The 57,671-nt window shown below is 46.1% G+C and carries 49 protein-coding genes (1 of these 49 running past the window's edge); 23 read left to right on the forward strand and 26 right to left on the reverse strand.

Features of this window, described 5'->3' with window-relative positions; all coding sequences use genetic code 11:
- Positions 1-701: 701 nt before the first annotated feature.
- On the reverse strand, positions 702-1,652 hold the full coding sequence (locus B9N89_RS24130; protein WP_200820783.1) for a UDP-glucuronic acid decarboxylase family protein: 951 nt from the start codon (positions 1,650-1,652) through the stop codon (positions 702-704).
- Positions 1,653-1,753: 101 nt separating this feature from the next.
- On the opposite strand from B9N89_RS24130, the gene sucC reads away from it, so the two are divergent.
- The 7 genes from sucC (at position 1,754) to B9N89_RS24165 (ending at position 8,907) form a co-directional block, all read left to right on the forward strand.
- Positions 1,754-2,914 carry an ADP-forming succinate--CoA ligase subunit beta gene (sucC, locus tag B9N89_RS24135; RefSeq protein WP_132323535.1) on the forward strand — a complete coding sequence of 387 codons (1,161 nt, stop codon included), beginning with the start codon at positions 1,754-1,756 and terminating at the stop codon, positions 2,912-2,914.
- A gap of 30 nt (positions 2,915-2,944) precedes the next feature.
- Complete coding sequence (sucD, locus tag B9N89_RS24140; protein ID WP_132323537.1) at positions 2,945-3,820, forward strand: succinate--CoA ligase subunit alpha; 876 nt, start codon at positions 2,945-2,947, stop codon at positions 3,818-3,820.
- The gene (locus tag B9N89_RS24145) at positions 3,820-4,380 is read left to right on the forward strand and encodes a macro domain-containing protein (RefSeq protein ID WP_132323539.1); all 561 of its coding nucleotides are present in this window, start codon (positions 3,820-3,822) and stop codon (positions 4,378-4,380) included. The genes sucD and B9N89_RS24145 overlap by 1 nt, the downstream gene beginning before the upstream one ends.
- Positions 4,381-4,383: 3 nt before the next feature.
- Complete coding sequence (locus B9N89_RS24150; RefSeq protein WP_132323541.1) at positions 4,384-5,334, forward strand: UDP-N-acetylmuramate dehydrogenase; 951 nt, start codon at positions 4,384-4,386, stop codon at positions 5,332-5,334.
- A 163-nt stretch (positions 5,335-5,497) separates the two neighbouring features.
- Positions 5,498-7,333 (forward strand): Hint domain-containing protein, encoded by a 1,836-nt coding sequence (locus B9N89_RS24155; RefSeq protein ID WP_132323543.1) that lies wholly within the window; start codon positions 5,498-5,500, stop codon positions 7,331-7,333.
- Positions 7,334-7,345: 12 nt separating this feature from the next.
- A complete protein-coding gene (locus B9N89_RS24160) occupies positions 7,346-8,221 on the forward strand; it encodes a hypothetical protein (protein ID WP_132323545.1) in 876 nt (291 codons plus the stop codon).
- Positions 8,222-8,253: 32 nt separating this feature from the next.
- Positions 8,254-8,907: a hypothetical protein gene (locus B9N89_RS24165; RefSeq protein ID WP_132323547.1), complete on the forward strand. Its 654-nt coding sequence runs from the start codon at positions 8,254-8,256 to the stop codon at positions 8,905-8,907.
- Between the two features lie 28 nt (positions 8,908-8,935).
- On the opposite strand, the gene B9N89_RS24170 is transcribed toward B9N89_RS24165, so the two are convergent.
- From B9N89_RS24170 to B9N89_RS24185, 4 genes are all read right to left on the reverse strand, one after another.
- Complete coding sequence (locus B9N89_RS24170; RefSeq protein WP_132323549.1) at positions 8,936-9,241, reverse strand: DUF971 domain-containing protein; 306 nt, start codon at positions 9,239-9,241, stop codon at positions 8,936-8,938.
- 3 nt (positions 9,242-9,244) lie between these two features.
- A complete protein-coding gene (locus B9N89_RS24175) occupies positions 9,245-10,363 on the reverse strand; it encodes an Mrp/NBP35 family ATP-binding protein (protein ID WP_132323551.1) in 1,119 nt (372 codons plus the stop codon).
- Between the two features lie 9 nt (positions 10,364-10,372).
- The gene (gene trxB / locus B9N89_RS24180; protein WP_132323553.1) at positions 10,373-11,305 is read right to left on the reverse strand and encodes a thioredoxin-disulfide reductase; all 933 of its coding nucleotides are present in this window, start codon (positions 11,303-11,305) and stop codon (positions 10,373-10,375) included.
- Between the two features lie 206 nt (positions 11,306-11,511).
- On the reverse strand, positions 11,512-12,555 hold the full coding sequence (locus B9N89_RS24185; protein WP_132323555.1) for an alpha/beta hydrolase: 1,044 nt from the start codon (positions 12,553-12,555) through the stop codon (positions 11,512-11,514).
- Between the two features lie 98 nt (positions 12,556-12,653).
- Here B9N89_RS24185 and B9N89_RS24190 point away from each other — a divergent pair, with 98 nt between their 5' ends.
- Positions 12,654-13,307 (forward strand): site-2 protease family protein, encoded by a 654-nt coding sequence (locus B9N89_RS24190; RefSeq protein WP_132323557.1) that lies wholly within the window; start codon positions 12,654-12,656, stop codon positions 13,305-13,307.
- A 12-nt stretch (positions 13,308-13,319) separates the two neighbouring features.
- On the opposite strand, the gene B9N89_RS24195 is transcribed toward B9N89_RS24190, so the two are convergent.
- Complete coding sequence (locus B9N89_RS24195) at positions 13,320-13,826, reverse strand: phosphatidylglycerophosphatase A family protein (RefSeq protein ID WP_132323559.1); 507 nt, start codon at positions 13,824-13,826, stop codon at positions 13,320-13,322.
- Positions 13,823-14,254, reverse strand: coding sequence for a VOC family protein (locus B9N89_RS24200; RefSeq protein WP_132323561.1), 432 nt, complete (start codon positions 14,252-14,254; stop codon positions 13,823-13,825). Before B9N89_RS24200 ends, B9N89_RS24195 begins: the two co-directional genes overlap by 4 nt.
- 76 nt (positions 14,255-14,330) lie before the next feature.
- Here B9N89_RS24200 and B9N89_RS24205 point away from each other — a divergent pair, with 76 nt between their 5' ends.
- The 6 genes from B9N89_RS24205 to B9N89_RS24230 are packed head-to-tail and all read left to right on the forward strand — an operon-like array spanning position 14,331 to position 30,405.
- On the forward strand, positions 14,331-16,037 hold the full coding sequence (locus tag B9N89_RS24205) for an ABC-ATPase domain-containing protein (protein WP_132323563.1): 1,707 nt from the start codon (positions 14,331-14,333) through the stop codon (positions 16,035-16,037).
- Between the two features lie 29 nt (positions 16,038-16,066).
- Positions 16,067-17,494: a D-alanyl-D-alanine carboxypeptidase/D-alanyl-D-alanine endopeptidase gene (gene dacB / locus B9N89_RS24210; protein ID WP_132323565.1), complete on the forward strand. Its 1,428-nt coding sequence runs from the start codon at positions 16,067-16,069 to the stop codon at positions 17,492-17,494.
- A 13-nt stretch (positions 17,495-17,507) separates the two neighbouring features.
- Positions 17,508-19,778 carry an NADP-dependent malic enzyme gene (locus tag B9N89_RS32330; RefSeq protein WP_132323567.1) on the forward strand — a complete coding sequence of 757 codons (2,271 nt, stop codon included), beginning with the start codon at positions 17,508-17,510 and terminating at the stop codon, positions 19,776-19,778.
- 53 nt (positions 19,779-19,831) lie between these two features.
- A complete protein-coding gene (locus tag B9N89_RS24220) occupies positions 19,832-22,726 on the forward strand; it encodes an AsmA family protein (RefSeq protein ID WP_132323569.1) in 2,895 nt (964 codons plus the stop codon).
- Entirely contained in the window at positions 22,716-23,273 is a 558-nt protein-coding gene (locus B9N89_RS24225; RefSeq protein ID WP_132323571.1) for a DUF1318 domain-containing protein, read from the forward strand. Before B9N89_RS24220 ends, B9N89_RS24225 begins: the two co-directional genes overlap by 11 nt.
- Entirely contained in the window at positions 23,212-30,405 is a 7,194-nt protein-coding gene (locus B9N89_RS24230) for a CHAT domain-containing protein (RefSeq protein WP_132323573.1), read from the forward strand. The genes B9N89_RS24225 and B9N89_RS24230 overlap by 62 nt, the downstream gene beginning before the upstream one ends.
- Positions 30,406-30,409: 4 nt before the next feature.
- Here the strand turns inward: B9N89_RS24230 and B9N89_RS24235 are convergent, their stop codons facing one another.
- Positions 30,410-32,584, reverse strand: coding sequence for a response regulator (locus tag B9N89_RS24235; RefSeq protein ID WP_132323575.1), 2,175 nt, complete (start codon positions 32,582-32,584; stop codon positions 30,410-30,412).
- A gap of 177 nt (positions 32,585-32,761) precedes the next feature.
- Between B9N89_RS24235 and B9N89_RS24240 the strand changes: the two genes are divergently transcribed.
- From B9N89_RS24240 to B9N89_RS24250, 3 genes are all read left to right on the forward strand, one after another.
- A complete protein-coding gene (locus tag B9N89_RS24240) occupies positions 32,762-33,754 on the forward strand; it encodes a lysylphosphatidylglycerol synthase transmembrane domain-containing protein (RefSeq protein WP_132323577.1) in 993 nt (330 codons plus the stop codon).
- A 91-nt stretch (positions 33,755-33,845) separates the two neighbouring features.
- Entirely contained in the window at positions 33,846-35,078 is a 1,233-nt protein-coding gene (locus B9N89_RS24245; RefSeq protein WP_132323579.1) for a tetratricopeptide repeat protein, read from the forward strand.
- Positions 35,079-35,089: 11 nt separating this feature from the next.
- Positions 35,090-35,872, forward strand: coding sequence for an alpha/beta fold hydrolase (locus tag B9N89_RS24250; protein ID WP_132323581.1), 783 nt, complete (start codon positions 35,090-35,092; stop codon positions 35,870-35,872).
- Here B9N89_RS24250 and B9N89_RS24255 read toward each other — a convergent pair.
- From B9N89_RS24255 to B9N89_RS24325, 15 genes are read right to left on the reverse strand one after another with little or no spacing between them, the layout of a single operon-like run.
- Positions 35,853-36,443, reverse strand: coding sequence for a DUF2802 domain-containing protein (locus tag B9N89_RS24255; protein WP_132323583.1), 591 nt, complete (start codon positions 36,441-36,443; stop codon positions 35,853-35,855). The genes B9N89_RS24250 and B9N89_RS24255 overlap by 20 nt on opposite strands.
- Positions 36,443-36,856, reverse strand: a complete 414-nt coding sequence (locus tag B9N89_RS24260; protein ID WP_132323585.1) for a PilZ domain-containing protein — start codon at positions 36,854-36,856, stop codon at positions 36,443-36,445. Before B9N89_RS24260 ends, B9N89_RS24255 begins: the two co-directional genes overlap by 1 nt.
- A gap of 9 nt (positions 36,857-36,865) precedes the next feature.
- Positions 36,866-37,273 (reverse strand): chemotaxis response regulator CheY, encoded by a 408-nt coding sequence (locus B9N89_RS24265; RefSeq protein WP_132323587.1) that lies wholly within the window; start codon positions 37,271-37,273, stop codon positions 36,866-36,868.
- A 19-nt stretch (positions 37,274-37,292) separates the two neighbouring features.
- On the reverse strand, positions 37,293-38,051 hold the full coding sequence (locus B9N89_RS24270) for a FliA/WhiG family RNA polymerase sigma factor (protein ID WP_132323589.1): 759 nt from the start codon (positions 38,049-38,051) through the stop codon (positions 37,293-37,295).
- Positions 38,052-38,079: 28 nt separating this feature from the next.
- The gene (locus B9N89_RS24275) at positions 38,080-38,889 is read right to left on the reverse strand and encodes a MinD/ParA family protein (protein ID WP_132323591.1); all 810 of its coding nucleotides are present in this window, start codon (positions 38,887-38,889) and stop codon (positions 38,080-38,082) included.
- An 8-nt stretch (positions 38,890-38,897) separates the two neighbouring features.
- Positions 38,898-40,085, reverse strand: a complete 1,188-nt coding sequence (locus tag B9N89_RS24280) for a flagellar biosynthesis protein FlhF (protein WP_132323593.1) — start codon at positions 40,083-40,085, stop codon at positions 38,898-38,900.
- A gap of 10 nt (positions 40,086-40,095) precedes the next feature.
- Positions 40,096-42,153, reverse strand: coding sequence for a flagellar biosynthesis protein FlhA (flhA, locus tag B9N89_RS24285; protein ID WP_200820784.1), 2,058 nt, complete (start codon positions 42,151-42,153; stop codon positions 40,096-40,098).
- A gap of 44 nt (positions 42,154-42,197) precedes the next feature.
- Positions 42,198-43,277 carry a flagellar biosynthesis protein FlhB gene (gene flhB, locus B9N89_RS24290; RefSeq protein WP_132323597.1) on the reverse strand — a complete coding sequence of 360 codons (1,080 nt, stop codon included), beginning with the start codon at positions 43,275-43,277 and terminating at the stop codon, positions 42,198-42,200.
- A gap of 9 nt (positions 43,278-43,286) precedes the next feature.
- Entirely contained in the window at positions 43,287-44,066 is a 780-nt protein-coding gene (gene fliR / locus B9N89_RS24295; protein ID WP_132323599.1) for a flagellar biosynthetic protein FliR, read from the reverse strand.
- Positions 44,066-44,338: a flagellar biosynthesis protein FliQ gene (gene fliQ, locus B9N89_RS24300; protein WP_132323601.1), complete on the reverse strand. Its 273-nt coding sequence runs from the start codon at positions 44,336-44,338 to the stop codon at positions 44,066-44,068. The genes fliR and fliQ overlap by 1 nt, the downstream gene beginning before the upstream one ends.
- 9 nt (positions 44,339-44,347) lie before the next feature.
- Positions 44,348-45,118, reverse strand: a complete 771-nt coding sequence (gene fliP, locus B9N89_RS24305; protein WP_132323603.1) for a flagellar type III secretion system pore protein FliP — start codon at positions 45,116-45,118, stop codon at positions 44,348-44,350.
- A 7-nt stretch (positions 45,119-45,125) separates the two neighbouring features.
- Complete coding sequence (locus tag B9N89_RS24310; protein WP_132323605.1) at positions 45,126-46,271, reverse strand: flagellar biosynthetic protein FliO; 1,146 nt, start codon at positions 46,269-46,271, stop codon at positions 45,126-45,128.
- Between the two features lie 2 nt (positions 46,272-46,273).
- On the reverse strand, positions 46,274-46,720 hold the full coding sequence (fliN, locus tag B9N89_RS24315; protein ID WP_132323607.1) for a flagellar motor switch protein FliN: 447 nt from the start codon (positions 46,718-46,720) through the stop codon (positions 46,274-46,276).
- Between the two features lie 13 nt (positions 46,721-46,733).
- Positions 46,734-47,717 (reverse strand): flagellar motor switch protein FliM, encoded by a 984-nt coding sequence (gene fliM / locus B9N89_RS24320; RefSeq protein WP_132323609.1) that lies wholly within the window; start codon positions 47,715-47,717, stop codon positions 46,734-46,736.
- Between the two features lie 12 nt (positions 47,718-47,729).
- Positions 47,730-48,416 carry a flagellar basal body-associated FliL family protein gene (locus tag B9N89_RS24325; RefSeq protein ID WP_132323611.1) on the reverse strand — a complete coding sequence of 229 codons (687 nt, stop codon included), beginning with the start codon at positions 48,414-48,416 and terminating at the stop codon, positions 47,730-47,732.
- Positions 48,417-48,686: 270 nt separating this feature from the next.
- On the opposite strand from B9N89_RS24325, the gene B9N89_RS24330 reads away from it, so the two are divergent.
- From B9N89_RS24330 to B9N89_RS24340, 3 genes are all read left to right on the forward strand, one after another.
- Positions 48,687-49,910 carry a hypothetical protein gene (locus B9N89_RS24330; protein WP_132323613.1) on the forward strand — a complete coding sequence of 408 codons (1,224 nt, stop codon included), beginning with the start codon at positions 48,687-48,689 and terminating at the stop codon, positions 49,908-49,910.
- Positions 49,911-49,916: 6 nt separating this feature from the next.
- The gene (locus B9N89_RS24335) at positions 49,917-51,116 is read left to right on the forward strand and encodes a hypothetical protein (protein ID WP_132323615.1); all 1,200 of its coding nucleotides are present in this window, start codon (positions 49,917-49,919) and stop codon (positions 51,114-51,116) included.
- Positions 51,117-51,197: 81 nt separating this feature from the next.
- Positions 51,198-51,704: a c-type cytochrome gene (locus B9N89_RS24340; RefSeq protein ID WP_132323617.1), complete on the forward strand. Its 507-nt coding sequence runs from the start codon at positions 51,198-51,200 to the stop codon at positions 51,702-51,704.
- A gap of 34 nt (positions 51,705-51,738) precedes the next feature.
- On the opposite strand, the gene B9N89_RS24345 is transcribed toward B9N89_RS24340, so the two are convergent.
- On the reverse strand, positions 51,739-52,989 hold the full coding sequence (locus B9N89_RS24345; protein ID WP_132323619.1) for an aspartate kinase: 1,251 nt from the start codon (positions 52,987-52,989) through the stop codon (positions 51,739-51,741).
- Positions 52,990-53,201: 212 nt separating this feature from the next.
- On the opposite strand from B9N89_RS24345, the gene rfaD reads away from it, so the two are divergent.
- Positions 53,202-54,179, forward strand: coding sequence for an ADP-glyceromanno-heptose 6-epimerase (gene rfaD, locus B9N89_RS24350; RefSeq protein WP_132323621.1), 978 nt, complete (start codon positions 53,202-53,204; stop codon positions 54,177-54,179).
- A 189-nt stretch (positions 54,180-54,368) separates the two neighbouring features.
- Positions 54,369-54,719: a hypothetical protein gene (locus B9N89_RS24355; RefSeq protein ID WP_132323623.1), complete on the forward strand. Its 351-nt coding sequence runs from the start codon at positions 54,369-54,371 to the stop codon at positions 54,717-54,719.
- Here the strand turns inward: B9N89_RS24355 and B9N89_RS24360 are convergent.
- Positions 54,716-55,453, reverse strand: coding sequence for a hypothetical protein (locus B9N89_RS24360; RefSeq protein WP_132323625.1), 738 nt, complete (start codon positions 55,451-55,453; stop codon positions 54,716-54,718). The genes B9N89_RS24355 and B9N89_RS24360 overlap by 4 nt on opposite strands.
- 103 nt (positions 55,454-55,556) lie before the next feature.
- Between B9N89_RS24360 and B9N89_RS24365 the strand changes: the two genes are divergently transcribed.
- The gene (locus B9N89_RS24365) at positions 55,557-55,817 is read left to right on the forward strand and encodes a DUF493 family protein (protein WP_132323627.1); all 261 of its coding nucleotides are present in this window, start codon (positions 55,557-55,559) and stop codon (positions 55,815-55,817) included.
- A gap of 10 nt (positions 55,818-55,827) precedes the next feature.
- Here the strand turns inward: B9N89_RS24365 and smc are convergent, their stop codons facing one another.
- On the reverse strand, positions 55,828-57,671 hold the 3' portion of the coding sequence (smc, locus tag B9N89_RS24370) for a chromosome segregation protein SMC (protein ID WP_132323629.1). The gene runs 1,765 nt beyond the window's last position; the window shows 1,844 of its 3,609 coding nt (coding positions 1,766-3,609); the start codon falls outside the window, past its right edge; its stop codon occupies positions 55,828-55,830.

A 57,671-nucleotide genomic window follows, 5' to 3' on the forward strand; every position in this document is an offset into this window, starting at 1 on the left:
AGCTCCCGATTCGGGCGGGAATCGCTGTGGCTGAAGTGCTACAGGAATCCCCCACTAGAAACGCGCAAGCGATTTAGTGGCGGGAGGCCGTCAATGTCGAGCCAAACCCTCGCATGGAAACTACTCAAGAGCCTACCAATTTATTGGTCACCATCACTCGATCAAAATGCAGCTCATGCAGTCACAAGCGAATTCAAGAGCCGGTTGCCAAGTGTCATAAACTTTTGTTTTTACTGATCTTTTATTTCTCAGCATCACATCTTAAAAACTTTGATGATTTCACCAAATCATAAGCTCTTGATATAATTACAATAAATGAGAAAGCATGATAATATTGGCAGTTTGCCACTTATGCCACTACAGTGTACTGACTGATCGGGACAGCAAAACTCCTTGATCGCCGGTCGTGCCTTTTGCGGTCGCGGGAAAGCTCAATCCTCATTTCCACGCACCAGCCATCCTAAAAGGCACACGTGCCCTTTTTCCTTTCGGGATAAAAATCCCCCGCCGGCCAAATCGCTCGTTTGGCTCGTCCACCCTTCCAAGGGTGGGCGCCCCGCAACTTTTTCTTGTGTTTGTTATGATTGAGAGATTAATCCCAAGTCCGCTACATTTCAAGGCAATTAAGTTCAAGATTTGGTTAAGAAATTAAGACTTGTTAAGCAGCGGTGTAGAAATCTATATGCCTTGATAAGTGGCCCCTACAGGGCCAATTCGGACTTGAAGTAATCGACAGTCTTTATCAAACCTTCTTCTAGACGAACTTTTGGCTCGTAACCAAGAAATTTTCTAGCTTGTTCCAAGTTAGGACGACGTACTTTCGGATCGTCTTCTGGTAAAGGCTTATAAACTATTTTCGAGGAGCTCCTAGTGATGCTCACAACCTTCTCTGCAAGTTCCTTAACTGTGAACTCACCATCATTGCCGATATTGATTGGCCCTTGGGTGTCGCTTTGGTGGGTTAGCGCGATAATGCCGTCAATCAGATCACTAGCAAAGCAAAAAGACCTAGTCTGACTGCCATCGCCATAAATAGTGATATCATCACCTCGGAGCGCTTGAACGATAAAGTTGCTCACCACCCGCCCATCATTCACCGCCATCCGTGGGCCGTAGGTGTTAAATATTCGAACCACTCGGCTTTCCACATCGTGGACGCGATGATAATCGAAGCAAAGGGTTTCCGCGGCGCGCTTGCCTTCGTCGTAACAGCTGCGGGGCCCGATAGGATTTACGTTACCCCAGTAGCTTTCTGGCTGAGGGTGAACTTGGGGATCACCATAAACTTCAGAGGTGCTGGCATGAGTGATACGCGCTCCCACCCTCTTGGCGAGACCCAACATGTTCATGGTGCCTAATAGAGACGTTTTCAAAGTCTTGATCGGATTGGATTGATAATGCACAGGGCTCGCAGGGCAAGCAAAGTTCAAAATCAAGTCCACTTCAGCCATGAAGGGCTCGGTGATATCATGACGCACTAATTCGAAACGAGGATGATCACGCAGATGCTGGATGTTATTTTTAGAGCCGGTGTGAAAGTTATCCATGCAGATGACATCCCAGCCATCTTCGATGTAACGATCGCAGAGATGGCTTCCAAGAAAACCCGCTCCACCGGTTATTAAGACACGTTTTTGACCAATTGCTTGCATGCATATCCTCTTAGATAAGTGATGTCACCGTAGCCCATAGTATGATAGCCTAGGCGCGCGTGCAAAGAAATTAAGACAACCCTTCGGAGGATGAATACGGAATGAATATCCACGAATATCAAGCAAAGCATCTATTCCGCGAAAATGGTGTTCCGGTGCCTGATGGATATCTAGCTCAAAATGGCATTGAAGCTGAGTTTGCAATGCGGCGACTAGGCACAGAGGTCGCTGTTGTTAAAGCCCAGGTCCATGCCGGGGGAAGGGGAAAAGCAGGGGGCGTTAAACTAGCGAAAACCCCAGAGGAGTGCAAAGCACTCACTGAAGAAATGATCGGCATGACACTTGTCACTCACCAAACTGGTCCCGAAGGCAAGCTTGTCCGCAAGGTTTATATCGAAGCTGGTAGCAAGATCGAAAAAGAATACTACCTCGCTCTTCTTCTCGATCGCGAGACTGCTGGTATCAGCATCATGTTCTCCACTGAAGGTGGCATGGACATCGAAGAGGTTGCTGAAAAAACTCCTGAAAAGATCGTCGTTGTCAATGTCGATCCCACAGTTGGCCTTCAAGGTCACCACATCCGAACCCTATGCTTTGGCCTTGGCTTACCCAAGAATGAGCAAAAGCTTTTGGGCGGCATTGTTAAAAACTTATATAAGATGTTTCTCAAGTACGATTACTCGATGCTTGAAATCAACCCACTTGTGGTTACTCAAGATGGAGAGATGTTCGCTCTTGACGGCAAGATGAACTTCGACGACAACGCTCTTTATCGCCAAAAAGAAGTTGATGAAATGCGCGACTTCCTCGAAGAGGACGAGCGGGAAATCGAAGCCTCTAAATACGGCTTAAGCTATATCGGACTCGATGGCAACATCGGCTGTCTAGTAAACGGTGCTGGCCTTGCCATGGCAACCATGGACATCATCAAGCACTACGGCGGCACCCCCGCTAACTTCCTCGACGTTGGTGGTGGCGCAAGCCAAGAAACTGTTACCAACGCCTTTAAGATTCTTCTCTCCGACTCGAATGTGAAGGGAATCTTCGTCAATATCTTCGGCGGCATCATGAGATGTGATGTGATTGCCAATGGTGTTGTCGCTGCTGCAAAGGAACTTGGCCTTAAAGTACCATTGGTGGTTCGCCTTGCGGGAACCAATGTGGAAGAAGGTAAAAAGATTCTCAACGAATCTGGCCTAAACCTAGAAGCTGCGGACGACATGGCAGATGGCGCCAAGAAAATTGTGGAACTGTCCAAGTAACCGAAGAAATTCTATCGAGGAGATAAATTAGTGGCTATTCTTATCAACCGAGACACAAAAGTCATCACCCAAGGGATCACGGGAAAGTCTGGTGAGTTTCACACGCGCCTTTCTCATGAGTATGCACCTTGCTTTGTGGGTGGTGTGACTCCTGGCAAGGCTGGTCAAAAAGCAACTTGTGATCTGCCGATCTTCAATACCGTTGCCGACGCTAAAGAAGCAACAAATGCCAACGCAAGTATGATCTTCGTTCCTCCTCCCTTTGCAGCCGATGCGATCTTAGAAGCAATCGATGCAGAGATTGAGCTTATCATTTGTATCACTGAGGGAATCCCTGTTTTGGATATGGTCCCCGTGCAGAAGGCTCTAGCCCGATCGTCATCACGATTAGTTGGCCCTAACTGCCCCGGTGTAATCACTCCTGGTCAGTGTAAAATTGGTATCATGCCTGGCCATATCCATCAGCCAGGAAAGGCCGGAATCGTATCAAAATCTGGTACACTCACTTACGAAGCTGTTGGTCAAACCACAAAAGCTGGCGTGGGTCAATCAACCTGTGTTGGTATCGGTGGTGACCCCATCATCGGCACGAACTTCATCGACGTCCTTGCTCAGTTTGAAGAAGATCCTGAAACTGAGGGCATCGTTCTTATCGGTGAAATTGGTGGCGATGCAGAGATTAAGGCCGCTCAGTTCATCAAAGAAAATGTCAGCAAACCTGTTGCTGCCTTTATCGCAGGACAAACAGCTCCCAAAGGCAAGCGTATGGGTCACGCAGGTGCAATCGTTTCCGGTGGTCATGGAACTGCTGAAGAGAAGATCGCAGCGCTTAAAGAAGCTGGCTGCGTTGTTGCTGATACGACTGCAGAAATCGGTGACTGCTTACTAAAAGCGATGAAGAAGTAATGCTAGGTGTTCGCCATTATAAAGGCATAGCTATTGACCTCTTCCACGGCGACATCACTGAGTTTGTCTGCGATGGAATGGTCAATGCTGCCAATGAAGCCTTGGCTGGCGGTGGAGGCGTCGATGGCGCCATCCACCAAGCCGGCGGGCCCATCATCTTGGAGGAGTGTCGACAAATTGGTTCCTGCGCAACAGGTTCAGCAGTCAAGACAAGTGCTGGAAACCTGCCTGCCAAGGCCGTAATCCACACTGTGGGCCCTGTTTGGCGAGGGGGACAAGAGAACGAGCCGAAGCTACTTGAGTCTTGTTATTACAACAGCCTCAAGCTTGGCCATGAACTTGGGTTTCGTCACCTAGCCTTTCCATCGATCAGCACAGGCATTTATAGCTTTCCAGTGCAGCAGGCTGCTGAATTAACCTTTCAAGCCATGCGCTCGTTCATTGATGAGTTCTCAGACAAGACCACCATCAAGCGAATCACCATGGTGCTCTTTTCCCGCGACGATCATAACTGCTACCAAGATCAGATGTTTCAAGAGTTCTCAGAAGAAGAAGCCTAAGTCATGCTAAAAGACATCGCCTACTACAAGACCGGCGGAACTTGCAACACTCTCCACCAGCCAGAATCCATCGATCAGCTTGCAGAAATTGTTAGCCAGTTGCATCAAAGCAAGACTCCCTATTTTGTTATTGGCGGCGGTACGAACTCCCTGGTCTTAGATGATCACTTTCCTGGGGATGTGATTGCTTTCACAAAACTGAAGTCTATCAAAGTCACTAGGAACAGCATATATGCTGAAGCGGGCGTCGAAAACACTATGATTGCCCAAACAGCTCTTAGCCACTCTCTTGCCGGGGCTGCCTGGATGAATCGCCTTCCCGGGCAAATCGGCGGGACGGTAAGGATGAACGCTCGTTGCTATGGTGGTGAAATTAGTGAAATTGCTAGCACTGTGATCGCTGTCTCTCAAGATGGTGTTGTCAAAACGTACGACAACCAAGGAAACTTGTTCCGGGGCTATAAAGATACCATTTTTATGGATAACGGCGATATCATTGCAGCGGTTCACCTGGCACTTGAGCCTGGACAAGCAACTGACATCAAGGCCATCATGGATCACTGTGAAACAGACCGCATTCAGAAGGGCCAATTCACGTTCCCATCCTGCGGCTGCGTCTTTAAGAACGATTATGCTGTTGGCGTCCCCAGTGGAATGCTTCTCGATCGAGCAGGTGCCCACGACCTCAACCAAGATAAGGTTGCCTTGAACCCAAAGCATGCGAATTTTGTTTTTAACAAGGGTGCAACAAGCAGTGATATCCTAGATATGACCCTCGCCATGAGAGAGCTTGTCTATAAAACTTACGGCGTTTGGCTTTCCTATGAAATGGAGATCCTCGGGCGGTTACCAGATCGCTACGCGGCAAAGGTTCGAGAAACCCGTCCTCAGCAATTCAATGAAGCAGCACTAGAGCCCCTCAGACTGGAGTTTTCAGGGCGCAAAAAACCCTAGACACCCCCCACTTTGCCAAGACTTACCAAAAGTCACGAAAGCAACAAATTTTCGTGAGCCAAAACATCCAGGTAATCATCTGATATCACTACATATATCAAGATTTTTTTAGGCCCAAGTCACTAAGTCCGATCTAGTATTCAGGATATATAAGGGACGTGACATGAAAAAGTATTTCGGATCACCTCAATCGGGGAAGATATCCCTATTGCTGGTTCTTATGGGCGGCCTCGCGGCTACAGCTCATCAGTTTCAGAAAAAGGGTCAAGTTGATCAGCTCATGAAAAAGGCGCAACTTGAAACTGCGAATCATGAGACCGAAGTCCAGGCTCTATCAGCCCTGACTGTGATCTCTGCTGCTCTAAGCCGCGAGCTGTCGAGCCAAGACCCCCAGGCACTCCTACCGGAGCCATACATACCCGGTGACTTCAATTGTAACGCTCCTCGCAAATTGGTGCCTCAAACTAACTCTATCAAGTCGGTTTCAGACGGTTCTGGGCAAACTCTAAAAGTGAAGCTCCCTAGTATCGCCAGCTTAGATAGCAATGATTTCTCTAAGATCCACGGTGGCGACACCAGCGTCCTTGACAAAGCCAAGGAGGTGGAAGCCAAGGTAGAGATACTAGGGTTCAACTGCGGCACTGATGCTAGCAACCCACTATTAATCACAGGAGCCTATGTAAAAGTCGAGGTCCCTATTACCGAGCGAGACACGAATAAGAAGCGCCTGTGGACAACCAACGCACTCGTTCCAATCGACCCTCCGCCAATGAGCGACTGCGAATTACAAGTTGTCGATGGTGAAGGCAAAATCCTGAAACATGGAGACGAGGGTTCTGCTGGAGACGTTAAGATCGAAATGTCTTGCAACAACATAGTCACGAAGGCCTTCCTATTTGCGGAGCAACCCGATGCAATCGGTGCTGTTCAGGAAGCACCTACGCTTATAGGAGAGCAAGAACAACGGGACAGCGAGGGTAAGAGCACAAAAAAAGAAAAGCGATCGAGAGACGATGACGATGACAAAAAAAGAAAGAAATTTAAGGGAAAAGGTAAGAGGAAAGATAAAGCAAAAGGCAAAAGTAAAGTGACCACAGCACCGATTGCGACTAAGTCTACGTTCACCAACAATAAGGTAGCGAGGACCAAACAGCCTGTAATTCAAAAATCTGAATCACTAAGCTCTGGTATCCATAGAGTCATTGGCCTTGTTCAGCAGGTTGACGGATCCATGATTGAAGTCTCTCAAGATTTCACTCTCACAGCTAAATCAAGCTCGGGTGGTTCTGGGCCGCTAACTTATCTTGAAATTCTCAAGAAGTGTTCCCACAAGTGTAACGTTCTAGGAGACGGAATCTACCCACCCGCCTATGGCGGCAGCTACTATCACAAAGACTACTATCAAGGTAAAGCCCCAGATATATTTGTTTGCTATCGCAGTGGCTACTACTGGGGTTTTGACCCCAACGACAACTGTAAAATGTTGACGGAATCAGTTGATAAAAGAGGAGCGGAAGGATGCTTTGTGGAGAATACAATGATCCGCATGGCTGACGGATCCGATCGAGCCATACAAACCATTCGTCCAGGAGACCTCGCCTGGAATCCGCGGCTGAACCAAGCGCAGAAGATCAGCCGAGTTACAAAGGGTCCTGAACATGATAAAATTTATGTGATTCAAACGGCACAGGGAACAGTTAGCGTGACTCGCACTCATCCCTTTGTCAGTACTCGTGGAATTGTCAAAGCTGAATTCCTGAAGGCTGGGGATATGCTACTGGGAGACGATTCCCTAGCGCTGATAGAAATCAAAGATATCGCTGTAATTGACTCACCGAGTCGTGGTCAGACCGTTTGGAACCTTGAACTGGAAGGAGCTTTCGAAGCAAGCCATCACGTGATCCTTGCTGACGGTGTTCCTAGTGGTGACTTATTCCTCCAGAACCAAAACTGGGATCAAGCACCCTATGAATCGCTGTCTCAATGGTTGGCCGAGTAGGAGATAGGTATCATGAAAAGCAAACATCTGATCATTGTAATTGGCTTAGCTGGGGTCGTCTTTTGGTTTGCAACAAGAACACCTGACTTCGATGAAGCACCAACCTTACGCTCCAAGCCAAAATCCGAAACGGTGGTGATGCCAAAGAATCAGCAGGTGCAAGAGGAACTTAAGAAATCTTCGCTCGCTGGTAAAAAGCTTCGGCTTCAGCATGCCATCGGCTTAAGCCCAGTGGCAAAAACAAAATCTGGCAAGTGGCACTTCGATGTGCGTTTGCAGTCGATGAATAATCAGTGCCGGACTGGTGACTTCGATATCATAAGCAATGACCTCAAGCTGGTTCGTGGCCAAAAGCTTTTTCTAACTGTTGAAAGTTTAGCCGACAACAGTATCCTTTATCAGGAACCATTGGATCTTAGCAAAACTCTAGGCACAGGATTCAACCGATCGATCACGATCCCAGCGATCAAGAATGAGGCTCAATACATGGGTGTTTTTATATGCAGCAAGCGAGATGATAAACAGCCGTGCTTGAAACAGAAAATCGTTAATGTTAACAAAATCGATGCCTTGCAAAAGAAAGCAATCCTTGCGAAGAAAGCCTATCCTCGTTCTGGCAAGGTCTTCTTTTTTCAATTTCTCACTGCCTTCGACGGTCAACTTTCTATATTTGACATGGGCAATAGGCTTGAAAGCCACTTTCGCAGAATGGAAAAGGCCTTTCGCAAGCTCGATCCCAGCGGAGACTATAGGCGCCCGTTCCATAAGGCCAAGTTTTTAACTCAAAGCATCGGTTCGATGAAACCTATGGTCCTTCAAAAGCAAATCACCTTTTTCATACCGAAGCAGTCCAATTCTTGTGTGGCTGAGCAAAGGTTCTCTCGATGATCCCGAGTCTTTCAAGGTCTGATGGTTTCTCTATGACTGCCTTGATGGTAGCCATGGCGCTACTTGGCGTCATCATCGTAATGTTGACCCGATCTCAGGTGCAGCAGAACAAAGCCAAAGACAGTATTAGCCAGAGCCAAAGCTACAAAAATCTAGATAGTGCTTTGAACACTGAAATTCGCACCCTACTGCAATCCCTAGACGGCAGTCGCTGCATCGCGAATTCCGATCTATCCCTTGCAATAGAGGTTCAAAACTCTCAGATAAACTTGCGCCATCAAACAAGCGTTTTGAAGACGGGCAAGGATGCAGAAGGCAACAAACGACTAGAAAAGACCCTAGCCTCCCACAGTGGGCTCAAAGCTATTCAAACCCGTTGCTCAAGACCAAAATTCATAGGCAATTCTCAAGTTGGAAATGCATCTCAGAATCATAGCTATTTCTGCCTTGAGCTAGACCCAAGTCAACTTACGGGGCAAAGCGTCCTGGGGCGCGCGGAATATGGTTTGGTAGAGATAAGTCTGGTGTTTAAAGATCTGCTCACACTCCAAGCAGCATCCTGCCAAGCCTTTGGCGAGAGCAATACTGCGGGAGCCCAAGTCGCCTATTCCATTCACTGGCTACGGCCAGAAAAGGATAAGTTTCTTGTTAGCTCCCACCATGAAACGTTTTTCACGAAAAAATAAAGTCTGAATCCCAAACGACAATAGCGCTCTAGGCTCCATCCGCCAATTCGCGAAGGTAAGTAAAGGTGTAGATTCCTGTTGTGTGGCCATCGTCGAATTGGATATTCAACGCGTAGCGACCCACAGATTGGATCATGAGAGGCCTCAGAGTCTCTGGAACATCTTCCGGTTTCAACTTGGGCTCATGAGTCCATTCATCGATACATAGTGCACACGGGCACTTACGCCTTAAAACCACGACATCAAAGATGTCCTTCCGATCATCTGTCCAAATGATGCCGAGCTGCCGATCGTTTTCCTGCCAGATTTTTTTCACTTGTATATAGTTTTGCATCGGCTACTCCCACTCCAGCTTGAAGTGACTTAACGCACCTTCAGATTGGGAAGACACGATCGACTGCTGAGCTGCGACCTGACCCGCCGCATCTAAATAGGCTTTGGCAGCGATAGAGTCTGGTGACGAAATCACAAGGGGCTTACCATCATCAGAATCCGCAGCAACCTTAGGTTCAATAGGGATTTCACCTATCATGGGCAGGCCATGTTCCTTAGCTACGCGTCGACCACCACCTTCTCTAAAGATGTAGTGCTTTTTTTCACAGCCATCACAGATAAAGTAACTCATGGTTTCCACAACTCCCAAAACAGGCACCTTGAGAGTGTCGAACATGGAAATCGCTTTTCGGACGTCGATTAAAGCAACTTCTTGAGGAGTTGTTACTACCACCGCTCCCGTAATCGGAGCTATTTGGGAAAGGGTCAGCTGGATATCGCCAGTTCCAGGGGGATAATCTATCAACAAGTAGTCCAGCTCTCCCCAATCAATCTGCGTGAGAAACTGACGAATGATTTGAGCTACCATGGGACCGCGTAACATTTGAGCCTGCTTCGCTTCGGTAAACATCCCTACCGAAATGATCTTCACGCCTCCGAACTGAGGCGGTACAATCAACTGGCCTCGCGTTTCTTCGGGCTTGCCCACCTTCGTCATTTGCATCATGGATGGTCCATAGATATCAGCATCGAGAATGCCAACTTTGGAGCCAGCCTGGGCCAAACCATAAGCTAAGTTCACGGTACTGGTGGACTTGCCGACACCACCTTTACCACTAGCAACAGCGATAATGCTTTTAACACCACCGAGAGCCTCTTTCACTAAATCGGGAATGGTGTCACGGCGCTTTGGTGTTTGTGCAGTCATCTCAATATGAGCTTCGTCGACTCCCTCAAGAGCTTCCACAACTTCGCGACACTGGGCCTGAAGCTGCTCTTTGACCGGACAGGCGGGAGTGGTCAACTCCACAACCACATGAACCTTTTTGCCTTTGATATCGACCTTTTTGACAAAGCCGAGACTGACGATATCGCGATGTAAGTCAGGATCTTGCACGGCCTTCAAGGCCTCGCGCACCGCATCTTCCGAAATACCGCCTTTAAAACGATCGAATATACCCATCAAATCTCCTTACGCATCAAGCGCTTCCACATAGTGCTGGGCTTGGATTGCAGCCTGGCAGCCCATTCCAGCGGCGGTGATCGCCTGCTTGAAGTTCGGATCAGCGATGTCACCAGCTGCAAAAACTCCGGGAGTCTTAGTTTTCGTAAAATCCTTCACCACAATGTAGCCGTGATCATCAACATCCACGTAATCACTGAAAAGCTCCGAGTTTGGATTGTGGCCGATCGCATAGAAAAGCCCATCAAGCTCGATGTCTTCGGTTTCGCCAGTTTCCGCATGCTTGATACGAACGCCGGTAAGGCCACTATCATCGGATAGAGTTTCCAGGGTTTCATAAGGCACTTTGAAAGTGATCTTAGGATCGTTTTGAGCCTTCTTTAACATGATCGGCGATGCTCGGAACACATCACGTCGATGAATCAAAATCACTTCAGAGCAAAGCTTCGCCAGGTAGGTCGCTTCTTCCATTGCGGAGTCACCACCACCAACAACAGCTACTTTCTTATTCCGATAGAAAAAGCCATCACAGGTAGCACAGGTAGAAAGACCGCGACCCATGAGTTGCGCTTCACCTTCGAGACCAAGAGTTCGCGCTGTGGCTCCCGTACAGATAATAACCGACTTTGCATGAATCTCATCATCACCAGCCCAGAGCTTCTTCACTGGTCCGTCAAGCTCCACTCTAGTGATGGAGTCGTAGATGATTTTAGTGCCAAAACGCTCTGCTTGAGCTGTCATATCTTGCATGAGCTTGGGGCCCATGATTCCATTTTCGAAACCTGGGAAATTCTCCACATCAGTGGTGATGGTCAACTGGCCGCCGTGTTGAATTCCGGCATAGATAACAGGCTTTAGATTAGCCCGTGCTGCATAAATCGCCGCTGTCAATCCAGCAGGCCCTGTCCCAACGATGACAACATCATGTATCTCTTGACTCATTTCTAACTCCTTATGGCTCTCTGACCCACCCTTTTGAACAGGGCTGAGCATGGGGTATTTTATAGGGTAAACTATAAGAATTTTTGTAATTTATTGGGAGGCGTTCCAAGTTTGATGATTGTTCTTGCCTCCGACCAGCCACCTTACCAGCAAAGCTTCGAGATGTCATGATCGGAGCTGCGGACGCAGGCAGCAGAAGGCCCATATCACAAGGGTTTGCCTTGCTCCATCGCGCTCAGCATCAACGGCAGACTTACATCGTAGCGGTAGGACGTTCCGGAATGGTTGTCATCAAACTCAAAGTAATGATGGCTGATGCCGTTTTGTGAAAGTTTGTCTGTAAACTGCCGAGCCCCGTAGTGCAAATTGTACTGGTCTCTATTGCCACATTCAATATAAAGGCAGGCTAGTTGCCGTAAAGCATCCTGATGATCGCTCTTTTCGATCAGATGAACAGGATCATGCCCGAGCCATTGCTGCCAGACCTGCTCATCCACAACCCCAGTTCGAAGATCGATTGGAATTTGGAAGCCGTCGGGATTGTGAAGATCTGGGCTGTAGGTGGCAGACATTCCGAGCAGCATCAGAAGATGCACATCTCGACCAGACACCTTCACCGCCTGGCGGCATTCGTCAATGTAAGCCTGAATATCACCGTTGTAGCGCTTGAGGCCATTGCATAGATCAATCAGATCACGGCGATATACAGCGTCAAAGCCCATATCTCCACTATGGCAAGCCACCGATGCAAAGGTTCCAGGATAGGCCATGGCTAAACGCAAAGCTCCAAACCCTCCTGACGATCTGCCGAACACACCACGATAAGCAGCACCAGGCTGCACGGGGAAGTTTTCTTCCACGAAGGGAATCAGCTCGTGAACAAGGTGGTCACCATGTGGTCCTAAAAAGTCCGAATTGATGTATTGACTCCCTCCAAAGCTCGTATAAAGATCGGGACTCACAACGATGCACGGGGGAATTTGCCCTTGGTCAATCAATCGGGTGAGTCGATCAAAAAGTGACTCTTTGAAGGGTTGCCAATCAAACTGGCTTCGCCCCGCGTTGGTCCAGGGAGCTAAGCAATAGAGAACTGGAAAGCGCCGGCTTTTGTCATGAGCCGCCTGAGGCATATAGATGGTCAGGGGCCTGATGTGGTCTTCACCGGCGCGATTGTGCTTCAAAAGAGAGCTTTCTATATGAAGCTTCTCGATCCACGGCTGGTTCTCCGGGGCTGGTATGATCGTTTTCATCAGATGACTCCTATCGCTCCTGCAAGCAGCGTTGTGACAATGCTTTGAAGCAGCTATATTAGACTGGTTATCGATTTTAGAACAAGAAGGACTTTTTCATGGATTTTTCATTCGCCACCCGGGTTCTCAACCAGATGCTTGCCCTGATCATAGCACTGATCGTGAGTGAAGTGGCTCAGGCGTACATGGCAAAAAAACAGGGTGACGATACTGCGGAACGAGAAGGGCGCCTCACCCTGAACCCAATCCCTCATCTAGACCCAGTTGGGACCATTCTATTCCCTCTTATTGGCTCAATGCTTGGTGGCTTCATTTTTGGCTGGGCTAAACCAATCCCTGTGAACACCCGCAACCTAGTAGACCCTAAATGGAGTCCAGTAAAAATCGCTGCATCAGGACCGATCGCCATGCTGCTCTTGTCAACCCTCGCCCTTGGCGGACAGTTAGCAATTGGCAATGTTGCCGAAGGAAGCCCATTGATCGCCTTTAGCCGGCTCTTTGAAAATATGGTCTTTCTTTCGGCGTTTTTGGCACTATTTCATCTCCTACCAATCTACCCACTGGCCGGAGGAGTCTTGCTTTCGACACTCTTGCCGTATGATATGAGGCAGAAATACGAATCCATTGTGATTCCCTACGGCTTTTTTATCATTATCGGCCTGATGTTAGTAGGCGCATTCCGCATTCTCGCAGTTGGCGCTCAGTTCTGGATTGGCATTTCATACATGCTCTTAAATCCATTATTCGCCTAATACCAGGGGGCTCTAAGCCCCTACAATCCAATTCACCGTAAGAAAATCGAGAATCAAAATACCTAGCACAACAATCCCTGCTAGCAAGTCATCTAGTAAGGTACCGAAAGGACCATAAACTCCACGATCAACCCAGCCGATAAACAAGGGCTTCGTGATATCGAAGAGTCGAAACAGAGCAAATCCCACCAGCCATAGTTCCCACGATGGTGCGAAGAATGCGATCGGAATCGCCTGACCTGCCACCTCATCAATAACTATGCTCTTGTCGTCATGAGCATCCCAGAGGGTTTCTGTTTTTTTAATGACCCAGTAGGAAAAAATCGAAAAAACAAACAGCAGGCTGGTAACCACAAACCAAAATGGAATATTTCCTATGCTATGGCGAGCCAGATAGTAAATGCCACTGCCCAAAGCCAAACCCGGCAGAGATCCCCACGTTCCTGGTGCTTTTGGCATCTGACCTAAGGGGTAACACGTTGCCAAAAACGTAAAGGTATTCATGGGCTTTTTGCTCATCCATGAGTCTCCTGTACCAGCTCCAGCAAGATGCCCCCCGTTGCCCTTGGATGAACGAAGGCAATGCGGGTTTTATGGGCACCGCCTCGTGGAACTTCATCGATCATCTGGATCTGGTGCTCCTTCATTTTTGCAATCGCAAGCTCAATATCGTCGACTTGCAAGGCTAGGTGATGGATACCTCCCCCTCGGATTTCGAGGTATTTCTTGATCGGCCCGTCTTGGCCCTCCTCGTTCTCCAAAATCTCAAGGCGACTGTCGCTAGTAGCGGCTCCATTAGCCGAACCGAACATCATCGTATTGGTTTTCTGTTCCTTGACCAATTCATCTCCATGCCAAGGCAGATCCAAAACCTCTTTAAAGAACCAAGCTGCTCGCCCTGGATCTTTCGCTGCAATACCAATATGGCTTATGCCAAGTATCTTCATGTGCCAATCCAATGTCATTATTTCCCCGACTCGCGCTATTATAGGGACGTGAAAAATTTTTTGCGAAGGGGTTTTCATGGATCACAAGAAACTAGAGCAGATGCTGATCGGGCTTCATCACAAAAACTATCGACTCTATAAGGAGATCAAGGGGGAGACCCTGTTCCCAAACTTTCGCTTGATAGTTGATCATGTGCAAGGGGACCCCTTTGCTGCTCCTAGTAAGATGCGAATTTTTCTTGATCCTAGCACCCACCAGATTCCCCAAAGCTATGCCAATAACCAGACACGCACCATCGCCCTCCGCGACTACATCACTAGAAAATTTAGCCAGGCCGCCAGAAAATCATCGAAGCCTATAGGCACCGGCAAAGGGGGATTTATTGGTATTGATACTCCTGGGCAGCAGATCCTAGATCGCTCCTCCTGTTTCGTTCACCAGGATCATGGCCTGGAGATCCGCTTCACTCTGGGTCTGCCTGCCGACGGACGAAAGATACTAGGACGAGAAGCTGCATACTTGCTCATCAATATCCTGCCCCAGCTTGTGGAAAAGATCTGCTTTCCCCAGCTAGAGGAAGGCGAACTCAAGCTTCACGTCGATACATACGAAGATAACGCTGCTTTAAGAAAGCAACTTTCGGAGCATCACCTTGTAGCTTTCGTGGCGAACAACTCACGCCTGCCCCGAGCAAGTGGTATCGACGATCGGCCCCTGGCATCAGAAGACCTTGTGCCCTTTGCAACCCCTTCATCATTCGAGATCACCTTAAGTTGCCCTCATCGTGGCTCCGTCAAAGGTATGGGAATACCCCAAGGGGTCACCTTGATCGTCGGCGGTGGATACCACGGCAAGTCCACGCTACTCCATGGCATAGAGAAAGGTATCTACGCTCATATTCCAGGGGATGGCCGGGAGTTTGTCGTTACTGAGCCTTCAGCATTTAAAGTAAGGTCAGAAGACGGTCGCAGCATACAATCGGTTGCGATATCGCCATTCATTAACAATTTGCCCCAGAAAAAGTCTACCCGCCAATTTTCATCCCTCAATGCTAGTGGGAGCACCTCACAAGCAGCTAATATTATGGAGGCCTTGGAACTCGACTGCCAAACTTTATTAATTGATGAAGACACCTCGGCAACTAACTTCATGATCCGGGATCACCGCATGCAGGCTCTCATTGTCGACAAAGACGAGCCCATCACACCATTCATCGATCGCATCCAAGAGCTAAAGGCAAAGGGCATTTCAACGATTATGGTAGTCGGCGGCAGTGGAGATTACTTTGAAGTCGCCGATCATATTATTGGCTTAAAGTCTTACGAGGCCATGGACATGACTCAAGAGGCGAAGACGATCGCCGAAAAATTCCCTAGCCAACGGCATCAGGACGCCAAACAAGCATTTCAGATCCAAGGCACTCGTTGCCTTCGGGCGCAGGGACTATCACCAAGATTTAGAAATCGAGAGCAGCATGTAAAAATCAGGGAGATCGATGAGATTTTTTATGGATCAGAAGCGATCGACCTGAGCCACGTCGAGCAACTTGTAGATGGCAGTCAGTTAAGAACCATAGCCTATCTTATGGCCTACCTATATCGTTCGTCGCCAGGGAGCATCAGTTTTAAAGACTCTATTATTCAGGCCATTTCTAAACTTGGTCAGGAAGGGTATGAAGGGATTCACGATCTTCCTGATGGTGATATGGCCCAAGTTCGCCCCCTTGATTTAGCATGCGCCCTTAATCGGCTTCGCAGTTTATCTGTAGATCTTGTACCTTGAGAACGTTCTTCGACTAAATAGGATTAACTATGCTTCGTATTATAACTCTACTACTGGTTTTGATCTCCAGTTCAGCGCAAAGCGCATCACCATTCTACAAGCTAGGAACCGCACATCAGCAGTCGGTTCTCTTCAAGCGTCTTAAGGACGGAAAGCTGATCTATCAGAAAAACCCTGACCGTCTGCTGTCTCCTGCTTCAGTAACGAAGCTATTCACTTCAGCGGCAGCTTTGGCAAAATTTTCTCCTGCCCATCAATTTGAAACCAAGTTTTTTTACACAGGCACCAAGAAACAAGGGGTGATCAGTGGTGATCTCTATATTGTGGGCGATGGCGATCCACTTCTCATTAGTGAAAAGCTTTGGCAGATGGCTGCCGACTTCCGCATGATGGGCATCAAGGAAATCTCGGGGCGTATTGTCATCGACAACAGCTTATTTGACGGGGATACCCGAGACGACTCTCGGGAAGACAGCCGTTACATGTCCAATAACGCTTATGACGCGCCAGTTTCCGCATTCGGTATCAACTTCAATACGTTTCCCGTCGCCATAGCTCCCGGCTATCAAGAAGGACGCCCTGCCTTTATGTCAATCGACCCCTACCCCATCGATGGGATCGAGGTCAGCAATCGAGTGGTTACCACCAGCCGCGGCAAACCCTATGTACGAGTGACTCGCTCCTCGAAGAAAGACATGGTTCTTGTTGCTTCTAAAGGGCGTATTTCACTGGAATCTCCCATGCGGAAAGTCTATCGCTCCGTTTCAGATCCGCTCCGTACAGGGGGAGAGCAAATCCGCTCCTTTTTGGCAAAAGAAAACATCGTGGTGAAGGGTCAAGTAGCAGCTGGCAAGCTGCCGCAAGCTGCAACAGAACTTTACACGATCAAGAGCTACGAACTGAGCCGTATGATATCGGGCTTGAACAAATACTCAAACAACTATATTGCTGATGTGTTGGTCAAGCGCATGGGCGCCGAGTTTTCAGGCGCTGGCCCAGGAAGCTTTACCAATGGAATGGCCGTACTCAAAGATTTCCTCGCCCAGGAAGTCAAGTTACCGAAGGGGTTTCAGCTGTACAATGGCTCAGGGCTCGATACGCGCAACCGGGTCAACGCCTCGCAAGTTGTTGCCTTACTTGAGTACATGTACCAGCGCATGGATCTTTTTCCCGAATTTCTTGCTAGTCTGCCGGCTGCTGGCTGGGATGGAACTCTGGAAGATCGATTCGACCAAGACCGCTTAAAACCCCTTCATGGCCAAGTGAGAGCTAAAACAGGGACCCTGACATCACCGATAACGGTATCGTCCCTGGCTGGCTATCTCGGCCATCCAGAGCACGGAATGATTGCTTTTGCGATCATTGAAAACGGTGTCACCCGAAAACAGCAGCCGAGCGTATTAGATTTTAGAGCCCGCCAGGAGCTAGCTCTAAAAGCCATCATCGATCGTTTCTAACGAGGGGAATCCATTGAATTACGAAGAAAAAGCGCTGGAATATCACCAGCGAGAACCAGCGGGAAAAATCCAAACCCGTATCAGTAAGCCACTTGATAGCCAAGAAGATCTGAGCATTGCCTATTCTCCGGGTGTCGCAGGACCTTGTCGGGAGATTGAAAAAGACCCTGAAAACTCATTCAAGTACACAGGCCGTGCGAACCTTGTGGGAGTGATTTCCAACGGAACTGCAGTCTTAGGCCTTGGAAATATTGGCCCTCATGCCTCGAAACCTGTGATGGAAGGCAAGGCGATGCTTTTCAAAAAGTTCGCCGATATCGATGTCTTTGACATTGAAGTCGCTGCTGAGGACCCCGATCAGTTTATCTCTACTGTTAAAGCGTTAGAGCCTACATTTGGTGGTATCAATCTCGAAGATATCAAAGCCCCTGAGTGCTTCTATATTGAAGAAACGCTCAAAGAGCAGATGAACATCCCAGTGTTCCACGATGATCAGCATGGCACAGCTATCATTGCAAGTGCTGCCTTCATCAACGCCTTAGAAATCACCAATCGCGATATTGCTGATGTAAAAGTTGTGTTTTCGGGTGGTGGCGCTGCTGCCATTGCCTGCGCTGACCTCTTTATCAAGCTCGGCGTGAAACCAGAAAATCTTCTCATGTGCGATAGCCGCGGGGTTATCCATGATGGACGCGACCCTGGCAATCCGTACAAGGGCCGATTCTCACAAAAAACAGATCTTAGAACTTTGGAAGAAGCCCTTGTTGGGGCCGACGCCTTTGTCGGTGTTTCTGTCGCAGGTGTCCTCACACAGGACATGATCAAACCTATGGCCGAGCATCCGATTATTTTTGCCCTCGCCAATCCAGACCCTGAAATTCACCCGGATCTAGCCCGAGAGGTGAGACCTGATGCTATTATTGCCACAGGACGAAGCGATTTCCCTAACCAAGTGAACAACGTCCTGGGTTTCCCGTTTATTTTCCGCGGCGCTCTCGACACCCAAGCCACAGGCATCTCAGATGAAATGAAGCTCGCCGCTGTGAAAGCCATCTCCAGCTTGGCTAAGAAAACTGTTCCCGAAGAGGTTCTTAAGGTTTACTCCAATCCGGACGGCTACCAATTTGGTAAGGACTACCTCATTCCGAAGCCGGTTGACCCGAGGGTCTTGATGTATGTAGCTCCCGCCGTGGCACAAGCTGCTATGGACTCCGGGGTTGCGCGGAAAAAGGTGAATATCGACGAGTATAAGTACCACATCGAAAGAATTCTTGGCCCCACAAGGCGGATCGTTCGAAAGCTTCGCCAGGGCATCGTGGCTGGCACTCAGAGACAAAAGAAGAAACCCAATATACTCCTTCCCCATGGCCATGACAGCCGTGTGATCAAAGCAGCAGCACAGATCGTCTATGATGGCGATGTAGACGTCACGCTTTTAGGGTCTCCCAAGAGTATTATTGAAAAGTCGGAATCACTAGGATTCCACGCTTTCGGTGAGAAGGTTAATATTATCAACCCACTTCAAGACGATCGTACAGAGAAATTCGCTGATCAACTGTTTGAGCTTCGGCAACGGAAAGGAATTTCGAAATCCATCGCTATGGAAGCCATTCGCAATACCAATTACTTCGGTGCCATGTTGCTCAAAAACGGTTTCGTGGATGGTATGCTAAATGGTTTGGTAGAGCCATATGCAGCAAGCGTGCGGCCCATTCTCGAAGTATTGGGAACCACCACTTCCACTACTTTGGCGGGAACTCAGATGATCAGCTATCGGAAAAAGCTATACTTTTTCTCGGATTGCACCATCAATGTCGACCCAACCCCAGAGCAGATGGCCTCTATAGCTTATAACACCGCTGAATTTGCCAAAGAATACACGGACGATCCCATCAAGCTTGCATTTCTATCGTTCTCAAGCTTTGGATCTAATCGTCACCCGATCACTCGAAAGATATCTGAGGCTGCTCGTCTCTTAGAGAACATGAATCCAGACTTCGATTTCGATGGTGAGATTCAAGCAGACGTCGCCATCAATGTCGACCTCCAGAAAAAAGAATTCCCATTTTCTAATTTGAAGGGCCAGGCCAATGTCTTGATCTTCCCCGATCTGATGTCGGCAAATATTTCCTACAAGTTACTTGCTAATCTCACAGAGGCTAGCAGCTTCGGGCCTATTCTAAGAGGACCTCCTATGCCGGCTCATGTCTTAGAACGTGGCGCTCGCGTTGAAGACATCATCAACATGGTCTATCTAACCGCCAATCAATGGGCGAGAAACTAATCCTATCCCCTATTGGGCAAGCCTTGCAGGCTTGTCAAAACCCTCCATAAGATATGATTAAAGAGGTGGCTTGTGCCACCTTTCACCTTGTCAGCAGCAATCGATTAAGAGCCATGCGTCTATCGATGAATATCGCATTTCTTAAAAAACTATTGAAGATTCTAGGCTTGGCTTACCTTGCCTATGCCTTCACTATTCTCACCATTGCATTAGCATTGCCTAGAACTCCATGGCTGGAGTGGCTCAAGCAGGCTTTGGCAAAGCAAAGCCTCAGCCTTGAGTTGCATCACGTTGAGGTCCAAAACCTACGAGGCATCAAGATCCCCCAGGGAGCGATTCGCCACTTGGATCGAGACCGCCCCTTCCTAGCATGGAGCAATATCTCGATCATGCATAATTTGTGGACATTGACTTTGTTCTATATTCAATTTGAGCTTAACGTTCAGGAGCCAGTCATAAGCTTAGCTGACATTCCCCCATCAAGCCCAAAAACAGAGGCCCCAGAACCTCCTCTGAAGCCATTAGACACTATCAATATACCTCCGATCTTCGTTCCTATACCGACTTCCATCAAGTGGGAAATATCATCGGCAAAGGTCTTACTCGATCGTCAAAGCGAGCTTAATTACATCTCGATCCGTCAGCAAGTCGATGGCTTTCTTTCTAGTCTTACAACTCGAACTCAGGTCTCCGCAGCTCCACTAACTGTTGACACTCCCTCTCTAAAACTCGGCGCAAACCTTACATTTGACGTTATATCTGAGAATCTTTCCCAAGTTCGCAGCAAAACCGAAATTCTCGATCTGAGGATTGATTCCGATCAAGCAGAGATCAAGGGACTAGACTTAGAACAAGAGACCGTTATCTCACTTAACGAAAATAAAGAGCTAAACGTAGAGTCATTCGATTTGAAGCTATCGAATATTTTCCAATTGAATGGGTCTCTTAAGACGAACCTTTCTCGCCTAAAAAATATTCCCATCTCACTCACTGGAGGTTTCCATAAATCCTTTGACAATATAGGAACATATATTAAAAAACCTCACATACCCCCAATCACAGGTTCCATGAGCATCAATGAACTCGACATATCTGCGGTCATATCTGAAAGTCATATCGATACCCTAAAATCTCTCCAATTCAAGTCTTTTCGAGCCAATACCAACTTGAACATTGGAGCAATTGAAGGACTACCTCTTCATGTAGTGGGTCACGTGGGTAAACTGCAATCTTCAGATTTAGGTCTGGCAGGTTCTCTAACTGTGGAGAATATATTTGAAAGTGCTTTCAAATTTTCTGTAGGCTCCCAACTAAAAAGTGCTGTTGCCAGCATCAAAACAAAAATTCCTGACTTGTCATCCACCCGTAGTCTAATGGCCCCCATCCTAAGGCGGATGCTGCCTCTCAATTTGATTCCCGATCGATTGGAGGGCAGCATCGACCACGATATCGTCGCAACTGTGGAATCTGCAAAAGAGCTAAGTGAAGTTACATCTCCGAATGACCTATCAAAATCTTCTATCAAAAGCTGCGTCACGATATCAAAATTCCACCTAGACCTACCTTTAAATCAAACCCGGATCGAGGCACTTGAGACAAAGCTGACCCTTGCAAGTGATCTAGAGGAGTTAACATGGAACATCGACAGCAATATTGGCTCAGTTGCAAGCACCGTGCAGAACAAGACGTTCCAAGTCGCGAAGATAGCCCATTCCTCAAATGGATTTCATCGCTTCGATCTGAGCTTTAACCCAAAGAATTCCGTATCAAAACTAAATTCTGAGCTTCTTATTGGAAGAATAGAAGGTATTCAAGGAGCGTCACTCTCAGACTTTAAGCAAGGAATCCAGATCAGACAAAAGAATCTTCAAACCGTATCCATAGATAAAGCCTATGCAAGTCTCGGTAGCCTTGGCGGTTATGTGGAGTCAAAAGGCACCTTAGAGATTGTCAACAGCACCTTAAAGGATCTGGATGCTAGCTATTCACTTTCGATCGACTCGGCCCGCTCTTCCGCGATGGTCGAACAGATCCGCAGCCAAGGAAAGATTGAGACCCAAGGGACGATCAAGCTCTCCAATTTAAAGTCGGCAGTCCTTGATGGTTTCATTGATTTTAGATCGTTTCATCTTGAAGCTGGCCCAGCCTCAGCCCCACTAGTATCGGTACATGGTTTAGATGGTCATATTCCATATTCACAGACGATTAACTTCGACCTCAGCAAAGAAGACTACGCTTTAACTATTCCAAATGTGATTCAACCCTCAGCAAAACAATTGCTTTCATATAACGCCATGAGCGACAGTTTTCCAAAACGCGGTCGGCTAGGTATCGAAGCTATCCAAGGCAAAGGCATTAAATTGAAAGACATATCTCTAACCCCTGTATTGGAGCAAGGGAACTTAGCTATCTATGGCCTCAATGGAGGGCTCCTAGATGGCAGCTTTTCTGGTGCCCTCAATCTAAGCTTCAATCCAAAGCCTCAAACTCTTGATATGAGATTTACAATCAATAATCTTAATTCACATCGACTCCTTGAAGCTTTCCCCAATATCTTACGTCGATTGCAAGGCTGGTCTTATACAGATAAGCCCGAAATTTCTGGCAATATGAATCTAGCGTTAGATCTGGAAAACCGTGACATCAATGGCAGCATGGAGATTACCGAAATCGGTAAGGAACAACTTAAGTCGATCCTTTTCTTCCTCGATCCAGAAGGTCAAGACCCAGGTTTGAATTCAGCACGACAAGCTCTCGTAGCTAGTGATATCAATTATGTTTCGATTCCCATTAAACATGGCTTTTTAGAGGTTGATATTGGTCTCAGTGTTCTTGCAATTCCAGTTCCCTTGCCTAAGATGAGTGGTTTTCCTGTTAGCCAAATTATTGCTAATTTTACAAGTTCTGACGAAGCACCTATTGCTCAAGGAGCTATTGATGAAATCTAGAATTTGGCTCACATTTCTATTCGTGCACTCTGGATCATGCACTATAAAATTTGATGTTACGTCCCAGCGAACAGCCTTAGAGAATCAAATTTTAGGCACTCAGAAGGAACTCGACCAGGATGTTGTACTCATCAGCTCTGTTCGCGCTGTCGATCAAGATGGCGAGATAAAAAAAATTGAGGCATCCGACCTTCATCAGAAGGCGGTTCTGGCAAAGCAAAATCAGGCATTTAATCAGGATGATATTCAAGAGTTCAAGGACAAGCAGTTTATAGGTGAAGGTCCAGCGGGTAAAATTATGATTCTCCCTCCTTCCATAGGACTTGTCAGCCAGGCTTCGAATCGAGAAACGAATATCATCTCTATTATTCTTGCCGAAGAAAATCGTGATCGTAAGATCATCTGGCGAAGAGTTATTACTATGAACCCTGAGCTTAATTCAGAACATTTTGATAGTGTTGTTGAGACCTTTCAGAAACAAATCTATGAGAAGGCCAAACCGGGCCACTGGTTTTATAGAAATGGGCGTTGGATGCAAAAACCTTAACTTGGTATTGCTATTGATAGCAATGACTCTAGCTTCTTGTGTTGCCAACAAGAAGATCGATATTTCTATGCCCAGCACATCAAAGGAACCTTATCAAAAATTTTTTTTCCTCACGGCCGATCCCATGCAATCCCAGGACCCAGAACCAAGCTCTCGGGGCATTTTCTATTCGGAAAATAGTGCCACTAATTTCGATATATTTCTTCTTTCTGGAAAGTCTAAAAGACGCATCACCAAGCACAAGTCTGACGACTTTATGCCAAGCTTCTCTGAATCATACAAGATCCTAGCATTCCTCTCACGAAGAGAGGATGCCAAGGGAGATATCCACTTTAAAGCCATTGGTAGTATTTCTGTAACTGATGAATTCCATCTCAAGCTGCCAGACACAGAGGAGATGCATCCTAGCTGGTCCGCAGATGGAACAAAATTTGTTTTCGCCAGTAAAGGTTTCGGCCAGAGCGATCCTAAGATCATGCTGTTTGATTGGCAAAGTAAAAAAGTTCAAGATACAGGTCTGCTGGGATTTCATCCTCGGATAAACAACGACGGGGATCGCATCGTATTTCAGCAAAATGCTCAAATACACGAGTACAACCTAAGAACCAAACAACACAATATTCTAACTCAATCAAGGGGTCTCAATAGCCAACCAGATCTTTCTCCTGATTTCAAAAAGCTGGTGTTTCGTCGCATAGACCATGACACCAACCGAGATGGACTTATTAATGGCAATGACCACGGAGCGCTCTGGCTCCTAGATCGCGACCTAAATCTGGAGTTTGCGCTTACCAGTGATGACGACAATCCAAGCCAGGGTAGATTCTTTAATGATCGAATTCTCTTGAGTTTCACTCGCGGAACCGCTGCCAATCTGGGACTGATTCCTGAGAGAGGGCAATGGCAAGCAATATATGATCACCATATCTATATTCCTGAAAAAGTACGTCATATTGCAATTAACCAGGGAGACGATAGTCTTAAAAATCTCTACCTACGATTTCTATGGGCCATGCAAACGCCTCAACAAGAAGTAGCAAGATTCACTCTAGAAAAGCTCGTTGCAGAAAATCCCAACTACGAAATTTGGCGACCCTATCTCGACAGCTTCTATAAATTTCCAGAAATCAAGAATCATCAAGGACTCTCTAAGAGATTTCAGTCTGCATGCAAAAACTCTACGCAAGACTCCTTTTTCGCGGCATCCTGTCTTATTCTTAGTTCTCTAAACAACTACTTAAATAATCAAGGACTCAACAAAGCTAGGCAGAGTCTAACAGAAGTAATTCAATCTACGGATCAGGAACCTTATTGGAAGAGATTCCAACTCCTTGCTTTGAAGCTCTCATTTGCCATAGATGCCAAGCTTAGCACGGCTGATGCAGCTATGCTATCGTTGGACCAATATCTTGTAGCAATAGAACAAAGTAATCCCGAACTATCACGAGAACTATCAGAATATGCAATCAAAAACCATATCAACTCGATAACACGAAGCATTGATCAAAAGATCAACAGTAAGTGGTTATCTGGCACTTTAAAAATCAGCCGATATCAGAACTCAGATCAAAAAGAAATATTTCTCCGCCATAATCAATTGCTAGCCCTGATGGATCAGTATAAAGATCTATCATATATCTATATCAAGGCTCTTGAGAAGGCACTAGAGCTTCCCGACCTTCATACGTTCTCTGACTCCTATCTTAAAGTGTTCCAGCAAGCAGCTCCATTTCTTGCTAAAGAGCCATCGCAATTTATCCGCGAGGAGGGCCGAGTTCTACACGAGTTAGTGTTTCGTCGGGTAGGCGACTACTATGTTAAGAGTCTAGAAATTGCCTCCGCGATCAAGTTCTACCGCAAGGGCATATCGATATTCCCTCGCTCAGTTGCCCTTCATAAAAGCCTTATCGATGCCTACGGCATGATGAAGAAGATAGATGATATCAAAGAAAGGTACATGGCAAAATCACCCGATTGGTTAAGTCAGTATCTCGCTCTTTATGTCGATACCTATAGCATTGACCAAACACAAGATTTAGAAGAAAGACTCGAAATCATCGAAAGCCTTATTCCTACCCTAGAGAACATCGTCGAAATCAAGCCTCAGCAAGCAGATCTACATCAAACCTTGGGCTGGCTCTACTATCAACACGATCTCTGGACCAAGAGGAAGTCGGGGCCAAGTGCCTGGTATCGCTTGAAGTCTATGCTTTTTGGCTTCTTCTCACAATTCTCAGAAAGGTTTACTTTAGGAACTGTTCAGGCCATTAGAAACTACCAATTAGCCTTAGCTAGCCTCCCACCCGATCACCCCAATCGGGCTGCTTTGCTTCAGAATATCGGTGAGGCTCAGTTTCAATGGAAAAACTATTCCCAAGCGTATTCATACTATAGCCGGCGAGTCGCTTGGTTAGATCGAGTTCCTTTTCGCAGCTTAAGAGAAGAGGGACAAATTTATCTGAATTATGGGCGCTCCGCTGCCCAGACCAAGCAATATCCCATCGCCGAATCGGCATTCCTAAAAGCATCGCAGGCATTTCAAAAGATTGGCAGACAGGATCAAAGACTTCAAATTCAGCAGTATCGGGCTCTCAATTTCACTGACCAGAAGAAGTATATGCAAGCTATTGAGGTATATCGAAATATTCTAGATCTTCCTCTACCACGTGAAACTAGAGTCATTGTGCTTACAAATCTAGGGATGAATCTCTACTACTCCAAGAACTACACTAAGACCATTGAAACTCTAAACCAGGCAATCGGGCTAGTGGATGATGCTCCTCGGGAAGAACACAGCGATGATATCGCGGTAAACTTAGGTGGAAGTTCTACCGAAGCTCAGGGCTTTTCTGGTCTTCTAAGGAAAGCTCAGATTCAAACTTACTTGGCCAAGGCCTATCTTAAAAAGGGAGACTATTCTTCCACAAGCACTTGGCTGCGGCGCAAGATTCAGTCCCTAAAATCTCAGGAGAAACAAACCAATAAGTCATATATTGATTATCGTACAGTTGCCAATAACCATTTAGCCTATGTCCTGTTTCTAAGTGGAGACTATGCAGAAGCGGCAAAGACGTTCTGGATAGCCTATGATCTCGCTCAGAAAATCGAAAACCGTGAGCTTGCTTATAGTAACGGACTTAATCTACTAGTCTCACTTGCCCGTTGGCAAGCACTTGGCAAGCCTCTGTCCACGGAGGCAACAGCATGGGCACAAAGTGTCATCAATAACTTTAGCAGCCAACGATTGATTCGTGCCTATGATCAGCTCCTTAGCAGTCGTGGCCCTATTCCTCATCAGGATCTAGTAAGCTTCCTAAGTGAATCCATAGATTCCGCGACACAAGAACCAAATGGCCGACTTATTCAACAAGAGCTAAGAGACACTTTTGTTGGCAAGGGAGAGGCATGGACTTACTTGCTATTAGAAGATTTACATCACGAAGCCTACTTGGATCTAGCAGAAACAAAGTCCCTAAATAGCTTAAGTTTCATACGCTTGATCGTTGCCTACCTTGACCAAGTATTCTTACAAAGTTTTCAAAATATCGAACCTAGCCAAGGATTTGAGGCCTATCAAAAGCACCTTTTATTGCGTCGGCAGATTTTAGGACGATTCTTACGTATCAACAATGAACGACTAAATATCCAATCTAAAGACATAAATAGATTGTCACCTCAAGAAGGTGAACTCGTTGTTGGCTTCCTTGGTTCTAGCCCCATGTACATGGTGTACAAATCGGACCGAAAGACTGGCACACAGAGACTTGAGAGATTTGCAAACCTCTCTCAAGAATTTGATTTTAGTAGCTACAAGCGGGTCCACCTACTCAGCGATAAGCAAAGCCATCTGCTCTATCCTCATCTAAAGAAAATGCTGCCATCGACTCCTATAATTTGGTCTGGTGGAGTTCAAGTTCCTCGCACTGTCGATGTACGGCTATTTAACCGTATCTCTTGGTTGGGTGATCCGAGTCCTGACATTATCAAAGCCAATGAACATCGAGAGTCGATACCAGTAAATGCTGATCAACCCAAAATTCTCTATATTGCGGAACCATTAAACTTGAGCCCTTCTCTGAGTGCAGTCAGCTCAACGCTAGATCTTCAGGAAACTAAAAATATTGACCTGCTTACATATACCAGTCGCATCGATGATCACTTGGATATCCTCGCACACGACTTGATACGGGAACATCTAGGAGCAAATACGGTTGTCGTGGCAGAATCCTCAGATACCCTAGGGCAATTCTTCCAGTCATTTGCTAATCAAGGCCTTCAAGATGCGATCAACACGCCAGGCATCACGATTCTGGGCCTACCTGGGACACCCAAAAAGCTCATTGCAGAACTGGCTCCTAAGCTTGCTTACGATCAGAAACAAGCTCTTGAAAATCGCCTGGTTTTTGCAAATGTGCTGGACGATGTTAGTCTTCAGTCTGAAATTCTCCTCCAACTACGGGCAAAGAGGTCACAATCCAGGCAGTATACGGGGGCATACTATTACCAAAAAAAGATTCTCAATCTTATCGAAGACAGTGCTGATGAGCTTGACTTAGCTGATGAATATCTCAATAGTGGAATTCTTGCCCTAAGGGCTAAGAGCTTCAAGAACTCCCAAGAATACTTTGATAAATCTCTTGCTATATATCAAGACAATGAAGACACCTATCAATCAGCCGTTGTGATTAAGAATATGGCTCTTTTAGTGTTTGAACAAAAAGCTTCAGAGAAAGGTGTCGAACTTTTGAAAAAATCTCGTCAGCTGTTTCTTGAGGATGATGATCAAGAGGCTGCAACAGAACGGCTTCTCGACATGGCTAATTATACAAGGGAATCCCTCAATGACTTTTCTCAAGCTCTCATATGGTATCGACAGGCGCTAGATGAGTTTAAGAAACAGGATTTTGAACAAGGGATCATCAGAGCAAATATTGATTATGCAAATACCCTAATGGCCGTAGGATCTATCAAACGAGCCATTACAGTACTCGAATCCCAAGAGGATTATATTGATGCGGATGACGAACCAACTCTTTGGTTAAGAAATGCACAAATCCTTCTTAATGCATATTATCGAGCCTCTCTTTTCCAAGAGGCGATCAACTTACATAGTAAAGCCAAGAACATTTTGGAAAGTATTGAATCTGAAAATTTGCGAAAACTGTTAAGCTTGGATCTTGCCAATGTTCATGCTCTAGTTCTGGCGAAAATAGGCCAAGAAGCCACTGCGGTGAAAACCCTGAATCAGAGTATCGAAAAGGCACGTTTGCTGGAAAAACCCAGAAAGGTTGCTCAGCTCCTTTCAAACTTGGCTTATATTAAGCGAAAGATGGGTGAGCTAAGGCAATCGGTTGCTCTTTTCAAAGAAGCTCTTACTATTGATACACAAGAGCGTGATGAATCAGCCATAGCCTTTGACTACCGCAACCTTGGCATTAGCTTCCTCTACTTAGAGGACTATGAACAAGCGTCGCAGTTCCTAAATCGTGCAAGAAAAGACAGCGAACGCTTAAGTCTTGCCTATAACCAGGTTTACTCCCTCGTTGGCCTCGCCGAACTAGCTTTGGCTAGGCAGGAACCTGAGAAGGCGATATCACATTATCAAAAGGCCCTAGAGGTTTCCCAAAAGTCCTACTTAAGGCAATTCATCTGGCGTTCCTATGCTGGCCTTGCCAGCACCTACGATCGACTCAAACAGTGGCAAATCGCTGAGTCTTACTACGAAAAAGCGCTTGAAATAGTCGAAAAACTGAGAGGCAGCCTTTCGAACTTAGAAAACTCTTCTGGTTTTCAAGAAGAGCGCTCCGTTCAGCGAGTATACGAAGATTTTATTGTCAATTTGTCTCAACAAGGGAAGTTTAAGAAAGCTTGGCAAATCAGCGAACGATCACGATCACGGTCATTGATCGATAGTTTATCTAATACATCGATACGTGAAAACTCTGAAGAAGCCAGTCGCTATGCGGACTTTACTGAGCTACTCGATCAATTACAAAGTGTGATGGAGCGCAGTCCCAATCCTGAGCTAAAGTCCCAGATCGATAGCATCACCAAGAAAAGGCAAAGCCTTCTTGAAAAAATCAAAAAGGAAGATCCTAGACTCTATAACATAGTCACAATCAGTAGTATCGGCTTGGATGAGGTCACGGCCTATCTTGACCCACAAACTGCTTTGATCGAGTACATGATTACAAGTGGTCATCTAATCGTCTGGATAATTAGTGAGAAGGGTATCTTTGGAGCCATACGAACTCTCCCCAGGGATCGTATCGAGTTAAGGATCAAACAGTATCGAAAAATTCTCCAAAGCCTAGGTGACCTCAGTTTTATCGGTCAGGAACTATATGCTTGGCTCCTTGAAGACTGGCAGTCAGAGTTCCAAGACTACCAGAACCTAGTTATCGTTCCTCACGGTTCACTACACTACTTACCCTTTGCTGCACTCCCTGAAAGTAGAGAGCAATATTTGATAGATCGTTTTCGTATCACCTACTTAGAGAGCGCAACTCTTGCTCGCTTTGCAAAACACTCAGATTTAACTAGCTCGCCCACAATCAAGGCTTTTGGCAACCCCGATCGAGGAAAGGACTTGGATTTGCCCTTTGCTGCCAAAGAAGCGCAGACCATCAAAAGGTACTTTCCATCAGCACAGGTGTTAGTAGGTGGTAAAGCCACAGCCAATTCATTTCTATCGAGTCACGAGGCAGATTGGATTCATATAGCATCCCACGGGGAGTTTCATCCATTCGATCCAGGGCGAAGCCGCTTGTTGCTAGCTCCCAGCGGAGGTAGTAGCGGCGACATTCTCGTAGATCAAATCCTAAGTACCAGAATCAACGCGGAGCTTGTAACCCTGTCTGCCTGTGAGACAGGACTCGGTGATATCAAAGGCGGGGATGAAGTTGTCAGTTTTAACCGAGCGTTCTTCCAAGCAGGTGCCAGATCGATTATTAGCACTCTATGGCGCATTGATGATGTTGCAAGCGCATTAACTATGAAGCGTTTCTATCGTTATCTTTCAGAGGGTAATAATAAGAGGGCTGGCTTGCGGAAAGCTCAGCTGCTAACCAAAAGCTATTTCCCACATCCGGCTTATTGGTCATCATACCGCTTGATCGGGTCCTATCGCTGAACAATCACGCAATTTTTACAATAGCACGATCAGCACCACCGCTTTCACCGCGCAGTATAGCTTCACGAGGTGTGAACTTCAGATTACCGCTCAGCAATTTCTGAGCCTTATCATTGGAGCTTTGAACTTGGAAAATAAGGTGGCAAGCCATGTCTCCTGGATCAGCGTTGACCAAAGTCAAAACTTTGGCTTTGGCACCATCAAGAGTTACGACCTTGTCACTATCCGTAGCTTGATCACCGGAAGCATCTTCGGGTTTAAGTGGGATTGGGGCTTGAGCCTTTTGGACTTGCAAAGGTTTTCCAGACTTGATGGCTCCTTTGACTTTCTTTAGCAGCTTTTCAGCTCTGTCCTTAACAACCGAATCATGCTGCACCGCTTCCTCAAGGGGAGGTTGCGCACCATCCATATCGCCAGCTCTAAGATGAGCCAAACCTAGATTGTAGGAGACAATAGCATAGATATCCTTGCGGGTGTCCGGGATCGCAGCAAGGGTTGTCCGATACTGCTGAATTCCTTCGTTCACCATATCACACCGAGCCATGGCCACGGCTTGATTGTTCATGTAGGAAACCACATTTTCCATAGCTTTAAGCTGAGCCATGATTGTCTTCGCAGTAGCTGAATCACCAGCATTCAGAGCAACCTTTGCTGACGTTTCCTTAACACGCTCAGAATCAGGATCTAGGTCTTGGGCTTGTTCAATAGTTTCCTGTGCTTTTTCATCATTACCCATCTCAGAATGAACTTCAGCTATCTGACAAAGTCGCTCCAGATTCATAGGCGCTAAAGCTTGCGCCTTTTCAAAGCACTTCAGTGCAACATCGAACTCGCGAAGGTTCATCATAGTCTTGCCAAGGAGATTTAATATAAAAATTGAATCGCCCGCATGCTTGATCGCTTCAATACCAAAATCTCGTGCTTTCTCGAACTCTTTTTGTACATAGGCGAACTCAGCTTCCATGACTTCTTTCGGCCCGATTTTGATCGTGCTATCCGCGATATATCGCTCCTTAATCTCCTGCGCCTCCTGAACCTTCTTTTCATTGAGAAATTGCCTCATTTTCCGTTCCATAGACGATTGCTCTGTGGGCAAGCGATCTTGCTGAATCGTCCATATGATTGCTTTGGTAAACTCATCTTTCTTAAGGGGCTTTTTTATCATGGTGGCAACCCCCATCTCTTTGACAAAGGGGATATCCTGATCTTCAATCAGAGAACTAAGAAGCACTATGGGGACTGATTTTTTCGACTCTTCTTGAACTTTTTGCAGGAACAGTGGGCCCGTTAGTTTAGGGATTCGCCACTCTTGGATCACAAGATCGATATCCTCGTTCTCTTGCACAGCCTGAGTTCCAGCCTCTCCGTCATTGCAGACGACAACGTCTTCAACACCCATTTCCTTAAAAGCATTGACCACCTCATTGGCGACACTATCATCATTATCTACCAAAAGAATTTTTTTCAGACCCAGAAAATTATAGCCATCACTTTCTACCTGGTCGAGAGACTGGCCTTCAAAATAGTCTGCGAGATAAGACTGAATCTTATCTTCCTGATTGCTGTCTATCACCTTTATTTGCTTGAGTACCGACAGCGCTTCTTCCGTTTGCCCCATTTTAGCTAGGGGAGGAACAGTATGAAACATCTGATCGAGATGACCGGGATACAAGTCGAGAAGCTTCTTTTCAAAAACCAAGAGCTCTTGATATCGTTCTGCTTCCATCATGTGTGTTCTAAGGTAGTGGGCTGCTAATAAACTGCCATTCCAATCGACAGCTTCAAAAGTTTTGAAAAGGCCGCTCAACTCGCTTGTCAATGAGTCCTTAGTGAAGGGCTTGGAATGATAAGAGAGAAGCCCTCGTTCGAAAGCATCAGGTAATACCTCCTGCTCTGATTCTTCTAGCAAGAACGAGACTCTCAAGTTTTTCAAAGCAGGATGATTACAGAATAGATCGAGCAACTTCATACCATTTTCTTGCTGATCTGCCATCAAAGGAGTGACGATCCAGCGAATGGGCTCGACTTCCATCATCTCGACAGCTTCCTTAATGCCAGCAACACCGTTCACGTCGCCAAAGCCAAGGCTTCTGACCACTTCAGCAAGCAGTGTACGCGCAGCACCGGATGGATCGACAACGATCACCTTGCCATCTTTTTCTTTGAAGAAACTTTCCATGCTTACTCGCAAATTTCAATCGTTTCGTCTATCGGCACCGCGATTGTAAAGTTGAAGGGCGCGGTAGGGATCAGGTAGCTAAAGTACTGAAATAAATAACCTTATATTCCCTTGTCAGGCTTATGATGCTAGTTTACCCTGATTCTAACGAAGCAATTTAACTCTAGGTAGAACCCTTTGAAAAGCCTTGTCATAAACACTCTCAAAATCGCAATAGCTTTCGGCCTTATCACATATCTCATCAGAACTGATCAGCTCGACTTCTCCCAAATGGGTAAAGTTTTTTCTATGCCAAGCTTGGGTATTACCATGTTTTTGTTCTGGATCGTTGGCCCCTTGCTCCTTGGCTCATTTCGCTGGCGACTACTCTTGCATGGAGCAGGCTATCAGATCACCTGGCCGCGAGCCATCCGCCTACACCTGATCGGCTTTTTCTTTAACACAGCCATGCCGGGAGCTGTCGGGGGAGACCTGATCAAGGTACTGTATGTGATTCGAGATAATAAGCACATGGGTAAAACACCTGCTATCATGAGCGTATTTTTAGACAGACTAATCGGTCTTAGTGGCTTGTTCATTGTTGGCTTGCTCGTTGCTATCGCCAGCTATCCGATCATTCAAGGGCAAGCCGCACTGATATCCATCGTCATTACCCTAGCGGTTGTAAGTCTCGGCATACTAGCCTTCTTTGCCGCTGCACTCTACGAGTACCGAGACCGCGACCCTTTCGACTCCCTACTATCGAAGCCAATCCCCGGATTCAGCCCACTACGAAAAATCTATGGTAGCCTGCGGCTCTACCGAAACCATCGCACCCTGATCCTCAAGTGCCTCGGCCTCTCGATCCTGATACAGCTATTCTCAGTGCTAGTTTTTGTTCTCTTCACCAGAGCCATTATTCCAGATCAGAACCCTCAGTTTGGGACTATTGCTACCATTTATCCTGTTGGAATGTTTACTGTCGCCCTTCCCATTGCTCCTGGAGGGCTTGGGGTTGGTCATGTAGCTTTCGATCGTCTCTTCGAAATCATCGGCCATAGCCAAGGTGCTAGTGTCTTTAATGTGTTCTTATTAACTCAGATGGCCCTCAACCTACTGGGTGCAATCCCCTATTTGAGCCTCAAGAAGGAAGAGCCTGTTAATGAGATTGACACAGCCATAAAAATCTAAAATTATTGATTTTTATATTCTCAACAGAATCAAACTTTCAACGTTCTCATGGTGGCGCCGATAGAGTTTTCGGATCACTAGGTGAGGCACCATGGGAATCGAACGCGTTCTTCTTTTAGATGACAACACTTCGAATACTCTGTTCTTTGAAATGTTACTCAAGGATATGGGAATGAAGGAAGTCGTGTCTTCACCGACTGGGGACGATGCGCTGATCCTAGCCGACAAGAAGCACGTTCAGTTTGTTATTTGTTCATGGGAACTAGCTGGGATGCCTGGGACCATATTTATCCAGAAGCTACGGGCCAAAAAAAGACGCAAGTATATTCCTTGCATCATCTACTCCAAACGTATGGAAGAACAGGAGGTTCGCCTGACTCAAGAGCTGGGCTTTAAAAATATCCTATCGATGCCTTTCGAAAAGGATAAGGCCATCGCCATGATCAATGAAATTATCGAACACGAAAACAATATTGACCCCAAAGAAGTTGCCATCCGAAAGATCGAAATGTATTTGCAGGATGGTAAGCCCGGCGAAGCGTTTAAGATGTTCAACGATGATCTCTTCAAGCCTGGTCCGTTTCGATCTCCAGCATTGGTTGCTGCTGGCGAAGTGTTCATGGCACTTTCCAAATACGACAAGGCTGAAAAGTGTGCCGATGATGTCTTGGAGCGTATCCCCGATAATTATCGGGCTCTCCAATTGAAGGCTAAACTGCACTCAAGGCGCGGTGAACATGATCAAGCTATTAACATACTTAAAAAGTTGATGAATCAATCCCCGAAAAACCTCACCACCCGCGTCAACCTCGGAGCAGCCTATGTCGCAGCTGATCGATTTGACGAGGCCAAGCAAGTATTTAACGACGTTTTAGACATTGACCCTGAAAATCAAGCTGCCAAAGACCAAATGGCCACGGTCGTTTTCCAAGAAGGTGACTTTGGCTTAGCAGAGCAGCTGATTGCCGAAACAGAAAATGGCAACGAACTCGCTAGAATTTTCAATAATATTGCTATTTCTCAAGTTGCCGAAGATAGTTTCGACGAAGCTATCCAAACCTATGAAAACGCTATCCGACTCCTTGCCGATAAGACACGCCTTTACCTGCTTCAATACAACTTGGGACTTGCCTACCGAAAGAAGGGCGACTTGAACAAAGGCTTGGAAACTCTCGCCACTAGCTATTTTGACAATCTTGAATTCGAAAAGGCCTATGTAGCAATTGCTCGGATCTATAAGGAAATGAAGAAAAAGGGCTTGACGCCAGACGCCTCGATTATTAATGAGGTCAAGAAGAAGCGAGCTACTTCTAAATCTGCCTAGCAAAGGTCAACATGTCATTTCTAAAGCAGGGTTCATCCCAGATCTACTATCAAACTGCTGGCGACAGCGGTCCTTGGGTCACACTTGTCAACGGTCATACACGAACTCATAAAGATTTTAAGATGATGAGTAAAGTCCTCGTCAACGCTGGATTTCGTTGCCTATCATTTGACAATCGAGGTTCCGGCGAAAGCACCTGCGAGCTTGAGTTTGGATTTCCTGAATTGGTCTCAGATGTGATCAACCTTTGGGATGAACTAGATATATCAGAGTCTCACCTTCTTGGAATCTCAATGGGCGGCATGATCTGCCAGAAACTTGCCTCTGAGCACCCGCAACGCATTTCTAGCCTGATTCTAGTTTCAACGACCGCTCATGCTGAATGGATCAAAGCTGACAGTCACTGGGGAACATCCTTTGACGAAGTCATGGATAAACTGGAAACATATTTTGCGCCTGTTTTCGTCGAAAAGAACAAGCTCCTTGTGAAGTCTATGGCTAAGCAAATTTGGTCTGGAATTGAGACAGGAAGTTTTTCTAGTGGAGCTAGCAAGCAAAAAGCGGCTATGAAAGGCATTGACCTTAGCAGCATGTTGCAAGACATCAAAGCAAGAACGCTAATCCTTCACGGCATAGAAGATCAAATCATTGATCCTCGGGCCGGATCAGAACTTGATGATGGCATTCCTAACAGTGAATTGAAGCTAATTGATGGTGTGGGGCACTTACTTCTTGCAGAGTATAGCCAGAGCCTCTATCAAGATGTCCTTAGCTTTATCCAATCGAAGCGATAAGACAGACTTCAGATTCTGACAAACCAACTTCCTGAGCGACCTCTCCTGCCGTCAATCCTTTTGATAGCAGGTGACGAGCATCTAGGTATTTCTTATCCTCAATTTCTTCTAAAACTTCCTCGTAAGGGATCTTGCGATCGAAAAATTTACTAAGCTTTTCACCCCTAGCGACAACTTTCTTTAACAGCTCTCGTTCTTTTGCAGCTCGCTGCAGGGTTGCTCCAAGGGCTGTTTTTTGACGCGTTATCTGTTCGCCCGAGTTTGACAAACGATGACCAAACTCGTCTAGAACATCTGCCATTTCTTTGCTAAGCAGCTCTGTCGACTTTTTAACCTCAACTTCTGCTTCTGCAGCGAGAGAGTTGATTTTCTTGTATATCTCTTCAGCTTTTCTATATTTTTCTTGAAGTTCAACTTGAATGCTTTCTCTCATTTCCTTGAGAAGCTTTCGTTCGTTGCTGACTTCCTTTAGAAGCTCTACAGGATTGAATCGTTGCTTGTTCATGAAATAAATGAGACCAAGCAAGAATAGATCGAGGACTACGAGCATGACCAAGAGTAACGTGACCATTAGCCTTCCTGTAGAAACGACTTAAGTACTTGCTCATCTACCTGATCCATATTAACGGTGCGGCAGACAACCATCTTTTTCTTTCCTCGTTTACCAATCTCTTCAGACGACACGACCTTGACAAGAATCTTGAAGTCTCTAGGAGAATCGACACGCCCATAATCAACAAATCTCTGTTTTCTTTCCCAATAGTTTGGAAGACTAATATGAATCTTCAACAAATCACCTTCTGTATACTGATCTGCTGAACGAAATTGAATTCCATAGGGGCTAATATGTACTGTTTGTCCGGACTCTTCACAGTCTGCTCTGATTCCGTATCTGGCGACATTGAGGCTTAGTCTTCGATTAGAGCGCGGATACTTTCGAATTAAATCGACATCAAAGTTTGTTTCATTGGGGTCCTGACTCATGGAGCCTCCTTAATTTGCCTTTTTGAGCATGGCATCGATTTTTTCTAGTTTTTCTTTGAGCGCTTGTCCGGTAAACGGCTTCACAATATAGTTGCTAACTCCCGCTTTCACCGCTTCAATAATATTTTCTTTTTCAGCTTCTGCTGTAACCATAAGAAACGGGACATGCTTGAACTTAGCATCAGCTCTTACAGTCTTCAAAAACTCAAGGCCAGTCATATTCGGCATGTTCCAGTCAGAGACAATGAGCTCAAAATCTCCGTGTTCTTTAAGCGTTTTGTAGGCTTGCTCTCCATCCTCTGCATCAACGAAATTGTGGAAACCATTTTGTTTTAGCAATGTCTTTACAATGCGTCGCATGGTTGGAAAATCGTCTACGACGAGAATCTTGAGATCTGGTTTTAGTATTGATGCCATCTTAGACTCCTTGAAAAATCTAGTCGGTAAGCAATGGTTTAAGTCTTGATCGTAACTTTTCTACGGCCTGAGTGTGCAGCTGACTGACACGTGACTCTGTGACCTCTAATATCTTACCAATTTCTTTTAAGTTTAGATCTTCGTAATAATACAAAGAGAGGACAAGTTTTTGTTTTTCTGGTAGTTCCTCGATATTTTTTATTAGAAGTTCCCTGACACCCTTACTCTTTAGCTGAGTAAAAGGGTTCTTCGAACTCACGTTCTCGAGACATTCCAATAAACTTTTCTTATCTTGCTGGTTCGGCCCAGAGAGTTCATCGATAGATAGAAGAGTTACTGCTTTAACCTTGGCAACCATGTCGTAGTACTCATCTAAGCCTACTCCCAGTGCCTTAGATATCTCTTGATCAGAAACGGCTCTACCGAACTTCTGCTCAAGCTCAGCATATGTTTTTTCGATTTTTTTGGCCTTATCGCGAACCGATCGGGGTACCCAGTCCTGAGACCGCAACTCGTCGAGGATAGCACCTCGAATTCTGAATTCAGCATATGTCTTAAACTTATTGTCTCGTGACGGATCGTATTTTTCGATCGCATCCATTAAACCAATCACTCCCGCGCTAATGAGATCGTCTATATCGATATTCGATGGTAGACGAGCCGCAATTCTTTGTGCTACGAATCTAATGAGAGGTGCATAATCCATTATCAGTTGATCTCTAAGCTTTCCGTCAACGCCTTTGGTATCTTGTTTATACCGCTTGACTAGTCCTTTCATTCAGAGATCCTTTCCTGCCTTCGGAGAGTTAGATTCTTTGGCTACAGACTTCATTTGGAAACAACAATGGTTCCCAATGACTTTTCTCTACATCTCTCATGGTTTCAAATAGCTTTAGAGCTATCTCGTTCCACGCCTGTCCCGACCGTGTATGGGCTGTCAAATCACTTCCAGCAGCTTGATTCATGATGGTTCGCGGCACCAAGTCATCATAGGGAACGACTCCAATAATCACTATATCTGTATCGAGAAATCTCTTAGCAACTTCGGTAATTCTGCGACCTATCTTTAATCCATGCTCTTGATTGACTGCTTGATTGATCAATAAATTGATCCTTTTTTCTTGGTACTTCTCAGCCATTACCTTGATGAATGCGTAAGCATCAGTCATCGCGTGTGGTTCGGGTGTAGTCACTACAACAACTTCATCAGAAATTGAATTGAGGTGAATCACTGTTTCACTAATTCCTGCACCTGTATCGATTAGGATCACATCAAAGTGCTTACTAATATCGTCTAGCTGATCTAGAATGCTCACTCGTTGCGCTAGTGGCAGATTAGCTAGATTGGCGAACCCCGATCCAGAAGGGATGAGATGGATACCCATAGGGCCCTGAAGGATAATATCTTGAAGACCGACTTTACCATCTATCACATCATTTATATTGTACCTAGGTCTTAATCCTAAGACAACATCCACATTGGCCATACCTAGGTCACCATCTAAAATAAGCACCCTTCGATTCTGCCTTCTAGTGCTCAGAGCCAGCTGCACCGTCGTGATTGTTTTTCCGACCCCACCCTTACCACTAGCGACACTGATGGACTTCCTTTTCATGATTCTCCTCACAAACCAATAATCCGTTCGACCAACCGTTCCCTTGAAGCCCTCTCTAAGTCTTCCGGAATATTTTGCCCAACACCAAACCAACTAATGGGGATTCCCCACTTGTGCATTGCGTTGAATACTTCTCCATACGTCCAACTCTCATCCATTTTTGTAAACATCACGCTTGATATACCTAACTGCATAAAGCTTCTGATAGATCGTTCAATTTGGGACTTTTGATCGGTCATTGATAGGGCAAGATGGAAGTGATGGGTATAGCTGTCGCTTTTTAGCTTACTAATTTCATCTATCGCATCGGTGGCTTTTGGACTCCTACCAGCTGTATCAACCAAAATAAGGTCCATATTGCTATTTTTTTCCACGACGCGAGCCAAATCTTCAACCCTTGAGATCGTCTCGAAAGGTGTACCCAATACCTTGGTATAGAGTCTCATTTGCTCTGCGGATCCCAATCTGTGATTATCAAAACTTACGATAAGAACCTGACGCTTCTCTTTGAGGTGGTACTCCGCTGCCAGCTTACAAACTAGCGAACTTTTGCCTACACCTGAGGGGCCTATGATTGTGTGGACCTGTGTTTCGCCATCGATGAGATTCCAACGAGGACTCACCTTCGTTCTCTTCATCATCCATCGGATACAGTGTCCTTGGTAGAATTCGTATGAATCTTCATAGTGACGCTTTTCATTTGGAATTGAGCAAAGGTGCTTTGCTACCTGAGAGATAATATCTTCATCAAGATTCATTACTTTGAGGCGCTTAATGATGTTTTGAATCGCCTCTGGAGCGTCCTTAAAGCTACTGCTTTTCTGATGGGAAAGGTAGTCCAAGAGTACAGTACGCACCTCCTGGAGGCCAGACTCAATTGAAATCAGGTGCTCTCGACGGATGGACTTGCTGTAGATATGTTCCAGTTTTTCCTCAAAAGCATTTAGCTGCCTTTGCCATTGAATCAGATCCGACTTATCGATCGCCTGACCGGACTTAGGAGGTTGAATACGGGTCGAGGCACTATCAGTAAAGGACTCTGACGAGGGAGCTGCTGTCACCTCGTAAAGCAAGCCTCTGCCATTTCCCGACGGCTTGGTCTTCGTTTCAAGGATCACTGCATCGTGGCCAAACGAATCTTTCACCTTTTTTACTGCGTCTTTCATTGTGAAAGCTTCAAACGTTTTAATCTCCATAGGACCCACCTTACATGTTCACAATACCTACAGCATTGGTTTCTATACCTGCCGGAATTTCATCGAACGCCATCACAACCACACCAGGGATAAAGCGATTGACCAACTGCTTGATTTCCCATCGAATCAATGATCCACATAGAATGATCGGTTGTGTTCCTGTTGTTTGAAATGCTTCAAGAGCTTGAGCAATGTTGTTGAGTATCCTTTGCGCCATCTCTGGATCAACTTGCAAGGATGTGGAACCATCCTCTCGATGTTGCAAACCTGAAACCAATAAGTCTTCCACTGCGCGATCAAGCGTTACCACAGTTAGCTTGCCATCCATATCTAGGTACCTCTTGATGATACCACGCCCTAAAGCCTTTCGTACATACCGGCTGAGCACCTCCGGGTTCTTGATATTTCGACCATGGTCAGCTAATGTCTCAAAAATAGTTAGAAGATCACGAATGCTAACTTTCTCTTCCAGTAAAATTTGTAGAACTCGCACAACATCGCCTAGAGTCAATCGATCGTTACTCAAGACTTCTTCCACAACCTTCGGGTACTCATCCCTCAAGCCATCGATAAGATTCTGGACCTCTTGCCGCCCTATTAGTTCGTGGCCATGCTCTTCGATTAGTTTTGTTAAATGGGTCACGATAACTGTAGCGCAGTTGACAACTGTATAACCTCGGAAGGTAGCTTCCTCTTTCTGGCTTTGCTTGATCCAAATGGCGTCTAGGCCATAGGCAGGCTCTCGTCCCGGTATACCATCAATCGTCTCAATTATGTCGCCTGGATCCATAGCAAGAAGATAGTCGACCATGAGGTTCCCGCGTCCGATAACGTTACCCTTCAACATCACTTGATATTCTCCAGGCTTCAGTTGAATATTATCGCGGACCATGACCATCGGCACTACAATACCAAACTCTTGAGCGAACTGTTTTCGCGCAGAAACGATCCTCTCCAAAACTTCTCCATCTTGCGCGGAGTCGACTAAAGGAATCAATCCCACACCAACCTCCAGTGCTAGCTGATCGATATGCAGCAGATCTTCTATGGATTCTGATGCCCCCTCGTCGGCTTTCTTTTCCTTCTTTTTGGCCTCTTCGATCGCTTGATTTTCGAGCGATTTCTTGGCAAAACGTGCTACGAAAAATGCTGAAACAGCAAGAATACCGAATGGCAGACCGGGCATTCCAGGAACAACTGCCATGATTCCCAAGAGGGTACTGCAGATGTATATGGCTTTAGGATGTGCAAAGACCTGGCGATGCATTTCATCACTAATACCCCGATCATCGCTCACCCCAGTTCGAGTTACCACAATACCAGCAGCTGTTGAAATGACCAGTGCTGGTATCTGAGACACCAAACCATCACCAACTGTCAACAAGGTGAAAACTTCCGCTGCCTTGGAGAAACTCATATCATAGATCACGACACCGACTGCCAGACCTACAACAATATTGATCGCTGTGATGATGATACCAGCAATTGCATCACCTCGAACGAACTTCGAAGCACCATCCATCGCACCATAGAAGTCTGCTTGAGCCTCTATTTTTGTTCGTCTTTTCCGAGCTTCTTTTTTGTCGATGAGCCCTGCATTCAGCTCGGCATCGATCGCCATTTGCTTTCCTGGCATCGCATCCAAGGTAAAGCGAGCACCAACTTCAGCCACTCGCCCTGCACCTTTGGTGATAACAATAAAGTTGATTATGACTAGAATCGCGAATATGACAAAACCAACAAAGTAGTTTCCACCCACAACAAAATCACCGAAAGAACTGATTACAGAGCTAACCTTACCAGTTGGAGCATCGAGTAAAATACTCCTTGTAGTGGCAACATTGAGACCTAATCGCAACAATGTTGTGATCAGAAGAACCGTCGGAAATGTTGAAAACTCCAAGGGTTCTTTGACATATATTGAGATCAGGAGAACTATGAATGAGACTGATATCGATAGGGTTAAGAATATATCGAGTAACAGGGGTGGTAACGGCAATATCATGGTGAAGATAATGCCAAAAACTCCAAAAGCAAACTGCACATCGGGAGACTTAATCAGCGTCATCAACGCCTGCCTCCCATTCGCTTCAGCTGTAGCCATAGTCTAAATTAACTCCCTCTCGACAAACTTCTTCCCTTCAAAAGGAAAACATATCGAATTACTTCTGAAACCGCCTTGTAAAGACTCTCCGGAATTTCTTGCCCTACTTTGACAATTTTATAGAGTGTCCGCGCTAAAGGTTTATTCTCAACAATCGGTATATCATGATCTCTCGCGACTTCTTTCATTCGTTGAGCTGTAAAATCCTGCCCCTTGGCTATAACGATGGGCGCTTTCATTCCAAGTTCATATCGAATCGCCACAGCAAAATGGGTTGGGTTAGTGATGACGGCTGTGGCTGAAGGAGTTGCTTGAACCGCTTTTGCCATCGCAATGTCCCGCTGCATACGTTTCATTCTAGCTTTGACGTGCGGATCAACCTCTCGCTTCTTAAATTCTTCTTTGACCTCTTGCTTGGTCATTTTCAATTTTTTCTCGATACTGGCAAAGTTGTAGATGTAATCGAAACCCGCCACCAGAAGCAGGAGAGCCGAAACAGACCAAAAGAGTAGTTTCGTAATATCCGCCCAATAGATCCAAGCCCGTGAAATTGGATAGTGCATCAAGCCTGGAACCACTGTCCATTCGCTGTAGAGGATCAGATACGACATGATACCTACTGACCCCATCTTTCCTACCCCTTTGATAAGTTCCACAACAGCCTGACCACTCACCATACGGACTAGCCCCTGCCAAGGGTTCATACGTTTAAAATCAGGCTTGAGCCTTTCCCAGGAAAAATTAAGGGTCGTTTGGCTAAACGTAACGAAACAGGCAACAAAAGCACTCACTATGAAAAAAGGAATGATAAATGCCATTGTTTTAGCCCAAATCTGGCTCACGTGAATTCTAAATGTATCTTCGTCTAGACTAACTAGGTGAATTCTTTCGAAACTGAATATCATGTATTTAGAAAGATCCTGTATCAAGCGCTCCAAATAAAAAGACATAGCCACGACAACTGAGGCCAGAACGAATACGGATGTCACTTCCCGCGATACCGCAATCTGTCCCTTCTTCCGAAACTCTTCCCGTCTCTCAGGGGTCGCTTCTTCGGTACGGTCTTCATTTTCGCCTTGTTCAGCCAATTCATCCCTCTAGGGTGCAAGTCCGCGCAGAACCGCCTTAATTTCGTTGTTGCTCTGCGCGATAAAGGTTTTAATAAGTTGCGGAAAGTAGGGTAGCGACGCAATATAGATCAGCAAACCGATAAAGAAGCTAGTCGGAAAACTCATTGTAAAGATATTCATCTGGGGAACTGTTCTGGCAATGAGCCCAAGAGCAGCCATGGTAAACATCAGTGCCACTAGAACAGGTGCAGATAGCTGAACTGAAATAACAAAGACCGATGCCGTCGCCTGCACCATCAATTCTCCGATACCCCCATCTAGGCTCGCAAACCCTGATGGAATAAGTCTAAAACTATCAGCAATTGCCGAAATATAGAGGTGATGAAGATTTAAACTAAGAAAGATGAGCATAAGTAGAATACGATGAGTTGCAGTAAACGAGTTCATCTGAATATTGGCGTCCGGGATCATTAGGTTTGCGGTACCAAAACCCATCTGATAGCCAACGATACTCGCTGCCATGACAATCCCATCAAAAACAAGCCTAGCGACAAAGCCAAGCATTAAACCAATAATCAGTTCTCTAGCAGACATCACTGCAAATGCCCAAGCATCTTGAGGCATTCCTCGATACCACTCGGGCATGATGACTGGATACAAAAGAAAAGCTATGGCAACTGAAAAAAGTATTCGAACTCGTACCGGAGTGGGCTCATCACCGAATATAGGCAAGGTGAAAACAATACCACTGACTCTTAGGAAGATAAGTCCTCCCTTCACAGCATCGTCATATGGTATGTTAAACATCACTTACTTCCTAGATGAGGGATCGCCTTAATTAGACCAATGGTAAATTCAATCATAATACTTAAAGTCCATGGACCAAAAATCACCAAGGCAACCGTAATGGCGAGAATCTTAGGAATGAATGATAGGGTCTGTTCGTTAATCTGAGTCGCAGCCTGAAATATTGAAACGGCCAAACCCATAAGTAAGGTTGCTAGAAGAGAGGGGGCAGCAACCTGGATAGCAAGCCAAATTGTTTTCCAACCAAGATCGATGACCATTTGATCGTTCATAACTGGCCCCTATATAGCTACTGTAAAACTTCTCACTAATGAATCCACAATGAGTGACCAGCCATCAACTAAAACAAATAATACAAGTTTGAATGGCATTGATACCACCGTTGGCGGCAACATCATCATACCCATTGCCATCAAGATCGATGACACCACCATATCGATTACCAAAAAGGGCAGATATATTAGAAAGCCAATTTGAAACGCTGTTTTTAGTTCAGATATAACGAATGCAGGAATGAGAACACGCATCGGCACTTGATCCACGGATGTGGGCTTACTCTGCTGTGCCACGTTCATAAAAATTCCAAGGTCATCTTCTCTGGTTTCTGCAAGCATAAATCGCCTGAGAGGCTGCACCACTTCCTCGATAGCCTGCTCTTGGGTGATAGCTTTGGCAAGGTAAGGAGTCAGTGCCCGTTCATTGATTCGATCAAGGATCGGCCCCATTGTAAACAAGGTGAGGAATAGAGACAAACCAACAATCACTTGGTTGGGTGGCATAGTTTGAGTCCCAAGAGCCTGGCGGATGAAACTCAGGACAACTACGATTCGGGTAAACGACGTCATCATCAAGAGAATCGCAGGTGCAACGGCTAGAATAGTCAACATCGAGACTATCTTGAGCGCTGGCACAAACGCCTCTGGGTCCTCGGTTTCGTAAAGGTTCAATTCTATTGTAGGCATCTTCGTTTGTGCCATAAGATCCATACTCATGACATCAAATACAACAAAAGCTGTAGCCACTAGAAGAAAATGAAAGATCACCCGTACCATAGAAACCTCACACTGAGGGCAAGTTTTTTAGCTTGCTACGGATTAAGTTTGTTACATCTTCTATCGATCTTGAGTCCCCACTCTTTTGCGTACTAAAGCTAGTTTTCACACCCTCGTACTCTTGCCCCTGATCTCGGTTCATCTGGGGTTCGTTTCTTTTCCCCTTTTCCGCTTCTTTGGCAACTTTCTTCATCACTCGATTGACAGGGTTCATAGTCTCCATAGCTGGATTTGAGTTCATAGGCTTCTGGCCCCCAAGGGGTGCTTTCGTTTGGTTTAGCAAGGGGGACTCAGATCTCCTTACATACGATAGGGAATCATGAGACGGGCCTACAGAAGAGGGCTGATCAGGGGGAATCGAAGTGAGATAATTGATGCCATCAGGGGACACACCCAACAGGACTTGATGGCGGCCTACTTCGACTAGAGTCAAATTTTGCTTCGGAGCCAACGAATAGCTGGCAACCGTTCTCATCGGTACAGCTTTACCATCAGGACGAGGAAGACCAGTTTTGGCTATGAGTCGCCGAATGGTTAGACTCATAAAGAACAACATTAAAAATCCACCACCAATGATCGTTATATAGATCAGCTTTTCGTGTAATTCTTCCCCAAGCATATCAGCTTCATTTTTAGAAGAATCCGATTGAGCTTCTCTAATCTTTTTGGCAGGATCTTCAATATCGTGCCGGACTTTGGTACGAGCTATGACCTCACCAACAGGGGGTGAGTCGTCTATATGAACAGGTTTTACAGTTTTATGGTCGAGATGAATAAGAAGTCTATCATTTAGGAACTCTGTTGTTAGTGAGCCGATAAGGCTTTTGGTTTCTTGAGTGACAAACATTCGAATACCCGCAGTCTGTTCGTCAATTTGAAAGGTAGCAATCTTTCGAAAGTATGGACCTTTGGAATCATAAAATTTCCCTGGTTCCAAGACTGTTGTAGCAGGCACCTTCACCTGAATAAACGTCCCATGCTCTTCAATAGTAACATCTTTTTTTGGCACACCATCCTTGTAAAGGATCGAGATTAGACTCGATTGATCATCGACATCAGTTTTCACGGCACTCACTTCAAAAGTCTTACTACTGGCATGAAGTTCCATACCAATGACCAAAACTATCATCGTAACTAGTTGCAACACTTTCATCTTTATCCCTCTTGCTGACTTAGATCACCCAGACCAAACTGAGAGACAACATCGGTTAATCGAACACCAAATTTCTCGTTCACAACAACAACCTCACCCATGGCGACAAGCTTGTCATTGATCAGAATTTCCATCGGCTCACCGGCAATTTTGTCCAGTTCAATTACAGATCCTTGGCCCAACTGAAGCAAGTCATTGACGAGCATCTTGGTCCGTCCCAACTCGACCGATACCTTAAGAGGAACATCCAGGATCATTTTTAGTTTTGAGAAATCTGTCCGCGCAAGACGAGAGTCCTCGGCAGTCATGACTACACCTTTGTCATCGTCACCACCACCTCCGCCTCCGCCTCCACCACCATCGCCGCCGTCACCAGAAGCCTGAGCTAAGGCATCGTCGAAATCACTCCCGAGCCCAAAGTCTTCTGCATTTAGATCATCAGATGCCATGATATTCCCTCACCTATAAATCAAACATGGATTCAGTTACTCGAATGGCTCGATTGCCTTTGAGAAGCCCAGGAATACCTTTAAATTTGGGCACTCCTTCCACTAGAACATCGAGAGGCATGGTTGCGTCGGTATCAAGCTGAATGATATCGCCAATCTCAAGATTCATAATGTCCCGCAGCTGGATGTTAGCTTCCCCAAGTTTGACAACTAAATTGGCAGTTGTCTGCATGATCTGCTCTTTCACCCTATTGATCCAGATAAAGTCAACTTCCAGCTGCTCACTCTGAAAACCTACCGACAATTTGGATTTAATGGGCTCTAAGGTAGAATAGGGAATCACAATCTTTATAGTGCCTGATACTTTTTCAAGCTCAACATCAAAAGTTGTTGCGATGACGACATCTGAAGGCGGAACAACAGCAACGAATTGTGGGTTGATTTCAGTTCGACTGTAGCCGATTTTTAGGGGATAGACAGGCTCCCAAGCTTTCTCCAAATCATCAATTGCTGACAAAACAACCCTTCGAGCAATCTTGATTTCGATCTGCGTGAAATCCTTGCCTTCGATCTTTGTATAGGGAACGTCGTTGCCACCAAAAAAACTATCAACCAAAGCATAGAGAAGCTTTGATTCAATCACCATCACGGCTGCCCCACGAAGAGGGTCCAACCTCAAAATATTCAAACATGAAGGCAAGGGTAGAGAATTCATAAATTCAGAGAATTTGAGTGGCCCTGTGGAGTTTACACTCAGGTTCGCCATTTTTCTTAAAGAGTTTGATAGGGTCACACGAAAGAGTCGAATAAATCGATCGTGAATAATATCCAAGGTCGGCATACGACCACGGATGATACGGTCTTGATTCGCCAGATCATATTGGACAACACCACTTTGAAGGCCCTCATCGCCACCATCATCATCTGCATCAACACGATTGTCCGACACCGCAGATAAGAGTGCATCAACTTCACTTTGAGATAACACCTGACTCATATAGCGACACCCTTATTCAATAAGTATATCCGTTATATAAACAGCATCGATTTTCTGCTTCATATAGCGATTAATTCTGATCAAAATCTCTTTGCGAAGCGCATCTTTACCATCAGGAGCAAGTAAAAACTCTCTTGTCTTCCGACTCACAACGCTGATCACTGCGTCCCTTAACTGAGGAAGTCGCTTTGTAATTTCCTTTTTTTGCTTTTCTCCACCTGAAAATTCAAGTGTCACTTCAAGGCGAACGAAGCGATTTTCTAAAGCATTACCCAAGTTCAAATTGAATGTTTTCATCTGATAGGTATCGCCGAAATCGATTCCTAGGTCTTCCTCACTTTTAGCTGGTGTTTGACCCTGAGTTCCCTCAGCTGACTTAGCACCCTCGCCTTCAGTGGGCGCGCCTTCTTTCGCTTCGCCTTCAGCCTTCTCCTCACCATCATCGCCAGCTTCTTCTGCACCGTCTTCAGGAGCCGGATCTGCAGTAGCCTCTTCATTGACTTCTGTGGCAACTTCTTTTTCTTGGCCCTCGTCACCACCACTCAGCATAAAAAATGCCCCTACACCACCGCCAAGAACGAGAACTAATGCAATGATCGCGATAATCAGGAGTTTTTTCTTACCACCACCGGAATCGTCTTCACCGCCACCTTCGGCCGGAGCTTCGGCGGGAGCTTCATCTTTCTCTTCGTCAGCCATCAATACCTCCCTTGTCCATATGACCACAGTTCAAGATAGATGCCATTGACATATGCCAAGTAGTACTTGAACATCTCTGGACTTTGGGTCTTTTTCGGAGACTCATTAAAGACTTAGGCTTCCATTCGCGAGATCTTAGGATAAAGACTAGGAATTTTTCCATTTTAGCGGATATGATAAAGCCGCATGTTGTCGGATCTTTGACGGGCAAGTCAGAATATTGACAACGTCAATGAGTTGATAGTCTTATTTTTGACACGGTTTAAACTGATGAAACTAATTATAGCTTTGGGAACGTTCTTTGTTCCAAGTATCCTACTAGCAGCAAGTCCCGATCTGGATTTCCACTATAGCGCCGGTGCTCAGTTTATTTATAGTGACAGTCCAAGCGGGGATAATTTAAATCTTTCTGTCATCAACACCCAATCTCAAACTAGTTCCCAAGGTGGCAACCGCACCTTAGGTCTCCAGAGGGTGTTTATCGACCTCCAATTCAAACACCAATTTTCCTACTTAAGCATGCGTTTGCGCCCTGATGCAGGGCTAGAACGCCAACAAGATCAAGACCAAGTACAACTGGAACTCGATACCCGATCAGGCACCAACTACCGCAACCCAGCAGCCCTAAAGCTTCTTGATACCTATGAAATCGGCTTTCTTAAAACCAAGAATTTTAACGTTTCCTATGGGGTTGTGGATTACGCCTATCGCAATCGCGAGGCTTACGAAAGCCCTCTAGACTTCGGACTTCAAGTTTGGTTTCCCAGGAAATTTAGCAGCTTTGCAATCGCTTGGGAGTCGAGTCAGGATCTGAGTCAGAACCTAGAAAACATTGAACCTCCTCGCTACCACTTTTCCCTCTTTACTTTGGAAACAACTGACGATCGTCACGAGAAGCTCTCATATGGAGATCGAAGCTCCGACACTGCCCCTGTTGCCAATGACCCTCACACGGGAGTCGGCTTTATTGGATCCTATAGGCCCAATCGAAGCCACACTTTCGAACTATTTTCAGGCTATATGGACACTAAGGTAGACTTTGGTCGAAAGAGTCGCCTCATGGCTTCAGCAGCTTCCATGAGCGACTTCTATTTTAGCAAGCAAAGACTTTCCTTTTCCTATAATCTCCGCTACTCCAAAGAACGTTGGAGCGTATCGCAAGGGAACTACCCCGAACTCGAACAATTAAGCCAGACAATCAAACTGAGCTATCTGGCATCCCGCTCACGATCGTTCTTCACTGGCATCTCACATGGTGTTTCACAACGCCCCCTCGGATCAGACTTTGGCGAAAAGGAAATTCACTCTGGATATCAATTCGATCTCGGCTATCAAGCTCATCTCTATGATCATTTAAAGATTGCCGTTGTTCTCACAGATGAAGTTCGAGATGTTGAAGAAGCAGGTGTTAGTAATGGTGGATTTATTATCAATGATGAAACGATCAATCGCCTAAATCGCCTTGGTGTACAACTGAGCTACTATGTTCTTTGAGGCTTTATGAAGCGAGTATTGCTGCTGGCATTTACTACAATGTTCCCAGGCATCCTCAAGGCCTCGATCGCTATGAGGGTGGCCATTGATCTTAGTCATCGTAGCAACAGTAATGGAACCAGCGCAGATCTCAGTTATCTAGAAATAGATTTCACTCATCGGGGACAAAACTGGTTTGGAGATCTTTCTATCGCTTATCCAGGTGGAGCCTACCCGAAGCCTCGCTATAGACTGAATAAAAACTACACGACTCCTTCATGGACAGCTGATGACAGATTGATTCTGGGTATCGCTGAGGCAGGAGTCGGGTACCAATTAAACTCAAGCACAGCCTATCAGATTTCCGTGAATCCTTCCTTAGGTCGCTTTGTAGAGTTTTCCAAACACAGCAGCGCACTCACGCTCTTTGAACGACCCTGGTCGCAACTGGCGATTCAAAGATCCTCTCGATATGAATCTTGGCGTTGGCAAGCAGTATTGGGAACAGGCGAAGGCACCTTCACTCCACAGAGTGATTCCTATTTTCTGTACCAAGGATTGAGCTATCAATTATCTCCCTCCTCTTGGTTTCACCTTGAAGGTACGATCAATCAAAGCCCTTCCACAGCGATGCCTATACGATGGTTGAGTGAAAATCGAGATAGCGACATTCCAGGCTTTAGAAAGCAACGCATCCAAGCCTCCTTGTGGACTGACGGTAGCGGCCAAGAGGCTCGTGGCCTGCGAGGAGGTATAGCTCTACAATGGTTTCGAACTAGCGATGCAAATGCCAGCGTAGACCTAGATCTAACGCTGCCCTCATCCCTAGACCCGATTCACGGGTTCTACGAACAAGATAAGTCATCTTCAAGCCTTCAGCGTTTAGCGCTTTCAAGCTTTGCTTCCTATCGCATTCTAGACCAGTTCATTGTGGCTTCAGGATTCGAGATGGAAGTGCTCCATGCGCGCCATGACATTTTTTCCTTCTGCAAGACCCAAGTCGACCCCACTTGCCAAAGTGACCAAGTAACTGATCAGCTTCGTCGCCACGTTGTGACAGTAACTTTCGGCAGCGACTATGGCGAAAGTCTCTATTTTGGCATTGACTACTATAACAGTTCCTATGACAAACTATATGAGATCTTCAATTTTGATGGTGTCATGAGCTTTCGTCCAGAAAATCAAAGTTTTGACGCTTTTGCTGCGAGGCTTTATTTTAAGCTGTGAATGACTGATTTTTTTTGTTAGGTAGTTCCACAGCCTGTGCTATAAAGGCTCGGCTATTACAAACGCTTTTTGGGAGATACAATGAAACTTCGTCAGAGACTGGTTGAACTTGCCGCCGTTCTAGGCATTCTCACACTGACTGGCTGTAACGCCTGTACGGAACAACATAACCCTCGGCCAGATCAGGAGCGCTTCCAACAAGAACAAGATCTTGGTAATGCTCCAAAGAAAACCCTGAACGACGATGGCAGCCTTCCTAAAGTTGAAGAAGTTAAGGAAGAGAGCGCTGGTGCAGCGGTCGCATCTCAAGACAATGCGGGCGTTAAAAAGTATCAGCAGTTCTGTGTTGCTTGTCACGGCGCGAATGGAGCTGCCGATGGTCCTGCAGCAATGGCTATGAATCCCAAACCTCGTAATTTAACCGATCCTGCATGGCAAGACTCAGTGGACGATGCGCGGATTGCAAAAGTCATTAAAGAAGGTGGTGCAGCTGTCGGCCTTAGCGCAACCATGGCTCCATGGGGCGCAGTGGTAAGCGACGAAGAGATTGAACAAATGGTCGCCTATATTCGAAGCATGAAAAAGTAACGGGAGGCAGCTTCGCCTGCCCTCTCACTTTTGTTTACTCGTCTAAAAAAGCCTCATGCAATGCCTGAGCTGCCAGGTCTGCTTGCCCTTCCGAAATCACACAAGATATTTTGATCTCAGAGGTCGAGATCATGTGAATGTTTATATCCCGTTCCGACAAAACCGCAAAACACCGGCTCGCAACCCCAGGATGGCTTTGCATCCCAAGCCCCACAACAGATACTTTGGCAAGCCCTTCTTCATGATCAATCATGGGTTCAGCAGAGACTCCACCTTTCCAAGCATCCAGGATTTCCAGAGTCTTTCCTAAATCAGAGCGACCGATAGAGAACCCAAGACGCATAGCGTCGCGGCGATCCGATCGGTTATGAACAATAATGTCAACATTCACCCCCGCCTCAGCAATATTCTCAAATAGCCCTGAAACCAGCCGCTGATCGGGGGGCATGCAGTCTACTGTCATACGGACCACATCCCGCGCTAAAGTTACTCCTGAAACCACCGGTGCCTCTAGTCTCTGCTGATCGTTAAAACTCATAATTTTAGTCCTATCTGAATCGTTTTCTTTGAAGGTATTGCGAACAACAATGGGCATTCGATATTTTGCACCCAACTCCACACAGCGAGCATGCAAGACTTTGCTGCCCAGAGACGCCATTTCAAGGGCAACCTCAAAGTCCATCTCAAGATTCAGCCGGGCATTGGGCACGACCCTAGGGTCTGCAGTAAAAACGCCGTCCACATCAGTGTTGATTTCGCAAAAAGCAGCATCAAGAGCGACCGCCAGGGCCACAGCGGAGGTGTCGCTCCCGCCTCGCCCGAGAGTTGTGATTTCACCCTGCCGCGTAATGCCCTGAAAGCCTGCTATCACAGGAATTTCACCTCTTTCCCAAACATCAAACAACTTGCGACAATCGATTTCTTGAATCCGTGCTTGGGAGTGGTACTCATCTGTAACAATACCCAGCTGGTAGGCTGTGAAGCCTCTGGCAGAAACTCCCTCTGCTTCAAGTGCCGATGCCATCAATGCCACAGATACTTGTTCACCAGCTGACACGGCCAAATCATAGTGTTTTGCTGGTGCTTTCGGATTAATATCGCCAACAAGACCTACCAGCCGATTTGTTTCTCCTGACATGGCGCTCACGACGATGGCAATCTTCTGGTAACCCTGTTCCACTTGCTCGCTGACTCGTTTGGCGATGTGTTTTATCCGGTCGACATTGCCGACTGAGGTGCCTCCGTACTTCTGAACAATGGGGCGATGATCGCTTTCTGAATACATACTCTAGCCTCACTCTGGCTTGGGGATGCTGCAACTCCGTAGGCATCCCCCCGTTAAAAGATAGGGAAGCAACGCTGCTATTGCGTAATTGCTTTATAACCTGTTAGCTTGTCTCGCTATCAGCTGAAGGTATATACTAGTCCATTTAGGCTTGCAACTGACGCCTCGGTGGTACTCTAGGAATTTTTTTACACATTATTAAGGAAACCATCATGATTGTAGTCACTGGAGGAGCTGGCTTTATTGGCAGTGCACTGATATGGGCTCTCAACGAGATCGGAGAGCAGCAAATTGTCTCTGTGGACAAGTTGGGGATGGGTGAAAAGTGGCGTAATTTGGTCAAGCGAGACGTGGCCTTCAATCTAAGCATCGATGAGTTCTTGCCGTGGCTTGAGAAGAATGGTGACCAAGTGGAGGCAGTTTTTCATATGGGTGCTTGTTCATCGACTACAGAGCGAGACGCCGACTTTTTGATGAGCAACAACGTCCATTATAGCCAGTCCCTGTGGTCGTTCTGCGCAAGGAAAGACATTCCATTTATCTACGCATCTTCAGCCGCGACCTATGGGTCAAAGGATAATGATTTTTCCGATCAACACAATCAGATCGACTCTTTGAGACCTATCAATAAGTATGGTTGGAGCAAACAGCTGTTCGATCGCTGGGCATTGCATCAAGTCTCTAGCCCTTCGCAGTGGTTCGGACTGAAGTTTTTTAACGTCTATGGCCCTCAGGAGTACCACAAGGGTTCGCAGGCCAGCGTTGTTTTTCACGCTTATCCCCAAATTAAGCATAGCGGCAGCCTAAAGCTTTTCAAATCCTACAAAGAGGGGATTGGCCATGGGGAGCAGATGCGAGACTTTGTTTATGTAAAAGACGTCGTCAACGTTATGATCCACCTTTGGCAAAACGGCAAGCAAGGCCAGTCTGGAATTTACAACCTCGGCACGGGGCAAGCTCGAAGTTTCGCAGATCTGGGGCGCGCCGTCTTTTCTGCGCTAAATACTGAGGAAAAGTTTACCTGGATTGAAATGCCAGACAACATTAAAAACCAGTACCAGTACTTCACCGAGGCCGATCTTCAAAAGCTCCGCAACGAAGCAGGCTATGACGCTCCGTTCCACAGCCTCGAAGCTGGGGTTAAGGACTATGTCCAAAACTACCTGGAAGAGGGTGATCGCTTCCTATAAGGTTAATGATGATCCAATCGCCTGAGGAAGCATGATTCTTCTCGAATTTCAGCTTCCATTCTGCTTTTGGATCAGTTAGTGATAGCTCTCCTTAAATCACTACAAAATCGTGATTTGATGAAGCAGCCCTGGCGGTTACTCGTAATTCTCGGTTAACCCTATCAACCTCACAGTCATGGAGATCTTGTTATGGATATCACCAGTCAAATCCGCGAGGGTGTACGCCTCCTCACTGGTATCGAAGAAGGCACCCTACCATCCTCAGAGTGCTACAACATTATCAATCAGCTCGACGAAGTGCTGGTGAGCTTGACCATTCGCTATCTTAGAAAAAAGTATCCACCAACACGACAAGAGGCTACTGGAGTCGTGAGTCGCTTGGTCGACCTTTCAGGCACCTATCCACAGGTGGTTCAGATGGTTAAGGATGGTGAGGCCGACCCAATTTCTGAGTGGTTTACCGATACCTACGCATTCCGCGAGTTCTACGACTCACCGGAATCTTTTATTGAAACCATTGTGAATAAGCTTGAAGGCTAGCTTGACGGTAGCTGCATGCATTCCATGGCGCCTAAAGTTTCGCCACTCTGCTTTTGGGGAGTCAAATCGATTCTCACGACAAAGCCATCTTCGTAAGTCATCGTGCCAGTGAGCTGGTCAAAGGCTCTCACTGGCTGAGCATCTTCTACAAACAGCACGATCCTTTGTTCTGCTTCATCATCATCCCGGGATTCAACAGAATAGCCGCCCTTCATGAAAACTGAAGCACCGTCAAGATTTTCCAGATAAAGCACAAACTGCCCTCCCGCAAAGGTAAGCTGCCACGAAAGCTGATCTTGAAGACACTGCCACACCGTATTCAAAGCTTCTGCGTCACCCTCTTTGGGCCTCTTTAGGCGGACAATACTATCCCTCGAATTGAGCAGCAACTCTCCGTCGAAAAGCTGGTACTCAAAATCTCTTATCCCTCCTGCCAGAGCCAGCTCCTCCACCTGTGAGGCTTCCACCCTTAAGGTTAAAGACCGTAGCTGGGGAAACTCGTCGTAGGTTCCAGTTGCCTCGTCCTGGGTTCTGATTTTGGTAAGGGTAAAGGTCTCATTGGAATCTAGATTTAGGGTGATATCAGTAACCTGCTCGCTGCTACCACTTACCGTTTTGATAATACCCTGCCAAAACCCAGAAAGACCACTGACCGCACCGGCCACTGGCTCATCTGGCTGATCGCACGCTTGTAGCCAAAAGCCCAATATTACTATAAGTGATCGGATAAGCATTGATTTTCCTCCCCAGCTCCCCTAATATTGTACACCATGTCATTATTGCAGTTAAACTGCAGGCTAAACTACTAATTTTGCAGGTAATTTTAGAGGGTATATTATGGATCAAACCTATGAGCAGTTCCGCGACCGACTCGAAGAAGGGTACGACTGGCCTGCAAGCTACACCTTTAAGTTTGTAGTCCCAAAGGATAAGAAAGGCTCTTTGCTATCTCTCGCTCCGATGGGAGAAATTTCGGAAAAGCTTTCTTCAACTGGCAAATACGTATCTGTCACCATCAAATCTATGATGGAAACACCAGATCATGTGGTTGATGCTTATAAACGGGTGTCGGCGATCAAAGGCGTTATCAGCCTCTAATCCTAAATTCCTAGTTTGCGCTGGCACCTTCAACAGCGCGATTACCTTCTTGCTTGAAGGCTTTGCGCAGGTGAGCTGGCAGATCCTTCTGCATATCGACTCCAACAACCGTCGACACACCACCTTCTTGCATCGTGACCCCGTAGAGCTGATCAAGAACTTCCATAGTTCGGCGGTTGTGAGTGATAACAATAAACTGGAAGCGATCGGATAAGGCTTCGAGAACCTTATTATAGCGCCCCACATTGGCCTCATCCAACGGCGCATCGACCTCATCTAGGAAGCAGAAGGGTGTAGGCTTGGTTTTAAGCAGAGCAAAGATCAAGGAGATCGCTGTGAGAGCTTTTTCACCACCGGAATACAGAGTCATGCTCCGTGGTGTCTTGCCGGGCATCCTCACCATAATTTCAACACCGGCATTGAGAATATCTTCCCCTTCTACAAGCTGTAGCTTCGCTTCACCACCTGGAAAGAGGATTGGAAAAAGTTCGGTAAAGTTATGATTGACCGTTTCAAAGATTGCTGCAAACTTTTCTCGCGATGTATCTTCGATTTCGGAAATAGCCTCTTCCAAAAGCAGAATACTACCCGACACCTCTTCTTTTTGGCTCTGAATAAATTCGTAACGCTCTTTTAAACGCTTGTATTCATCAATCGCAACCATATTGATGCCACCTAAGGCTTCAATTTGTGCTCTCAGGCTCTGCACTTCTTTTTGCACAGACTCTGCATCAAAATCAGCTTGATAATCGATCTTATGATCCATCAAGTTAATCTGATACTTCTCTTGGGCTTGCTCCAAGAGCCCCTTAACAACAGTTCGGAGCCGCTCGATCTCACCATGGGTCTTAGCCTTATCCGTTTGCAAGGTCGATTGCTTCTTGCGGGCTTCTTTTAGCTGATCTTCTACTGCTTTTAGCTCGTCTAGGATTCCAGAGCTTCGTTCTCGACGAACATTTAGCTCTTCTTCAAGCTCATCACGGCGATAAAGATAGGACTCCATCTCTTGTCGACTTTGAGCCTTCTGCTTTTCTGCGTCTTCAATCTGAGTCTCAATTTTAACCCGCTCATCTTTACGCTTTGTCAACGAAGCTTCGGAGCGCATTAGCTGGGCTGAACTTTGTTCGTGAGAGTCTTTGAGGGCTTGGACTTTGGTTTCATACTTCGCCAGATCCACCTCATGCCGTTGTTGCATGCGACGAACCTCTTCTTTGCGTTCTCCAATGGCCTCGAACTCCTCTTGGAGCGACTCGATCTCTGCCGAAAGCTCTTCCTTCTCTTGACCGATCGATATGCGGGCTTCGCCAAGTTCTTCGAGCTCATGGACCAAGCTACGATCACGGGTCAGATGCTCCTCCAGCATTCGTTCCGCATCTTCTTTCAACTCAAGGACGTGGTCTCGATTCTGCTTACAGCTTTGTAGATCAGACATCAAGCTTAGAGCATCTTTATTCCGAGAGCCGATATCGTCTTCAATCTCTCGAATCTTGTCTTTCAATTCATCTTGATCGAACTGCAACTGCTCCAAAGCACCATCAATGGTAGCTATCTCAGCCTCAACATGAGTGATCTGTTCCCCAAGTTGTTCAATCTCGGCTTTTCTGGATAGTTTACCCTGCCCTTGTGCGCCAGCCCGGATCACAAAATCAGATTGCCCTGAAAGGATTAGGCCACGGCTGGTAAAAACGATAATTCCTGGTGGAATATCATCAGCAAAACTTTTAAGAGCAATGTCGTCGCGCACGAAGTAAAGCCGATCGACCAAGCGATCGATCCCACTCACACCTTCAGCACAGGCCAGATAAGGCTTCAAAGCTTCTAGATGAGGGATTTGCGGTGCGGCCACAGGCTCAA

This window comes from Pseudobacteriovorax antillogorgiicola (assembly GCF_900177345.1).
Classification (GTDB): domain Bacteria; phylum Bdellovibrionota_B; class Oligoflexia; order Oligoflexales; family Oligoflexaceae; genus Pseudobacteriovorax; species Pseudobacteriovorax antillogorgiicola.

Bases quoted from the DNA above. Each gene is read 5' to 3' on its own strand.
- B9N89_RS24280 (WP_132323593.1), bottom strand. From the start codon at position 40,085: ATGGAGATTAAAACGTTTGAAGCTTTCACAATGAAAGACGCAGTAAAA.
- B9N89_RS24270 (WP_132323589.1), bottom strand. From the start codon at position 38,051: ATGAAAGGACTAGTCAAGCGGTATAAACAAGATACCAAAGGCGTTGAC.
- B9N89_RS24130 (WP_200820783.1), bottom strand. From the start codon at position 1,652: ATGCAAGCAATTGGTCAAAAACGTGTCTTAATAACCGGTGGAGCGGGT.
- B9N89_RS24165 (WP_132323547.1), top strand. From the start codon at position 8,254: ATGACTGCCTTGATGGTAGCCATGGCGCTACTTGGCGTCATCATCGTA.
- B9N89_RS24145 (WP_132323539.1), top strand. From the start codon at position 3,820: ATGCTAGGTGTTCGCCATTATAAAGGCATAGCTATTGACCTCTTCCAC.
- B9N89_RS24365 (WP_132323627.1), top strand. From the start codon at position 55,557: ATGGATCAAACCTATGAGCAGTTCCGCGACCGACTCGAAGAAGGGTAC.
- rfaD (WP_132323621.1), top strand. From the start codon at position 53,202: ATGATTGTAGTCACTGGAGGAGCTGGCTTTATTGGCAGTGCACTGATA.
- trxB (WP_132323553.1), bottom strand. From the start codon at position 11,305: ATGAGTCAAGAGATACATGATGTTGTCATCGTTGGGACAGGGCCTGCT.
- B9N89_RS24170 (WP_132323549.1), bottom strand. From the start codon at position 9,241: ATGCAAAACTATATACAAGTGAAAAAAATCTGGCAGGAAAACGATCGG.
- fliQ (WP_132323601.1), bottom strand. From the start codon at position 44,338: ATGAACGATCAAATGGTCATCGATCTTGGTTGGAAAACAATTTGGCTT.
- B9N89_RS24185 (WP_132323555.1), bottom strand. From the start codon at position 12,555: ATGAAAACGATCATACCAGCCCCGGAGAACCAGCCGTGGATCGAGAAG.
- B9N89_RS24275 (WP_132323591.1), bottom strand. From the start codon at position 38,889: ATGAAAAGGAAGTCCATCAGTGTCGCTAGTGGTAAGGGTGGGGTCGGA.
- fliM (WP_132323609.1), bottom strand. From the start codon at position 47,717: ATGAGTCAGGTGTTATCTCAAAGTGAAGTTGATGCACTCTTATCTGCG.
- B9N89_RS24335 (WP_132323615.1), top strand. From the start codon at position 49,917: ATGAAGCGAGTATTGCTGCTGGCATTTACTACAATGTTCCCAGGCATC.
- B9N89_RS24250 (WP_132323581.1), top strand. From the start codon at position 35,090: ATGTCATTTCTAAAGCAGGGTTCATCCCAGATCTACTATCAAACTGCT.
- B9N89_RS24220 (WP_132323569.1), top strand. From the start codon at position 19,832: ATGATTAAAGAGGTGGCTTGTGCCACCTTTCACCTTGTCAGCAGCAAT.
- fliR (WP_132323599.1), bottom strand. From the start codon at position 44,066: ATGTTTAACATACCATATGACGATGCTGTGAAGGGAGGACTTATCTTC.
- B9N89_RS24160 (WP_132323545.1), top strand. From the start codon at position 7,346: ATGAAAAGCAAACATCTGATCATTGTAATTGGCTTAGCTGGGGTCGTC.
- B9N89_RS24260 (WP_132323585.1), bottom strand. From the start codon at position 36,856: ATGAGTCAGGACCCCAATGAAACAAACTTTGATGTCGATTTAATTCGA.
- B9N89_RS24190 (WP_132323557.1), top strand. From the start codon at position 12,654: ATGGATTTTTCATTCGCCACCCGGGTTCTCAACCAGATGCTTGCCCTG.
- B9N89_RS24255 (WP_132323583.1), bottom strand. From the start codon at position 36,443: ATGGTCACGTTACTCTTGGTCATGCTCGTAGTCCTCGATCTATTCTTG.
- dacB (WP_132323565.1), top strand. From the start codon at position 16,067: ATGCTTCGTATTATAACTCTACTACTGGTTTTGATCTCCAGTTCAGCG.
- B9N89_RS24265 (WP_132323587.1), bottom strand. From the start codon at position 37,273: ATGGCATCAATACTAAAACCAGATCTCAAGATTCTCGTCGTAGACGAT.
- B9N89_RS24355 (WP_132323623.1), top strand. From the start codon at position 54,369: ATGGATATCACCAGTCAAATCCGCGAGGGTGTACGCCTCCTCACTGGT.
- B9N89_RS24175 (WP_132323551.1), bottom strand. From the start codon at position 10,363: ATGGGTATATTCGATCGTTTTAAAGGCGGTATTTCGGAAGATGCGGTG.
- fliP (WP_132323603.1), bottom strand. From the start codon at position 45,118: ATGGTACGGGTGATCTTTCATTTTCTTCTAGTGGCTACAGCTTTTGTT.
- B9N89_RS24200 (WP_132323561.1), bottom strand. From the start codon at position 14,254: ATGAAGATACTTGGCATAAGCCATATTGGTATTGCAGCGAAAGATCCA.
- B9N89_RS24330 (WP_132323613.1), top strand. From the start codon at position 48,687: ATGAAACTAATTATAGCTTTGGGAACGTTCTTTGTTCCAAGTATCCTA.
- B9N89_RS24245 (WP_132323579.1), top strand. From the start codon at position 33,846: ATGGGAATCGAACGCGTTCTTCTTTTAGATGACAACACTTCGAATACT.
- B9N89_RS24340 (WP_132323617.1), top strand. From the start codon at position 51,198: ATGAAACTTCGTCAGAGACTGGTTGAACTTGCCGCCGTTCTAGGCATT.
- B9N89_RS24310 (WP_132323605.1), bottom strand. From the start codon at position 46,271: ATGAAAGTGTTGCAACTAGTTACGATGATAGTTTTGGTCATTGGTATG.
- B9N89_RS24345 (WP_132323619.1), bottom strand. From the start codon at position 52,989: ATGTATTCAGAAAGCGATCATCGCCCCATTGTTCAGAAGTACGGAGGC.
- sucC (WP_132323535.1), top strand. From the start codon at position 1,754: ATGAATATCCACGAATATCAAGCAAAGCATCTATTCCGCGAAAATGGT.
- B9N89_RS24360 (WP_132323625.1), bottom strand. From the start codon at position 55,453: ATGCTTATCCGATCACTTATAGTAATATTGGGCTTTTGGCTACAAGCG.
- B9N89_RS24325 (WP_132323611.1), bottom strand. From the start codon at position 48,416: ATGGCTGACGAAGAGAAAGATGAAGCTCCCGCCGAAGCTCCGGCCGAA.
- flhA (WP_200820784.1), bottom strand. From the start codon at position 42,153: ATGACGCTGATTAAGTCTCCCGATGTGCAGTTTGCTTTTGGAGTTTTT.
- B9N89_RS24150 (WP_132323541.1), top strand. From the start codon at position 4,384: ATGCTAAAAGACATCGCCTACTACAAGACCGGCGGAACTTGCAACACT.
- B9N89_RS24230 (WP_132323573.1), top strand. From the start codon at position 23,212: ATGAGAAGGCCAAACCGGGCCACTGGTTTTATAGAAATGGGCGTTGGA.
- B9N89_RS24235 (WP_132323575.1), bottom strand. From the start codon at position 32,584: ATGGAAAGTTTCTTCAAAGAAAAAGATGGCAAGGTGATCGTTGTCGAT.
- B9N89_RS24195 (WP_132323559.1), bottom strand. From the start codon at position 13,826: ATGAGCAAAAAGCCCATGAATACCTTTACGTTTTTGGCAACGTGTTAC.
- B9N89_RS24155 (WP_132323543.1), top strand. From the start codon at position 5,498: ATGAAAAAGTATTTCGGATCACCTCAATCGGGGAAGATATCCCTATTG.
- fliN (WP_132323607.1), bottom strand. From the start codon at position 46,720: ATGGCATCTGATGATCTAAATGCAGAAGACTTTGGGCTCGGGAGTGAT.
- B9N89_RS24225 (WP_132323571.1), top strand. From the start codon at position 22,716: ATGAAATCTAGAATTTGGCTCACATTTCTATTCGTGCACTCTGGATCA.
- B9N89_RS24205 (WP_132323563.1), top strand. From the start codon at position 14,331: ATGGATCACAAGAAACTAGAGCAGATGCTGATCGGGCTTCATCACAAA.